Here is a 47530-nt window from a genome sequence, read left to right as displayed (position 1 = left end):
GCGTGAGCTGAGACTTTTGTCCCAGCCTCGTCTTAAACCAAACGGTTATTAAGCAAACCTATTCAACTGTGACACTCTTAGCCAAATTTCGTGGCCGATCGACATCTAATCCCTTGTTCAAACTGGTGAAGTAAGCGATCAGTTGCGCTGGCACAACACTTAGGAGTGGCGTAATCAATTCATTAACATCTGGAATGACCAACGTATCGCCTTCTTGTGCAAGCCCGTTTCGAACAATTGTAAAGGTTGCAGCACCCCGGGACTCTGTTTCTTGAAGGTTGCTCCGGGTCAAGTTGGCAGTTCGTTTTTGCGTAATAATGCCAACAACCGGCGTGCCTTCTTCAATCAACGCAATGGTTCCATGTTTTAATTCTCCGGAAGCAAATCCTTCAGCTTGAACATAAGAAATTTCCTTTAACTTCAAAGCTGATTCCAGTGAAACCGTCTGATCAATGCCTCGACCAATGTAAAACGCCCGATTAGCCGGTACAAAATACTTTTTAGCGAGATCGTCAATGAGGTCTTTTTCATCGATAATCGCTTGCATCCCAGTCGCAACCAAGCCCAACTGCTGACGAATATCAAATTCTTCGGCAATGGTTTGCTCTTTGGCTTCTCCAAGTGCCTTGGCCAAAATTGCTTCCACCCCAATTTGGGCGGTATAAGCCTTGGTAGATGCAACGGAAATTTCAGGACCGGCATGAAGCAACATCGTGTACGTTGCTTCACGGAACAGGGTCGAGTTTTCAACGTTGGTAATGGTTAAACTCTCGTAGTTATTGGCGTTGACATTAACCAACACTTCTCGACTGTCAGCCGTTTCACCACTTTGTGACAAGAAGATGAAGAATGGTTTCTTGGACAACAGTGGATTATCATAGGCAAATTCAGAAGCAATGTGAACTTCAGTTGGAACGTGAGCTAATTTTTCAAATAATTTCTTTCCAACCAAACCGGCATGGTAGCTGGTACCGGCACCAACAATATACAAACGGTCGGCTTCCTTCATTGCGTTGATCAATTGAGAATCAACGTTGGGTTTGCCAGATTCTTCAGTATATAGTGAAGCCAACTTACGCATCACGTTTGGTTGTTCATCAATTTCTTTAAGCATGTAATATGGGTATGGGCCTTTGTCAGTTTCTTGAGCATCCATGTTAACGTGGAAGCTCTTACGCTCAACCTTGTTGCCGTCACGATCTTCAATGTCAACTGAGTCTGGCTTGATTGTGACAACTTCGCCATCATGCAATTCCAAGAAATCATGAGTCACATTCAACATCGCTAATGCGTCTGAGCAGACAACGTTACAGCCATCTCCAACCCCAATCAATAATGGGCTCTTGTTCTTGGCAACGTACAAGGTTTCAGGATCAGTACTATCCATCAGTAAAAATGCATATGATGAGCCTTCAAGCAAACTTAACGTCTTCAAGAATGCCTGCTTGGTAGTCATCCCTTCAGTCTGAACGAAGCGGTCAACCAATTGAACAACCACTTCCGTATCGGTCTGACTGGCGAAAGTTGTGTTGCTCAAATACTTCGCTTTGAGTTCTTTATAATTTTCAATCACACCATTGTGAACCAAGTAAAATCTGTGATCTTCAGAGTATTGGGGATGCGCGTTGGCAACACTCACAACACCGTGAGTTGCCCAACGGGTATGGCCAATTCCGACTGATCCGTGAACTTCAGGGCCAACAGCAGCTTCCAATTCTGAAATTCGTCCCTTGCGTTTAACGAGGTAATCATTGCCGTTCAAATCATTAACGTAAATGCCGGCTGAATCATAGCCACGATACTCCAACTTTTCAAGCCCTTCCAATAAAATTGAAACAGCATTATCATTTCCAGTTACTCCAACAATTCCACACATTTTAGTTTTCTCCTCAACGTTTTTTAAATTGGTATATACAGAATATTAACGTTTAATATTTTTATAACACGTATAATCTACCTAATTTCAAGATAAAAGTCAACAAAAGATGCTAAATGGTATAGGAAATCTTAAAAATTAATATACTACGAAACACCGACCCCATTTTCACGAAATAAAAAGGCACTGATGCAAGGCTTTCGCTTCGCTTACAGTACCCCATTGTTAAAATATCGTAAATGATGAAATTAATTTCAGACGATTTCACTTGTCATCGCCCAACCAATGAACCTTACTGACCCATTTCGTCTCGAACCACATCGGCAATTCGCTTCGTATACTCATCGACTAAATCCTGGGTTGGTGCTTCGGTCATCACTCTGAGGAGTGGTTCCGTCCCACTTGGTCGAACCAACACGCGGCCGTCACCGTGCATCTCTTCTTCGACCTGGGCAATCACTTCTTTGACCTTTTCATTGTCAAGACAATGCTTCTTATCGGTAACTTTAACATTGATTAATTTTTGCGGATATTTCTTAATTTCACCAGCTAATTCCGAGAGCTTTTTGCCTGTTGATTTCATCACAGACAATAACTGAAGGCTGGTTAACATCCCGTCACCGGTTGTATTGAAATCAAGGAAGATAATGTGACCGGACTGTTCACCGCCAAGGTTATAGCCGTCTTGATTCATCTTTTCAACCACGTAGCGGTCGCCAACCTGCGTTTTGACACTGGTCATGCCTTCTCGTTCCATGGCCTTGTACATGCCCATGTTGCTCATAACTGTGGTCACAATCGTGTTTTTCTTCAACCGGCCGCGTTCAGCCATATATTTACCACAGATATACATAATGGCATCCCCGTCGACTAATTTGCCGTTTTCATCGACTGCGATACAGCGATCACCATCACCATCAAAGGCAATTCCAGCTTGGACACCTTCGTCCAAAACAAATTGTTGGAGCTGTTCGGGATGAGTTGACCCCACGTGGTCATTGATGTTCAAGCCATCGGGATTGGTGGCCAACGTTTCAAATTCAATGCCCAAATCCGCGTACAGGGTGGTTACCAATTTGCTGGTTGATCCATTCGCCGCATCAACACAGACTTTCATCCCTGACAGATCTTCTGAGATGGTTTGTTCCAAGAAATGAATGTACTTTTGGCTGCCCTCAAGATAGTCACCGGAAACGCCCAGCCCTTCTGCAGCTGGTCTTGGCAAAATATCTTCTGACCGTTCCAAAATGCCTTCAATTTCTTCTTCGAGATCATCGGATAACTTGTAGCCATCCGCACCAAAGAATTTAATGCCATTATATTCCACTGGATTATGAGATGCGGTAATCATAACGCCCGCGTCAGCTTCCTGGTTTCTGACCAGATAAGCAACGCCTGGAGTGGTCACAATTCCCAAATTCAAAACTTCAATTCCAACAGACAGTAGGCCGGCAATTAATGCTTCTTCAAGCATCTGGCCAGAAATTCGAGTATCTCTGGCAACCAATACTTGGGGCTGCTTTCGTTCGGAATGGTGCGTTAACACATAACCACCCGCACGGCCGCATCGAAATGCAAGTTCTGGCGTAAGTTCCTTATTGGCAATTCCTCGGACACCATCAGTACCAAAATACTTCATCGTAAAAATTCCTCATTTCAATTAAATATAATTTTGGGCTTAATTGTTTCTTGTAATCTTAACCGTAATTTTTTCAGGATCAAAGCCCTTAACGTTGTTCAGCTTGGCATCCAAGACAACCCGTTTGGTGCTTGTCTTCTTGACGTCACTGGTATCGACTTCAACCTTAACGGAACTCAATTTGGACAATTCAACTTTCGTCCCAAATACTCGAACGCGTTTGGTGGCCGACGTCAACGTGAAGCTTTCATTGTCATCAGTCACGCCCTTTGGCTCAAGCTTGATCGGCAGTTCCTTACTATTGCCAGGTGTAATCGGCAGCGTCACATCAGCCGTTGCCGGTGTAATGACAACGTTGACCGTATTTTGTTTGGAATCAAGCGCCTCAATGATCGCCTGACTCGAAATCGACGACTTGGCGTTTTGCGGTACGTTCAGCTGCGCGACAACCGACTTAATCCGGTTAATCTGATCAGACGCACCGGTAATTTTGACGTTCTTAACGTCAGCATTCGCCTGCCCTGCTTGATAACCGGAAGCAATATTTCGTTTTGAATACTGAACGGTTAACGGATAAGTGACCGTTTCTCGCGGTTGAATATCAACCTTTATTGTAGCCGGTTCAAACCGATATCTCAAATCATTATTCAATCCGTCCTGCTGAATCCGAACGGTGTGCTCGCCAACCCCAAGCTTGGAGAGGTCAGCGTACGCCTTGAAATTCTGGGTGTTTGCCGTGGTGGTCACCAAAGCGGAAGGCCCGGTCAAATGAACTTTGACTTTCTCAGGATACCCGGTTACAAAGTATTTATTACTGTTAACCGTTAATGAAAGCGGCACAGAAAACGTCTGGGTCCGATCCGATGTCAAGGACGTTGAATTCGTGCTGCCACCAGACCGGTTATTAGTGGTACTGGATTGTGTGCTGCCGACGTACATAAATAATAGGATCGCAAAGAATAACGATAGTAAGCGGTACGCCCAATTTTTAAAGAGCCATTGTTTCATGATTACCGGCCCCCTTTAAAATGATTGTCAATAAAGTTCGATACAGCATTGATAAAGTTCTTGTGGGGCTGATCGTCTTCGTCAGTGAACAGTTGATTCTTGAAATACTTCAAGTAATCGTCGCGAGTCATTCCCCGTAACAACTCGTTGTTTTGGGTGATGGAGACTTCGCCGGTTTCTTCAGAAATAACCACCGTCATCGCATCAGTCAATTCCGAAATCCCAACCGCTGCCCGATGCCGAGTCCCAAGTTCTTTTGGAATCAGATTACTTTGAGACAATGGCAAGTATGCAGCAGCTGCCGCAACCCGGTTGTTCTTAATAATCACGGCCCCGTCATGGAGTGGCGTGTTGGGGATAAAAATGTTAATCAGCAGTTCTCCGCTAACGTCGGCGTCCAAATCAATCCCGGTTTCGATGTACTCTTCCAGCCCGGTGTTCATTTGAATGGTCATTAGCGCCCCAATTCGGCGTTTAGACATGTACTGAATCGCTTTATCCAGTGCTGTAATCATCTTTTGGGCATCTTCATTTTCCTTTTTACCCTTCACAAAAATCGATCCGCGACCAAGGTGCTCCAAGCCCCGCCGAATTTCCGGCTGGAAAATAACCACAAGGGCAATAACCCCCCAATTGATGACCTGATCCATGATCCAGGATAACGTGGAAAGCCCGGTGTAGGCGCTGATGATTTTAATGACCAGGATAAACACAATCCCCCGAAGTAACTGGACTGCTTTGGTGTCTCGGACAATCAAAAGCAGGTTATAAATAAGAAACCAAACCGCTAGAATATCGATAAGGCTTGTAAAATTATGTACCGTAAATATTTCTGACCAGTTCATTGCGCTCTCCCTTAATTAGTTTTCAAAAATTATTATATCATTCTCCCCACCTAAACATATAATCATTCTTCATTAACCACCATGTTTAAATAAATCATTAAAAATGTTCTTAAAGAAGAATTATTGATGGTATTTATCCGAAAAAAATAGTTTAATTATAGTGATAGGGGGAATGGTCGTGAGTCGAACAAATAAATGGATTGTCCGGGTGTGTTTTTTAGTCTGGATCACAATTCTATATTCATATCTAAAACAGCCCCCGTTCAACTTCTTGGTGCTGAATACGTTTTTGGCATATATCCCAATTGAGTTGAGCTTTCATATCGACAATTTCAAGCCTAAAAACATCATTATTTTCTGGCTGCTGGTGGTTGTCTGGCTGCTATTTTATCCAAACACCCCCTACCTATTAACGGACTTATTCCACTTGTCGTTACTGAATCCTTATGGCACCAATGGATTGCTCAGGTTGGACGACATTATGTGGCTCAAATTTACCTTGCTGCTAACTTCAACTATTTTTTCAACCTTGCTGGGACTTTGGGGACTCGATACGATTGCAAATGCCATTGCAGCCAGGCTCCACGCAAAGAACCTGGTATTTAAACACAGTATTGTCATCGTTTTAACCTTTTTGGCATCCGTCGGCATCTTTATCGGTCGTTTTTTACGAATTCACACGATCTATTTATTCCTCACACCTGAATTATTCATTCGACCGCTGATGAATATGTGGAGTCGACCGGCAATTATCTTCATTATTTTATTGACCGTTGTTCAATTGGTGTTCTACTACACCTTGAAACTCATTCAAAATTCGGGTAACCGACCCCACATTAACCAAAATGATGAATCAAATCAAAAATAAGGGCCTGTGACAAAACCAACGTTTTGCCGCCAGGCCTATTTTTTTATCCAAATTGATCACATCGAATGTTTAATTTGCTACATACAAGTTCCTGAATTCTGCAACGAAATCACTGGGTAATCCGAGTCCATCAGTCAAGTAATGATCAAATGTCCCAAATTGATTTAATAATACGTCTCGTGCGTGGGTCAAATAATCGGCATCGACCATCAAAGCGGTGTGGAGATTATCCAACTGCTGTTCGGTCATCTGATCCCGAAACTGATCTAACAGGGCTTGATTGGCCTTTGTTCGCAACTGATTGGTCAATAGATAATCCGCCATAATTTGTTGATTGTTGGCTCCGGCAATCTTCAAGATGATTGCGGCCGCAAATCCCGTTCGATCCTTTCCCGCAAAACAATGAAATAAAACCGGTTGGTGATCCTGCAACAACCCCAGCAAGAATTCACGATAACCCCGTTGGGCGGATTGGCTCAAGACAATTGATTCGTATGTTTTAAGCATGTTTTGCCGGACCTGATTTCCGCTTGTGATCATCGCCCCCAAGCTGGCACCATTCGCCGTCTTATCAGATAAAATATCCAAATGGATATAATCGGTTCCTGAAATGGTGGTGTCAGGAGCTTGTTGAACTTCATCCGTACTTCGAAAATCATAGATATCCCGAATCCGACAAGCCTCTTTCAAAAACGAAGACTGAACTTGATTTAATCCGGATATTGCGCCACTTCGGAAGAAAAATCTCGGTTTCAGCGTGCCTGTTGGAACCTGAATGCCGCCAATGTCTCTAAAATTGACTAATCCCTTGTCGTTCATTTGAAATCCCCCTATTGGTTTTGATAATCCATGATTAACACTGTTTCCGAGTAATTAATGTATTGTCTGAGGTGCGCTGCCATAGCCCAATCGATATTTCCTTGTTCCAACAGCACTTGGACACCCTCTCGTTCAGCCGCTAAGGCTTTAATCCGCAAGTTCTGATAGTTCATTGCCTGATCTTGAATTTGTTTTTGGGAGTGATCCTTTGCCAGTTCAATTTGATTTCGATAATGAACGATTAGATGATAAACAGATTGACTGTCAAACCGCTGGTTATCGATATCATCACGGGCAAAGTACGCCGATAACGCAGAAATTGCCGCCTTCGCTTCTTCACGTTGAATTAATGACAATTCATCAGAAATATCCTCATCGGTCTTTTGGCGAATAATCCAAAGGGCAATCCGGTTACGAAGCTTCACGAAGTTTCGAGCGGTTCCGTGGCCTAACTTGATCTTATGGCCAATTGATCGAATCATTTGATTTTCCAGTCGCTGTAACTTCGCGTTGGCAATCAAAAACGCCTGCCTGGATATTTTTTGGTCGTCAAACAATTGTTGAACGGCAGCCCGTTCGCCACGGAGTGCAACCCGTCGTAAGGCCAGTTCATCTGAAATGATTGAATCCATTTCCTTTTTGTCCTGAAGCTTCAATTCGAGTCGACGAATCAAAAACTGATAATCAAGGATTAAATCAAAGGCTTCTTTTTGATTGCTGGGCCGCCGTTCTTCTTCAATTCGCTGGACGGCTAATTTCATAATGTAGACCCGTGCTTCATCTTCAGAGATGTAATGGGTATCTTCGTCGGTGTCCGATGAATTCGGATTCAAATCATCGGAATCATCCGTCGCGTTTGCCCGGGTAAGCAACGGCGCCTTGTCCTCGGAAATCAGTGGGAGTGTGATGGTTGCAACTACCAGTGAAATGATAATCACGCCAGCGGCCACAAATAACGCTAAAGATCGGGATGGGAACGGACTGCCACCGTCAATGGTCATTGGAATTGACAGCACCCCGGCCATTGTAACGGCTCCACGGACGCCTGAAAGCCCGGCTAAAAGAGCTGCTTTAAACGTCGGCATCTGTTTAGTTTTCAAAGACTTGATTTTTCGTGACCGCAAACTGCTGACGGCTTGGTAAGTATAAATCCAAAAGACCCGAATTGCCAAGAGAATCAGCCAGGCCACAAATGAAATCCCTAAAGCCGCAAAGGTGTTAATCTTATTGTTTTGAATGACGTTGGTGGTTGCTAACGGCAATTCAATTCCCAAAATCAAAAAGACTATTCCATTCAGTGTATAAATGATAATATCCCAGGTTTTCTCACTGACCAGCTTGAGTTCGGGCTGGCTTCGATCCGGAGCAGTCCCGTAAAAGTGAAAAATAATCCCGGCTGCAACCACCGCAATAACCCCCGAAGCATGAAAGAATTCTTCAGTAACCAGATAAACCACAAATGGCGTGGTGACCTGCAAAACCGTACTAAAAATCACGTCGTTAATACCTTGCCGATACAGCCAATTTTCCATCATCAAAATCAGGGCAATGATCAAGATTCCACTCACAAACCCAACGATACTGATGTAAATAAAGTCAATGGCAGCCGATTTGATTGAAAACACCCCGGTGACTGTCGCGGCAACCGCGTATTTAAAGGCAATCAAACCGCTGGCGTCGTTGATCAGACTTTCACCACTAACGATGTGCAAGATTCCTTCCGGCAGCTTGGCACGCTTTGAAATTGATTGAACCGCCACCGGATCGGTCGGCGACAAAATTGCCGCCAGGGCAAAACTAACGGAGAACGGCATGGTTGGAATAATGAGATGAAATAAGAAACCACCCAAAATGGTCGTCAAAAAAACCAATACAATTGCATTGGCCAAAATGGGGCCCCGAAGCTTCCACAGTTCCCGCTTTGGAAACCGTCGTCCATCATTAAAAAGCAATGGGGCAATGAATAGCAGCAAAAACCAGTCAGTTTCAAGTGGGATAGTCACGCGCATCACTAACGCGGCACCCAGGCCCAAGACGACCTGAATCAAACTGACTGGAACAGCTGGAATAAAATGATCGACAACGTTGGAAAATACGACCAGCGTCATCAATAAAATAACGGCTTCGAGAATGTGCACTAATTACCAACTCCTAATCTTGCTTGGGGTCTTCACCAATAATTCGAACCTCGGTTTCGAGATGAACTTGAAATTGATCATAAACTGTTTTTTGAACGTGGGCAATCACGTTTAAATAATCGGTCGCCGTAGCGTGGTCAACGTTGACAATGAATCCGGCGTGTTTCATCGAAACTTGGGCCCCACCAATTTGAAAGCCCTGGAGGCCGGCATCATGAATTAATTTGCCCGCAAAATGGCCGGCCGGCCGCTTAAACACACTTCCGCATGAAGGAAGATCAAGTGGCTGCTTGGCCGCCCGTAATGCATTCAAATGGTCCATTTGTTTTTGAATCTTTTCGGCAATTCCAGTGGTTAAGGCAAAAGTTGCTGAGAGGACAATTTGGTGATGATCCTGAACACTGGAATGACGATAGCCAAAATCAAGTTGTTTGTGGTTCAGATGCAGAATGTGATTGTCAGGGGTTAAGACCTCTGCGCCAGTAACAACGTTTTCAATGTCGCCGCCGTATGCTCCAGCATTCATATATACCGCGCCACCGACACTTCCGGGAATTCCGGCAGCGAACTCCAAGCCGGTAAGTGAATTGGCCTGAGCAGCCTTGGTCACGTCAATCAAAGCCGCCCCGGATTCAGCGACCACCAAATTTTCGTGAGACGTGATTTTTTTGATTTTTGTTAAAATCATCGTTAGCCCGCGAATGCCACCATCTTTGACGATTAAATTGCTGGCATTTCCAATCACCGTTATCGGCAGGTGATTCTCATTGGCGTAATCCAAAAGCTGTTGGCATTCCTTGATGCTGCGTGGAAACGCTAAAATATCAGCCGGTCCGCCGGTTAAGGTATGCGTATATTTGGATAGCGGTTCATTCATTAAAATATCGATATCAGGGTAAACGTTTAAAATTGTTTTTGATTGCATCATGATTAAATTCCTCTGTTTCAAAGCATATAAATTAATTTTACCACGAAACACCCGATCCATGGGCGGAGATCACGGAATGCAATCAAGTTGCGTTTTAGAAGCGTTCTTTGTACAATGTGAATACATTGAGGTGAAAGATATGAACTTTGTTGCGATGGATTTTGAAACCGCAAATGCAAAAAGAGCCAGCGCCTGTTCCATTGCACTGGCAATTGTTAGAGATAATCAAGTTGCCCACGAATTTTATTCGCTCATCAACCCGGAAATGGAATTTAGCTGGCGAAACATTAATGTTCACGGGATTCACGAAAAAGATGTGGTTGACGCGCCGACTTTTCCGGAGGTTTGGGATCACATTGCACCGTTATTTACTGCAAACAAATTGGTGATTGCGCATAACGCAGCGTTTGACAACAGTGTCTTAAAGCGGACCCTGGAACGCTACGACGTCAATCCACCCCACTATCTCACATTGGACACACTGCGAACGTCCAAGCGGTTTTATCCGACGTTGGAAAATCATAAGCTCAATACACTTTGCGAGAAGCTCCACATTGAATTGGAGCATCATCACAATGCCTTAGACGACAGTGTTGCTTGTGCAAACATCTTGTTAACCGAACAGCAGCAATTTGGTAGTGAGGCTTTACGAGAATTCGTGAAGGCCATTTAACTACTTCAAAAAAGTCACTCATTAAGTTTCTTAGTCAAATTGATGGACTTTTCGTCGAATATAGCTAAAATAATAGGTTCAAACTGGAATTGAATCTGATTCCAGTTTGAGCCTATTTTGCAACTTAATGAACATCTAGTTTCATTTCAATAAGTTCGCGGTCATTTTGAGCCATCACTTTTGTCCGTTGAAAGCCAACTTTTTCGTATACGTGAATGGCCGGTCCGTTGTTTGAGAAGACCGTTAAGAACAGCTGGTCGAGCTGACTAAAGTCTTTGGCCCAGTCAATCGCCAACTCCATCAGATTTGTGCCAATCGAATATCCTTGAAAGCCCGCCAGAACAGCCAGGCCAACTTCGCCCCTGCTTTCGTCGACTTCATCGACAGTCACGATGCCAACCAACTCTGAATCATATTCCGCCACTGCCAGTAAATTCGTCCGGGTGTGGTTAATCATGTCAATCTGTTGTGCTTCCATAGGACCATTTAGATCACTTAAGTCTGAGTCCACTAAAAAAGTATCGGATTCGGTTTGTAAAGCCTTTAATAAGTCCAATACGGCCTGGCCGTCTGCTTTTTCCGCCAAGCGAAATTCGACTTCTTTTGCCAATCGACATCCCTACTTTCTATGATTGATCCGCCAACACTTCTCGAATCATCTTTTCAAATCGTTCACCCTTTGCTTCAAAGGTCAACGTTCGAACGTTATCACCTTTTGAATCATCCCGCCGGAAAATAATCCGCAGATACTGATTTGGTAATTCATCGGCCACAAATTTCGACCATTCAACCACATTGACCCCGTCACCGTTAAAATACTCCTCCAGGCCCAAATCATCAGCACCGCCTTCTTCCAGCCGATAAACATCCATGTGATACAACGGAATTCGGCCATCTTGATACTCACGAATAATGGTGAAGGTTGGACTCTTTATTGGGCGATCAATGCCGAGTCCCTTGGCAAGGCCTTTCGTAAAAGTCGTCTTGCCGGCCCCAAGATCGCCATCTAATAAGATCAAATCTCGTGGCTTCAGATATTGGGCCAGCTTTTGTCCAATGGCCATTGTCTGGTCTGCAGATTTAACCGTTACTGTATTGATCAACGAATCATTCCTTCCAATAAGAAAGGATTGCAGACAAATAAAATCATTTGCCACAACCCTCGCCGTTAGTTAATTTGATTATAATGCCTGTGCAGCTGTGATGATCGAAACTTTATAAACATCTTCTTCGTTACTGCCTCGAGACAAGTCAGAAACGGGTTTGTTTAAGCCTTGCAGAATTGGGCCAATCGCTTCAAAACCACCAAAGCGTTGGGCAATCTTGTAACCAATGTTTCCTGATTGCAATTCTGGGAAGACAAAGACGGTTGCGTGGCCAGCAACTTTCGAACCCGGTGCCTTGCGCTCACCAACTGAAGGAACAAACGCAGCATCAAATTGCATTTCACCATCAATTGCCATGTCGGGTGCCTGTTCTTGGGCTAATTTAGTTGCTTCTTGAACCTTGGTAACCATATCGCCCTTGGCGGATCCCTTAGTTGAGAAGCTTAAAAGGGCCACCTTTGGATCAATATCGAAGGTCTTGGCAACCTTACCACTTTCAACCGCAATTTCAGCTAATGCATTTGCATCCGGGTCCAAGTTAATGGCACAATCGGCAAACAGGTAACGCTCATCACCCTTTTGCATGATAAAGGCCCCACTAATTAACTTCACACCCGGCTTTGTCTTGATAATCTGAAGTGCGGGACGCACGGTGTCGCCGGTTGGATGGTTGGCACCTGATACCATTCCGTTAATTTTATTCATGTAGACTAAAGTCGTCCCAAAATAATTTGGATCTTTCAGCCATTCACGTGCTTGTGCTTCATCAGTCTTGCCTTTTCGTCTTTCAACAATTGCAGCAACCATTTCATCAATCTGGTCAGCAGGCTGATTAAGGTAGTCAATAATTTCAACATCACTTAAATCAATGTCGGCATCCTTGGCAACTTTTTCAACTGTATCGGTTGCCCCAAGAATGACCGGGTTAACCAAACCATCTTTGGCTAATCGGCTTGCGGCACCCAGAATTCGAACGTCGTCTCCTTCAGGGAACACAATGCTGATATTTTTACCACTAATTTTTTGCTTGAGACTTTCAAATAAATCCATGACAAATCCTCCAATTCTAAAAATCACAACTACGATGTTTGAGAAACCTTTTCAGGCAACTGCCAGTTAATCGGCGTTTCACCCATTGCTTCCAAGGCTTCGTTTGTCTTGGAAAAAGGCTTGGAACCGAAGAATCCCCGATTAGCTGATAAGGGACTCGGGTGAGCGGATTGCAGGACCACATTGGTCGAAGTGTCGATCAACGCAATCTTATCTCTGGCCGCTCGTCCCCACAAGATGAAAACAACCGGCTTTTCACGCGCCGACAGCTTTGAAATCGCAGCGTCGGTTAGTTGTTCCCAACCTTTGCCCTTATGAGAAAAAGCCTGTCCGTTACGGACTGTCAGCACCGAGTTCAACAAAAGAACCCCCTGCTTCGCCCAGCTTCGAAGATCACCATGTGAAACGGGCTTAATTCCCAAGTCGGACTGAAGCTCCTTATAGATGTTTTGAAGCGATGGTGGGATTCTGACACCTGGCATAACTGAAAAGCTTAACCCTTGGGCTTGGTTTGGTTCGTGATAGGGATCCTGTCCCAAAATCACGACTTTGACTTGGCTAAAGGGCGTTAACTGAAACGCCTCAAAAATATGATTCATATCAGGATGGATAAACTGTGTTTTGTATTCTGATATCAAAAATTGGCGTAACTGCTGATAGTAAGTTTTTTCAAATTCGGGCTCTAAAACGTCCCACCAATCATTTTTTATAAACGGTTTCATTCGCAACACCTCACGTTTTATTCTACCATACCCATTTTAAAATAACACCAGAGTAAATAATTTCAGAACGTGTTAAAATGAAAATAATACAAGTAAAGGAAATGCGTTTATGAGTCGAAAATTACAGTTAAACTTAACTGAACTGGATCATACCCGGTCATCAAAAGTGACCGATCAATATCGGGACACCAAGTATTTAATTGTCGGAAAGTGGGGACTCATTTCCGATACTTTTTCCATCTATTCAATTACCGGCGAGCTACTTGTATCCGTTCGACAACAATCAATGGGCATGACGCCGAAGTTTGATTTGTATTATCTGGACCAGTTTGTTGGGACCTCAGTCATTCATTTTACGATGCACTACACGACCATTTTTATTAATGGGATTAACTGGCTGATTACGGGAAATCAAGACAAACAATCGTACAGGATTATCCGCGGCCGGACGCATATTGCCACTATCAAGTCATACAGTCAATCTGACCAGGTTATCCGAATCATGTCAGTTGACAACATCGACCACGAACCGCTGGTGTTGGCCATTGCGGCCTTGCTTAACCATCCCTCTCTCGTCCATGCTTCCAGACTGAAATTAGGCGTTTTGGAAAAGATTTCAAATCCCAAGCTCGAAAGTGAAAACATCCAAACCCTTCATAACAAATGAAAATAAGCGTTGAAAGCAAGCCATCTCTGGTTGCTTCAACGCTTTTTGTTTACTCATATTCAGCTTAGTAATGTTTCATGACCCGATCAATCTGACGCTTCTGGTCACGGCGCTTGATCGTTTCTCGCTTATCAAATTCCCGTTTACCTTTGGCCACACCAATTAACACTTTGGCGAAACCATTTTTTAGATAAACTTTCAAGGGAACAATTGTGATCCCCTTATCCTTTGTCGCTTCAGCAAGGCGATGAATTTGCTTTTTGTGAAGCAGCAGCTTCCGGTTTCGAAGTGGGTCATGGTTAAATTGATTGCCCTGGGCGTACTCACTAATATGAACGTTCATCATATAAGCTTCGCCGTTTCGAATCTGAACGAACCCGTCCTTCAAATTAATTCGCCGATCACGAATTGATTTGATTTCGGTTCCGGTCAAAACAATCCCGGCTTCGACTGTTTCCAAAATGGAATAGTCATGGCGGGCTTTTTTATTTTGGGCCATCAAATTGTCATTGTTATGCTGTTTTTTCCCTTTGGCCATTCGACCACCTCGTTTACATCTTAATGCTTATTGTGATTCTGGTGCCCATTATTGCCGCGTGAATGATTATTATTTCTGCCACGGTTGTTATTGTTTGAATGATTTGAGTGGTTGTTCCCATGACGATCATTGTTGCGATGGTCATTACTGTGGTATGTCCGCTTTGGCAACATGTTGCTCTGTGGTGTCTTTTCGGGATCCACAATATCAAAATCAACGGCACTTTGCTTAACATCAACGTTGACAACCTTGACTCTAATCGGCTGGCCCATCTTGTAGGTCCGGCGAGTATTTCTGCCGACCAAGGCCATAAACTGCTCAACGTATTGGTAATAGTCGTCGTTCATTCGGCTAATGTGGACCAAGCCCTCGACGGTGTTGGGTAATTCAATAAACAACCCAAATTTCATAACTGAACTGACGACCCCGTCAAACTCCTCGCCAAGGTGGTCGTTCATATATTCGGCCTTCTTCATTGCGTCAGTATCCCGTTCAGCGTCAACGGCCCGTCGTTCGTATTCGGAAGTCGTGGTGGCGATTTCGTCCAAGACATTTGCGTAACGCTTCTTGGTTTCATCGTTAATGCCGTTATCTTCATAGTAGTGAATCAAACGGTGGACCATCGTGTCCGGATAACGACGAATTGGTGATGTAAAGTGGGTATAAAATGGTGCAGCTAAGCCGAAGTGACCAAGAGATTGGTCAGCGTAACGAGCTTGTTTTAAGCTCCGCAACAGCATGACCGAAACCATCATTTCTTCAGGCTTGCCGGCAACTTTTTTCAAAACGTTTTGTAACGTCTTGGGGGTGACGTGTTCAGGATCACCCTTAACGTTGATTCCAAATGCTGTCAACGTTTCAAAGAAGCTTCTAATTCGGTCGGCATCAGGCGTTTCATGGACCCGGTAAATAAACGGTACGTGGCTTTCGTAATAGTGCTTGGCAACTGTTTCGTTGGCTGCCAGCATAAACGACTCAATCATCCGTTCAGCAGTTCCACGAACCCGGAGCTTAATGTCGATTGGATGTCCCTTTTCGTCAACAATGATTTCAGCTTCGTTGTCGTCAAAATCAATGGCACCCCGCGATTTACGGTGTTTGTACAAAATCTTGTGAAGCTCACCCATCGTTTCAAACATTGGTACCAATCGCTTGTATCGATCGATTGTTTTTTCATCGTGAGATTCCAAAATATTATTAACCGCCGTATAAGTCATTCGGGCAGTTGACCGCATCAAACTTGGATGAATCCGGTGTTTGATGATATTGCCGGACTGATCGATTTCCATCTCACAGCTCATACAAAGACGGAGTTGACCCTCATTTAGGGAACAAATTCCGTTCGATAAACGACGTGGCAGCATTGGAATAACCCGGTCGGTTAAATAAACCGATGTCCCACGACGGAAGGCTTCCTTATCAATGGCGCTTCCCGGCTTAACGTAATGGCTCACGTCAGCGATATGAACACCTAAATGATAATTGCCGTTTGGCAGTTTCCAAGCGGTAACCGCATCATCCAAATCTTTAGATGATTCCCCATCAATAGTAACCAAGTCCTGGTCGGTAATATCTTCTCGACCGACTTTTTCTTCTTCGGTCACGTGATCTGGAATTGCGTCGGCTGCTTGAATAACATCCTCAGGAAATTCTGCTGGAATGTCATGGGCGTACACAATTTGTAAAATGTCGATTCCGGGATCATCAACCGAACCGATCACTTCGTCGGCAATCCCCACCATGTATTCGGGATGCTTGGCATCCGGATACTCGGTAATTTGGGCAGTAATCACTTCGCCCGGTGTTGGCTTTAGACCAACATCGTTGATATAAAACTTGTATTTGGCAATCTTTTTGTCGTTTAACGTCAATTGGCCAATATAGCCCTTATCGTCGTCGCTTACTTGAAACGGTCCCACAACACGGGTATATTTATGTTCCGCGATGCCAACCACTTTACCTTCTGGGCCGCGGTCCGAACCTGGTTGGGCCGGCCGGACAATTTCCATTTCAACCGTATCACCATTTAAGGCGTTCATGGTATTGTCAGGCGCAATATAAGCGTCCGGAGCGGTTTCATCATACGCGACGAAACCAAATCCTTTATCATTGGCATGGAAGGTTCCGGTTAACTTTTGTTTATCAGGATTCATCTGAAATTTCCCTTCATCAGTCACAACTGCGATCCCATCACGCTCAAGGGCAGCCAACTCTTGGACAATCAATTTGAATGCGGCTGATCCGTGGGTACGTAAAACATCGGCAATCTTTTCGACAGTAAATACGTTATCCGGATAAGTCCGCAGAACGTTTTCTATTTGAATTTTTAAATCATTATCTTGCAATCTATATTCCTCGTATTATTCATAAAGTTTTGTTAGAAATTCTGTTAAGTCCGATTCGAGTTGCTTATGGGCGCTGTTGACAGTAATCATATGACTGGCATTGGGGTATTCATGATAACTGACTTGGCTGTTGATTAACCCGTCTCGAAGCGATTTGGCACTCTGTGGATTCACGATTTCATCGCTCAATCCCTGACCAATAAAGTAAGGTTGATGAATTTTGGGCAAATCCTCGGCAACGCCAACCGTGAAGTCGGCAATTTTTCCAAGTAATTGATCAATATTATCATCCAACCATTTTAACTTTGAATTCATAATGGCTTCATTGGTTTGAAAGCGCACAAAGTTAGCCTTGGCCATTTGCATGAAGGTGTTGTGGACGCTAAATTGCCGTTTGCGGACAATTGGGGAGCCTAATGAACCGCCACCAACCAGTTGCGAATCGTTTTCCAGGGCCTTCGCCGCAAAAATGCCGCCAAGTGAAATCCCAAAAATACTGATTTGGCGATATCCCCGGTCTCGCACAAATTGAATTGCGGCCTGAGCGTCCTGCCACCATCGTTCAGGTGTTCCTTGGAGCAAAATGTCAGTGAAGTCTGCAGTCCCATGTCCGGTAAACATCGGCGCATAGACTGTGTAGTTCTGACGTTCCAAATACCTTGCCAACATTCGAACGTCCACCGGACCGCTCGCAAACGCGTGCAGCAAAATCACTGCTTGAGGGCCGTGTTCGAAATAAAAAGATTTTACTGGGACTTGCATCGCACTCATCCTTTCATGTCACCTCTTCAATTATAATAAAAATCCTCCTGCATTTAAACAGGAGGATTGAATACTAATGAGATGATATCCAAACTAATGCAAGTGCTAAGAGAAAGAAAATTATCCCTAAAACAAGTGTCGTTTTTTGCATGAATGCTTCAAAGCCACGTGGCTTCTGCTTGGCAAACAAGTCATCGGCCCCACCAGTTAAGGCAGACATGGCGTCATTAGTCTTTGATGGTTGCATTAATACTGCGATTGTAATTAACACACAGTCGATCAGCAATAATGTTAACAAAAAATTGTACACGTTGATAGCCTCCTACCGTTCAATCGGCTTAATACTACTCTTACTAAACTAACACATTATAGCAGAATTCGCTACCTTTTGTAATTAAGTTTCGTTTGTTAATGCAATAATTTTTTGTGTAATTGCATGCTGATTCTTGGTTGAAACGTTGATAAAAAGCGTATCGCCCCAGCGGACCAGCGTATCACCTGCCGGAATGATTTCAACGCCATTTCGTTCAATCTTTGTGAGCAGGGACCCGGTTGGCCACTCGATCTGGCGAACTTTTTTGCCATCCATATCAGATCCGGCGTACACACTGACCATAATTTGAACGGATCGGCCAAGATTTAACTGGCTTTGAACCTTCAGTAACTGCTGAAGCATTGAATAATAGACTGGCTTGCCGTTGAGCAGGTCTATAACGGCGTATGCGACCAATGAGACCACCGCGAGTCCCAGGAGATGAGTCAGGGTCCCAACCATCTCAGTGATGAGGAGAATGGCTGTGAACGGGGCCTTACTAATTGCGGCAAAGTACCCCGCCATCCCCATAATGATGAAGCTTGAAAAATAAAATGGATTCATCCAACCTAGATTAATGGCAATACTGCCGACAATCGCCCCAATCAAACCGCCGAGACATAAAATGGGCAAAAAAATGCCACCCGGTAAGCCACTGCCATAAGAAATCATTGAAAATACGAAACGAATTAATAAGTAGCCGCACAAGACGAGCGTCGGATAACCGGCAGCACTTAAATGTAAAATAATGTCACTGCCACCGCCTAAAAGCCGCGGAAAAAGGGCCCCCAGGGGAATCACCAAAATCAACGGAATTATCCCGTTAAAGTACCACGGAAGCTTGGTGTGCCGGTACCATTTGCCCATACTTAAGATGACCATTTGATATATTCGGCCCAAAACGCCTAAAACAATCCCTAATAAGACAACCCAAAGAAAGTATTTAAGTGGCAATGGCGTGCTCTTCATATAAAGAACAGGCTTCAGACCGAAAACGTAGGTCGCAACCATGTCTGACGTGATTGCCGAGGTCAAGGAAACAATCCAAATATTCGTTGAAAAATTATGATAAATCTCTTCCAGTACAAATAGCGTGCTGGCAATTGGTGCGTTAAAAGCCGCGCTTAAGCCGGCGGCCGCACCACTTGAGATCAGTACCTGACGGTCAAACCCAATTTGTTTGGTAAAGTGGGCAACCCCTTGTCCCAGCGTTGATCCCAGTTGAATAGACGGCCCTTCACGCCCAAGGTAAAGCCCGCTGCCAATCGCTAAAATGCCGCCAACAAATTTGCGCCATAAAATCGACCACCAATTATAATCAACCTCTCCCAGTAATTGTCCCTCAACTTGGGGGATGCCAGATCCTTTGATATCCGGTTGCTGTTTCAAAAACCAGCCGACTAAAAGACCGATGACGATATTAATGCCAATCGCCAAAACCAGGAGCGAAAGATGTGCTGCTGCATTAACGTATAAATAACGCATCAGCCCCATCATATGTCCAATGGCCCAGCGAAATAGCGACACCGCGGAACCGGCCAATATACCAACCAAAATCCCATTGAAAATTGTTTTTATTTGAGATAGCTTGTAACTTCCTCTAACCTGCACGTCGATCATCCTTTAATTATTTCTGATATCAATCATATCATAATCAAATGAATCGTTTGAAACCTTTTTTCATCGCCATCACCAATAAAATCCCCACCCCAGCTAAAATACTTAGGATTGATTTTGACTCGCCAGTTTGAGGCAGCTTCTCATCCCCACTGGCAGTTTGCTTGTCTTTCAGGTCCGGCTGGTCATCATCGTGCACGACCGCAGCGTGATGACGGGCGTTTTTAAGCTTGTCAGCAGTTTTTGACTTTAGTTTGGCCTTATTATCAACCGCCTTGTTCGTTGTGGTGGCTGCATGTTGTTCGCCTTTCGTCGGTACTTCAACTGATTGACGGGAAATCGTTTCAGGAAGCTTTGTATAAACCATTTCGACATCATTGGGTACCAAGTTATCTGCCTTGAGCACTTTATCCGCCTGCTTGGCCTGATATCCTGGGAAATGACGGGCGGCAAACGATTGACTTGTCCCAAAGTCGAGTTCCACCTGATTCTTCGACAGAACATGGCCGTTCTCATCAACATTGATAATGTTAAACTTGACCTTTTTAGCAGCGTAGTGCAGTGTCAACACTTTGGATTGGTCATCGAAATCAGTTGATACCCAATCATAACCATAGTATTCGATGTTTTTGTTGCGGAATTTAACCGCTTCATCGTTCGATAGTTTGAGCGTCTTGTTAAATAATTGATTGCCATGAGTGTCCAATCCACGAAGCTGATAAGTCAAAATGTCGTTTTTGGCAACTTCTTTTACTTTTGAGGCTTGGTCTTCGGTTGGCTCCTTGGTTTTATTGATAGCTTCTGTCAGCTTTTTGTCGTCGACTTTTGAAGTCTTAACGGTTGTTTCGCCAACTTTGGGGCTTGCTGGAACCCCCGCTTTGGCTTCACCAACTGTTTTTGGGCTTTCAGAGCCATCCTTAGCGTTTGAGTTTCCCGAACTTGCTGGAAATTCAGTTTGATGTTGCCCCTCTTTAACCGTTTGTGTTTCCTTGTTATCTGGTTGCCCCGTTTCGACCGATTTTGGCTTAGCAGCCTCACGTTCAGCCGTTGTTTTTGTTTGAACAGCCGGATTAACAATTGTCGTTGTAATTGGGTTTGTGGTGTTTTGAGTCCTGGCTTCTTTGGTGGTTTTACTTAAACCAACCGATTTTTCTGAGCTGGTAGTAACCACTTGTTGTTCTGGAACCGTTGGCTTCTCTTTGAGCGTGGTTGGCGCCGTTGCTTCCACCTTAGGATCAATTACCGTTGGCTTGTCAGGAGATGATACCTGCTCTTTGGTTTCAAGCTGAGGTGCAACCGGCATTTGTGGTGTAACAGAAACTTCCGGCGCAGTTGACTTTTCCGGTTCAATCAATTTGGGTGTAGCTGGGTCCGGACTCACAGCCACCGGCTGGGCTTTAGTGGTTAGGGTCGTTTTCTTTGCGGACTGCCGCTCAGCTGCGGGGGCTTCGGGAATTGATTTAATCTCGGGAGCTAAGGTTGTTGGCTTTAAACTACTAGATTCATTTTTCTCGCTTGTAGGTTGAATAACCTTAACGACATTATTTGGGGCAACTTCCTGTGTAACTGAATTCAAGGCCTTATAAATCAAATTGATATCAAAATTTGTCGAGAGTATCTCTCCGCTTATCAATTTAGGATCGACCAGTTCATAATGAGAGACATCTGCTTGAGCCGGGGATACATAATATTTTCCATGGATAGTGGCTTTTCCAACGACTAAATCGTCTAATATCTTTTCCCCACTCTCATCAAAATGCTTAATTGTGACCGTTGCGGGAAGCGCGTTATAAGCTACATGGATATTATTTAAAGATCCTTTTTTTGAGGAAACAATCGTTTTATCAGGCGTGTAATCAGGTTCATTATCCGGAACAATGATGTTGCCGTTTGAATCAATTGGCAATCTTGTAGGAACCGTTTTTACAATACTTCTTTTCCCCAAAAGATTTTTGACATAAAATTCCTTCACCACTTCAACCGACTTATTTTCGGCGGGGTTCGCGGATACGGCAGCTGTTACTTCTGCCCTCGCCACCTGCTCACTCACCAAAGGCGCCGAAAATCCCAGGACCCCCATCGAAACTGACAATACAATTGCTTTCTTCATAATAAAAACCTCCTAAAAATTTGCAGTCTAATAGTTAAATACGCAAATGGGAGGAATTTTATGTATAAAAAAAGCCGCAAACGCGACTTTTTTGTTATTACTTGTTTAAGATGTCTTGACGTGCTTGTTCTGTCAAGTTGTAGAATGAGTGAATTCCTTTGTAATCGGCAACGTCACCGAGTTGGTCTTCAATTCTCATCAATTGGTTGTACTTAGCGATACGTTCGCCACGGCTCATTGAACCAGTCTTGATCTGACCGGCATTCAAACCGACAACCAAGTCAGCAATCGTTGTGTCTTCAGTTTCACCTGAACGGTGTGAAATGATAGCAGTGTAACCTGCTTCTTTAGCCATTTCAACAGCTTCGACAGTTTCAGTCAAAGTACCGATTTGGTTCAACTTGATTAAGATTGAGTTGGCAACGCCCATCTTGATACCTTTCTTAAGGTAATCAGTGTTGGTAACAAACAAATCATCACCAACGATTTGAACTTTCTTGCCAAGACGTTGAGTAGCCATTTGCCAATCTTCCCATTCGTTTTCATCGAGTGGGTCTTCGATTGAAATAACTGGGTACTTGTCAACAATGCCTTCAAGCAATGAAACAAATTCGTCAGCAGTGTATGACTTTCCGTCACCCTTCAAGTCGTACTTCTTAGTTTCAGTGTTGTAGAATTCAGATGCGGCACAGTCAAAGGCAATGGCAATGTCTTTACCTGGCTTGTAGCCGGCACGTTGGATAGCTTCAACAAGGATTTCAAATGGTTCCTCGTTGTTCTTCAAATCAGGTGCAAATCCACCTTCATCACCAACGGCAGTTGAGTATCCGCGTTCGTTCAACAAGTTCTTCAAGTTATGGAATGTTTCTGAACTCCAACGAATTGCTTCTTTGATAGTTGGGGCACCAACAGGCATGATCATGAATTCTTGGAAATCAACCTTGTTGTTGGCATGCTTACCACCGTTGATAACGTTCAACATTGGTGTTGGAAGCAAGTGACCATTGAAACCACCAAGGTAGTTGTACAATGGAACTTCCAATTCGTCTGCAGCAGCACGGGCAGCGGCTAAGGAAACACCTAAAATAGCGTTAGCGCCTAACTTACCTTTATTTGGCGTACCATCCAATTCGATCATGGCCTTATCAATTGCCAATTGGTCAGTAACATCGTAGCCAACAATTTCTTTAGCGATGATGTTATTAACGTTGTCAACGGCTTTGGTAACGCCCTTGCCCATGTAACGATCCTTGTCACCATCACGGAGTTCAACAGCTTCGTGTTCACCAGTTGAAGCACCTGAAGGAACGATTCCACGGCCCATTGCGCCTGCTTCAGTATATAATTCAACTTCAACAGTTGGGTTACCACGAGAGTCTAGAACCTCACGAGCATAAATATCAGAAATAATTGACATGTTTTTTTCTCTCCTTAGCGAAAGTTGTGACCTTTTGTACAAGGTTCACTCTAATTCTATTAGTTTCGGGACTAACTTTCAATACAATTCAACGAATTTAACTATTTTTGTAAAAAGTTTGCAAGTTTCAAGAACGAATCTGCCTTTAAACTGGCCCCACCGGCCAAAACACCATCGATATCGGTCTGTGAAAGAATATCGTCGGCATTTTCATCATTGACACTGCCTCCGTACAAAACGCGGACCTGGTTGGCAATATCATCGCCGTACAAATCAGCAATTGTTTGGCGAATCAAGTAGCAGCCCTCTTCAGCTTCATCACTGCTGGCTGTTTTACCACTGCCGATTGCCCAACTCGGTTCATAAGCCACAATGATGGTTTCAGCTTGTTCGGGCGTCACCGACTTTAGGGCGTTGGTCACTTGACTGACTACCCACGAGATTCTGTCGGCTGATTCTCTTCGGCTCATGGTTTCATCACAGCAGATAATCGGCGTTAAGTGGTTTCTAAAGGCGGCGTGCACCTTCTTGTTAATAATATCGTCGGTTTCATTAAAATACTTCCGCCGCTCTGAGTGACCAATGATCACGTGGGTAACACCCATTTCAGAAAGCGCCTTGGGACTGACTTCGCCCGTATAGGCACCAGCATCTTCGTAAAAACAATTTTCGGCAGAAATAATCAGTGGTGAATCACCATTTTCCTGCAACATGCTCTCCAAAAACAACGGGGAGGCCGCCACACAGGTTTCAGTCACCTTGGGATCCGGCAGTTTGCCCTTAATATCTTGAAGAAATTTGACTGCTTCTGTAACCGATAAATTCATTTTCCAATTACCGGCAACGAACGGAATTCTCATAAGAAATCATCCTTTACATTTTTTAACTTAATGCCATTGTAACGAATCCCGGTTTCAAAAGCCACATTTTTCTCCTATACCAATTTTTAGTAAATTAAAAAGAGTCCGCTAAAAAGCGGGCCCTTTCAAGATTATTTGTTATCGATTGCTGCAATACCAGGAAGCGTCTTACCTTCAAGATATTGAAGTGAAGCACCACCACCGGTAGAAATGTGGGTCAATTTGTCAGCAACGCCTAATTGCTTAACAGCAGCAGTTGAATCCCCACCACCAACAATTGTTGTAGCATTGCTTAAAGTACCCAAGAATTCACCAATCTTAAGGGTTCCTTGTGCGTAGTTAGCCATTTCAAACACACCCATAGGGCCGTTCCAAACGACAGTCTTGGCATCTTTAAGAACATTTTCGAACGCTTCGATTGACTTAGGACCAATATCCAAAGCCATCCAGCCGTCATCAATGTCACCTTCAACAACCTTGTGTTCAGCATCGTTGTTAAATTCTTTAGCAACCACGTTATCAGTAGGGAGAACGATCTTGTCGCCGCCCTTTTCAAGGATCTTCTTGGCAACGTCAATCTTATCTTTTTCAATAAGTGAGTTTCCAATCTTGATGCCCTTGGCAGCATAGAATGTGTAGGTCATTCCACCACCAATGATAATCTTGTCAGCTTTGTCAAGCAGGTTATCAATCACACCAATTTTGTCTGATACTTTGGCACCACCAAGAATGGCAACAAATGGACGTTGTGGATTGTTAACAGCTTCACCCAAGAACTGGATCTCTTTTTCCATTAAGAAACCAGCAGCAACCGGCTTGCCATCCTTGTGCATTGCTTCTGCGATACCAGCGTTTGAGGCGTGGGATCTATGAGCAGTACCAAAGGCGTCGTTGATAAATTCGTCAGCAAGTGATGCCCAGTATTCGCCTAATTTAGGATCGTTACCGGACTCACGTTTGACGTATTCACCGTTGACAACATCTTCGTAACGGGTGTTTTCAAATAACAGCACACTGCCGTCTTCCATCTTAGCGATGGCATCTTCAAGTTGTTTGCCTTCAGTTACGGGGCAGAAAATCACCGGCTTGTTCAAAAGGTTTGACAGACGTTCTGCAACTGGGCGTAATGATAAGCCCTTCTTGTCGTCTTCCTTCTTAATTCGGCCAAGATGTGAGCAAAGAATTGCCTTGCCCTTGTGGTCTAATACGTACTTAATTGTTGGTAAAGCAGCTTGGATACGGTTGTCGTCACCAATAACGCCGTCTTTAATTGGTACGTTAAAGTCGACACGCATCAAAACTTTCTTTCCTTCGAGATTTAAATCAGAAACTGTTAATTTTGCCAATTTTGAAACCTCCCAAAATCGTTTGTGTTTGTGATTAGTAGAACATAGTTAGATAGTAAAAGACGGAGAAGGCCACCCTCCTCCGCCATTTACAATTAATTATTAAAGTGAAGCAAACTTCAACAAAGTACGAACCATGTTGCAAGTGAAGCCCCATTCGTTGTCATACCAAGCAACAGTCTTAACAAGTTGGTTGTCACCGGCAGTCGTAACTTCAGTTTGAGTTGGGTCAAATACTGAACCATGATCGTCATCAATGATGTCTGATGAAACGATTTCGTCAGCATTGTAACCAAAGGCAGGGTTGTCAGCGGTGTGCTTCTTCATAGCATCGTTAACTTCGTCAGCAGTAACCTTCTTGTCGAGGATTGCAACCAATTCAGTTAATGAACCATCAACTACGGCAACACGTTGTGCGTGACCTTGGAGTTTACCTGCAAGATCAGGGATAACCAAACCGATAGCCTTAGCAGCACCAGTTGAATGAGGAATCGTGTTAGCACTGGCAGTACGGTTGTTACGCTTCTTCTTAGTCTTAGGACCATCAAGAATTTGTTGTGAAGCAGTGAATGCATGAACAGTTGTCATGGTACCAACTTTGATACCGAAATCTTTGTTCATGAAGTAAGCCATTGGAGCCAAGCAGTTAGTTGTACATGAACCAGCTGAAACGATTACATCGTTTGAGTTCAATTCATCCAAGTTAACGCCAGGAACAACAGTCTTAATTTGACCAGCAGGAGCTGAAATCAAGACACGCTTTGCACCAGCCTTGATGTGAGCTTGTGATTTTTCTTCTGAAGTGTAAAAACCAGTACATTCAAGAACGTAGTCAACACCGTCGTTCTTAACCCAAGGAAGGTTAGAAGCATCTTTTTCTGCATATACAGGGATTTCTTTACCGTCAACGACGATACCCTTGTCAGTTGCAGAAACATCACCAGGGAAACGTCCATGGGTTGAATCATACTTCAATAAATAAGCCAACATTGATGGAGTGGTCAAATCGTTAATTGCAGCCACTTCAATTTCGTCGGAGTGCAATTCGTGAATCCGTTTGAATGCCAAACGACCAATTCGGCCAAAACCGTTAATACCAATCTTTACAGTCATACTAAGTTTTCCTCCTTTAGGAAATAAGAAAATATTAAGACACAGTACACATTAATCGTACCATGAAATGAAAACAAAGTCAGCACCTTGTGAACCAAAGTTCAAAGTATGCATCGAGTAACCATAAAATATTACCCAGATTCGAGTATAGCAGACCGCCGGAGAATTGCAATGAAATTAGATTTAGTAAGCGTTTTCACAATCAATTTTTCTTTGTTCTTGAAAAAATTCTTACTTTCTAGTATATTGGTATAGTAAGTTGCGCTCGTAGTGTAATGGATCGCACGTAAGATTCCGGTTCTTGAAATGAGGGTTCGATTCCCCCCGAGCGCATCAGACTTAACTGATTTTAGTTATCACAAGCCAGTCACTGCTATATTTCAGCATTTTAGCATGGTAGTTTTGGGTCCAAAATCAGCAAAAAATCAGTAAGTACAACGCGATTTTAAAAATGAAACAGCGAGGCAAATGCCTCGCTGTTTTTGTTTTCCTACGGGTGACTGACTTAATCGTCATCAACTTTTTTCATATAGAGAATTGGAAAGTGATTCCCCTGTTCATCTAATTCAGTCCGTTGATACACTTTAAATCCCATATGCTCATAAAATCCCCGAGCAAGTGGGTTTTGTTCGTTGACGCCAAGTTGATTGATCGAATATTTTTGCAGTCCATCTTCGAATAATTGTTTGCCTAAGCCTTTACCGCGGTATTGATCTGAAATAAATAACATTTCAAGCATTTGATCATTGACCCCCATGAAGCCGATCGGATCATTATCATCGCGCTTCATTACGATTAAATGCTGGACATTGACGATCGCCTCAGGAATGACTTTCTTAATACTTCGAATCTCATCGTCTGTTAAAAATAAATGGGTCGCCCTGACAGAAGACTCCCAAACTGCCACCAAGCGCTCGATCAGTTCAGAATTGGGGTCCGTTACTTCGACAATTTGCATTGTATTTCTCACTTTCTTCAGGCCAAATTAAGGTGTACTCAATGGCACTTATATTGACTCATTCAATTTATATCTTCTAAGCTGCCAAATCAAGCACAAAAATATTGAGCGTCAATCTCGTGTCTTTTTGACAGCCTGGCCCTTTCACTGGTCATGTTTGTTTCAAAGAACAACAAAAAGAAGATCCAAGATTAATCCCTGAATCTCCGTTTTCAATTGTTGGTGCTGTTCTAATAAACGACCCCATTAATCCGGCACAGACGTTGGCTCACGAACCCCTTCCGAGAAGTCAACACCCTGTTTGGCGTAAAAGGCCATAATTTCAGCTCGTTGCGATTCAAATTTTGGTGGCAACGATAATCCCTGCCCCATCGTTAAAATCGGCTCTTCCAAGCTGAATCCCGGTGTGGTCGTCGCAATTTCAATTCGATTATCGCCCGGATCTCTGACGTATAAGCTCTTGAACCAACCACGATCAGCGTACTCTTCAATATTTAAGTGCTGTTCCTTGGCAATGTCCCAGAATCTGAACAAATCGTCTTTAGTCGGTGCTTGAAGGGCGATGTGATCAATGCTGCCACGACCAAATCGGGTTTTAACATCTGGTTGATCACTTTCAAATAACTCAATTGATTGTTGGTCGTCTAATTCAACGACATCATCCTTAACCGAAATCCCGAGCCAATTCTGGAAGAAGGCAGCTGTCGCTTCGGGATCCGGAACGTGCAACTCAGTTCCCATTAAATGCGTAATCTGATAGTCGGCTGGAATCCCATTATCTGGGACAACCCGCATATCCGTTAAACGTTCACTTGTCTGTAAGAATTTAATTTCAACATCATCAGGATCTTGAAACGTAATCCCATTTTCAATATCGGTGGTCGAAACGGAATGTTCTGCCAATCGTTGTTTCCAAAATGCCAAGCTGCCATTCGGAACCGATAATTTAATATTGTTGAAAAAATGTTTTCCATCCGTTCGATGGCCTAATAGCGGGACGACAAAAAACGTCACCACTGAACCCGGCGTTCCAAGATAATCGCCGTAAAATAAATGACGAATTCGAATATTTTCCTGGTTCACAGAGTTTTTGACCAATCGCATCCCTAATACCCGCGTGTAAAAGTCAATATTTCGCTGAGCATCTCTTGCTAATAATGAAATATGATGTGTTCTCATTGCTATCCTCCTGGTTCTGATTAGCTTATTAACCTTATTGTATCATGAATGAATCCGCTTTCTTATAATAAGCATTTTTAATCTGGGCACCAGCCGCCCCATCAAACACATGGAAAGATGAAATAAGTGTGAGCAAAACATTTGACCTTTTTTGACCAATAAACTATCATATTAACATGAACTTGGCGTAAGTCATCTTTCATAAAACCTATAAGGAGGCATCTTGAATGAATTTAGTGCCAACCGTCATTGAACAATCCGCAGGCGGCGAACGTGCGTATGATATTTATTCACGTTTGCTAAAAGACCGTATTATCATGTTATCTGGCCCAATCGAAGACGACATGGCAAATGCGATTATTGCCCAATTACTATTCTTGGATGCTCAAGACTCAGAAAAAGATATTTACCTTTACATTAACTCACCTGGTGGTGTTATCACTTCAGGAATGGCAATTTACGATACCATGAACTTCATCAAATCTGACGTTCAGACCATCGTAATGGGTATGGCGGCCTCAATGGCTTCCGTCCTTGCCTCATCCGGTGCCAAGGGCAAGCGTTTCGCATTGCCACACGCCCAAGTCTTGATTCACCAACCATCTGGTGGTGCACAAGGCCAACAAACTGAAATTGAAATTGCTGCTGAAGAAATTCTCAAAGCACGTAAGATGATCAACAACCTCTTAGCTGAGAATTCTGGCCAACCAATCGAAAAAATCAATAAGGATACTGAGCGTGACAACTACTTGACCGCTCAAGAAGCCGTTGATTATGGATTATTGGATGGTATCATGACCAGTAGTTCAGAAAAACAATAATTCAGTTGAATAATGGAAATTAATGTTTCCAAACAAAAACGAGATTCTGACAAAAGTGTCAGGACCTCGTTTTTTTGTGATTTGATAGTTACTTATTAAAGCGCAAGCCAATCTACTGGTCCCAAAGTGTCCTTGGCCTCACTCCCCTTTTTCGTTAGCAGATGTTTGATTAAAGCAATTTGACCGACTAAAATAAAGGTGTAGTTCGTTAAGAAGTTAACAAAAGGATTTACGAATAGAGGCCATTAAGATGAATGCAAATCAAACTAAAGAAGAACCAACAACTTCTGAATCAATTCCGACAGAAATGAAAGCTTGGGAAATTGTCAAACCAGGGCCAATTGATGGCGACACTTCCCCACTTAGATTCACGACCAAACCTGTACCAAAACCACAACGAGGTGAAGTATTGGTCAAAGTGATTGCTTGTGGTGTTTGCCATACCGACCTCCATGTAACTGAAGGCGACCTGCCAGTTCACAAACAAAATTTGACACCTGGTCACGAAATTGTCGGCAAGGTGGTGGCCACGGGGCCTGAAACCCGGCGTTTTGCTCTAGGTGACCGGATTGGCATTCCTTGGCTGCGGTGGACATGTGGGGTTTGCGAGTATTGCCGATCCGGAAGAGAAAACCTCTGTCCAAACTCGCTATACACCGGCTGGGATCATGATGGCGGCTATGCCGAATACGCCACGGTTCCGGAAGGGTTCGCCTATCGGATTCCCGCACGGTTCGATTCACTGACTGCAGCCCCGCTTCTGTGCGCTGGAATCATTGGTTACCGAGCCTATGAGCGGGCAAACGTTCCAGCAGGCGGTACATTAGGCCTTTACGGATTTGGCGGCTCTGCCCACTTAACGGCTCAAATCGCGATGAAACAGGGAATTGAAGTGCACGTCCTCACGCGAGGCGAAGACGCACGTAAATTTGCCCTTCAGCTGGGGGCTGCATCTGCTAGAGGAACCTATGATATGCCACCAGTTAAGCTGGATTCGGCCATTAATTACACCCCCGTTGGTGACGTCGTTCCAAAGGCGATGGAAGCTTTGAAGCCCGGCGGCACGTTGGCAATGGCCGGCATTCACTCAACAGATATCCCACAGATGTCGTATCCGACTCACATTTTCCATGAAAAGAATTTAACCAGCGTTGAAAGCAACACCCGCCGGGATGGCGAGGAATTCTTAACTTTGGCTGACCGGTTAAACATTCATCCGGAAATCACTGAGTATCCCCTTGAAAAGGCAGCAGATGCCTTAAAGTATATTGCTAAAGGAGACATTCGCGGCGCATGTGTGTTGCGGGTGAGTGAAGGATAAAAATTTAAAAAGTATAATCAAAAGGGGCTGCGACAAAACTAACGTTTTGCCAACAGCCCCTTGCTTTTTCAATTTTTATATAGCTGGAACGTGTGCCAAAAGGCCGCTTCCTAGGCATAACTACGAATAACTTTCCGAGCTTTCAGCTCAAAAAGTCATTCTAGGTTATGCTACGCCGGCCATGAAATGCCAAGCCTCCTTGGCGGAAGCAAAACCGCCTTTTGGCACACTCCCTTTTTTACATCTCTGGTTCAAATCCCTGTGCCAGTTTGCCGGCATATTCATTAATCTTTCGCAGCCGATGATTAACGCCGGATTTGGAAATTGGCCCACCTTCGACCAAATCGCCCAATTCCTTTAAGCTGACTTCAGGATGCTGAAGCCTGGCCCGGGCAACTTGAGCCAGTTTTGGTGCCAAACTGTTTAAGCCCACCATTTCATCAATCAACTTGATGTTTTCAATTTGCTTGCTGGCAGCGTTAGCCACCTTATTCAAATTGGCATTTTCGCAGTTCACCAACCGGTTGACTGAATTACGCATGTCACGAACGATTCGAATATCTTCAAACTTCAGCATTGAACTGGTGGCCCCAATTAACTGAAGAAAGTCGGCAATCTTTTCAGCTTCCTTCAAATAAGTGATATACCCACTCCGACGTTGCGTTGTCCGTGCTTTTAAACCATATTGATTCATCATTTCCATGATCATTTCATTGTGGTTTTCATACAAAGAATAAATTTCCAAATGGTATCTGGAAGTTTCAGGATTGTTAACGGATCCGCTGGCTAAAAATGCACCGCGGAGGTAAGAGCGGATTTGCGCATCTTCTGTTAACATGTGGTTTGGCACCCTTTCAACGATTGAAGCACCGTCAAAAATCCCCAAATCATCAAGTAAGAAAGTCGCTTTATTCTCGACCCGTAGAATATAGAGATTATTTTTCTTTAACTTCATCTTGCGCCGAACACTCAACTCACCTGTGATGCCGTAGAATTTTGAAAGTAACTTATACATTCGTCGTGCTATCGCAGGATTTTCTGAGGAAACATTTAACACAAAATGATGATTTGAAATCGAGAGGGAGCCATTGATGCGAATCAAGGCCATCAGTTCCGCCTTGGCATTGTCTCGATGGACGGTCAAGGAAGTTAATTCCTTCTTGACCTCACTTGCGTAGGACATGTGATCCCCTCCTTTTCTAGCAGTCCAAGGTTACTTGTGGTCGTCTAGGGACCGGCCTAATAAATTGATTAATTCGTCGGCAACTTCCTGCCCATTATGAAACGCCCCGCGGTCTTTTAATTCGAGAAAATCGGCGGAGATAACGCGACAGCCCATTGCCCGCAAACCGGCAAAATCGTGTTTAACGGGTTGTGAGACTTCGTTCCATTTCTTGTGATCAATATATTCAGCAGGCACTTCTTTGATATTTACCAAAACGGTGTTGATAAAATTCATCCCCAAATGTCGGTTCAAAACCCGCACATGGTCAGCTTCGGTAAAGTTTTCGGTTTCGCCCTTTTGGGTCATGATATTGCAAATATAAACAATGTCGGCACTCGTCTGTCGAAGAGCTTCGCCAACGTTTTCAATCATTAAGTTGGGCAAAATACTGGTAAACAAGCTTCCGGGGCCCAGGACGATCTGATCAGCGTTCATGATAGCGTCAATCACCTGTTCAACCGCTTCTGGTTTGTGGGAATCATCAGTCGTTTCCACCCAGACACGTTTAATCATCTTACCGGCAGCCGTAATTTCCGACTCGCCGCTCAAAAAGGTACCATCACTAAATTCGGCATTCAATTCGAGGGGCTCGTTGGCAGCGGGATAAATATGGCCGTCAACTTGCAGCATTTTACTCAGAATTTGCACGGAGTCAAAAATGCCGCCCTTCATTTCTGATAACGCTGCAATGATCAAATTCCCCAACGCGTGGCCGGCAAAAAATTGGTCCGAGCTCTTAAAGCGATACTGAAATAAATCAAGGTACAGGTCTGGCATGTCCGATAACGCCACCATGACGTTACGAATATCTCCAGGTGGCACGACGTTAATGTAGTTTCTCAAAATACCGGACGAACCGCCATCATCGGCAACCGTTACGACCGCTGTAATGTCAACATGACGATTACGTAAATTCTTGAGGATAACGGGTAAACCAGTCCCTCCGCCGATCACAACGATCCGCGGCCGATGGGTGTGCAATGCATCAATCATCAGTTACCCTCCTTTATCTTGTGCCGATCAATATCTCTGTGAGTAATATTGACCGGATAATTGGCTTTTAAATCTTTGCCCAGTTGTTGCGCGATCGCCACGGAGCGATGTTGCCCGCCCGTACAGCCAATGGCAATTGTCAGACTCGCTTTGCCTTCATTTTCATAACCCGGCATCGTGTAGTTCAACATATCCAGTAATTTCGAATAAAATTCCTGGGCGCCTTCTGAAGTCATCACATATTGTCGGACCTCATTGTCAAGGCCGGTCTTATAGCGCATTTTGGCGTCATAATACGGATTCGGCAGAAAGCGGACATCCATGACAATGTCGGCATCCAGTGGCAGGCCGTATTTGAAGCCAAAAGACATCACTTCGATATGAAACGTGTGAGTGGCATCAGTAGACTCGAAGTTATGGAAAACTTCCTCACGAAGCCGTCTGGGGGCCATATTGGTCGTATCAACGACAAGGTCAGCTGACTGCTTGACGTTTGCTAACAATTCACGTTCTTTTTTTATCCCGTCAATCACACGGCCATTTCTGGCGAGTGGATGGGCACGACGGGTTTCCTTATACCTGGAAACTAATTTTTGATCAGACGAATCAAGAAAAATAATATCGACATTATTGTTATCACTCTTTCTCAGATCACTAAACATGTCGATAATTTCATCGTAAAAGACTTGGGAACGCAGATCCATCACTAAAGCAATCTTATTGATATCGCGTTCCATCCTGATCAATTCTTTAAATTTGGGTAACAACGTTGGTGGCATGTTGTCAACACAAAAATAGCCCAGATCCTCAAAGCTTTGCATTGCAACGGTCTTGCCAGCGCCACTCATCCCGGTAATAATGACAAATTGGTTGTTCACGGCCATAATGATTTCCTTTCGTATAACGAACTTTAAACAGTATAACATACCGGGCGTATCATTTTAAAGCAAAACCGTATCGCGGCACTAAATCGTGACCAGCCGGTGGCATAGAACACAAGGTGGCTGCCGAAAGCACCATAACAGGACGGGGTAAGACAACTGGCTGGTCCCAGAATTTAAGCCCCGCATTCAATCATTCCAAAAACAGGAACAATCGCTTGCGGGGCTTAAATTTTGGGATCAAAACAGTTCTTGACCCATTCGCATCAAGTTTATGATTTAGTTGCTTTAACTGTTTGCTTTTCAGCAGCCTGAGTCAGCTCTTTGTCTCGTTGCAAAACGGGCTTGAGATACTGCCCCGTGTAGCTGTTGGAAACTTGAGCAATTTGTTCCGGCGTCCCGGTGGCCACAATTGTGCCGCCACCGTCGCCACCCTCTGGCCCAAGGTCGATTAAATAGTCGGCACTTTTGACGACGTCGAGGTTATGTTCGATGATTAAGACCGTATTGCCCTGGTCAACCAACTTCTGCAAAACGCCGAGCAATTTTCTAATATCTTCGCTGTGCAATCCAGTCGTCGGTTCGTCAAGGATATAAAAGTTCTTACCATTGGCCTTTTTATGAAGTTCAGAAGCCAACTTCATTCGTTGGGCTTCCCCACCTGACAAAGTCGTAGCGGGTTGGCCAAGCGAAACGTAGCCCAAACCAACGTCCTTGATAGTTTGCAGCTTACGACTAATTTTTGGAATTGCGCTAAAGAAGTCAACGGCTTCGTCAACGGTCATATCCAACACTTCGGAAATGTTTTTACCCTTGTATTCAACTTCCAACGTTTCAGCATTATAGCGCTTGCCATGACAAACTTCACAGGGCACGTAAACATCAGGTAAAAAGTTCATTTCGATCTTTAAAATCCCATCGCCATGACAGGTCTCACAACGACCGCCCTTGACGTTGAAACTGAACCGACCCTTTTTGAATCCACGTAATTTGGCATCATTGGTGTTCGCAAACAACCCGCGGATATCATCAAAAACACCCGTATAAGTTGCCGGGTTGGAGCGCGGTGTCCGACCGATTGGACTCTGGTCGATATCGATAATCTTTTCAATATTTTTGTATCCTGAAATTGACTTGTACTTCCCAGGCTTTTCAGAATTATGGTTTAATTTCTGTGCCAAGGCCTTTTTCAAAATATCATTAACCAACGTTGACTTTCCCGAACCAGAGACACCGGTAACAACAACCATCTTTCCAAGCGGAAAATCAACGGTCAAATTCTTGAGGTTATTTTCTTCTGCGCCGGTCACCCGAATCTTCTTGCCATTACCCTTACGGCGTTTGGCAGGAACCGGAATAAATCGCTTACCGGAAAGGTACTGACCGGTGATTGACTTGGGGGCCTTTTCAATATCTTCTGGCGCCCCGACAGCCATCACCTGTCCGCCTTGTCGTCCGGCACCCGGCCCAATATCAACGATATAATCGGCGGCTCGCATGGTATCTTCATCATGCTCAACCACAATTAATGTGTTGCCCAAATCGCGCATCTTTTTTAATGAGGCGATCAACCGGTCATTATCCCGTTGATGCAGCCCAATTGACGGTTCATCTAAAATGTATAGAACCCCAGTTAAATTAGAACCAATCTGAGTTGCCAACCGGATTCGCTGTGCTTCACCACCAGATAAGGTTCTGGCAGAACGGGACAACGTCAAATAATCCAACCCAACGTTTCGTAAGAAAGTAAGTCGATCAGTAATCTCTTTCAAAATTGGTTTGGCAATCATTTCGTCTTGTTCGCCAAAGGTTTGTGAACTGAAGAAATTAATCTCCGCCGTTACGTCCAGTGCTGAAATTTGAGCAATGTTTTGATTGCCCACTTTGACTGCCAACGCCTTTCGATTTAAGCGGTAACCGTGGCAGGTTTGACAGGTTAATTCGGTCATGTACTGACTCAGGTTATCCCGGGTAAAGTCACTGCTGGTGTTGTGGTATCTACGGTCGACGTTGTTCACAACGCCTTCAAACGGCCCATCAACATCCCGAATGCCGCCAAAATCGCTTTGGAGGACGAAGTGAAATGACTTGGTCTTGGAACCGTAGAGGACAAATTTCTGCTGCGACTTGGGAAGTTTGTCAAATGGCGTCTGCATGTCAATTCCTTCAGCATCACAAACCTGCTTGAGCATATTGGGATACCACTTGGAGCTGGCGGAATTCCAAGGCGCAAGGGCCCCTTCAGCCAACGTCTTCTTGCGATCGGGAACGACCAGATCCTCATCAACTTCCAGCTTCATGCCGAGTCCGTCACAGTCTGGACAAGCGCCAAGCGGTGAGTTGAATGAAAATAACCGTGGTTCCAATTCGCCAACGGTAAACCCACAAATCGGACAAGCATAGTGTTCAGAAAACATCATTGGATCCCGTTCACCCATGAAGTCTGCGATCGCATAACCACCACTTAATCTTAATGAGGCTTCCAATGAGTCTGAGAGACGGTTATTAATCCCATCCTTTACGATAATTCGATCAATGATGATATTAATATCATGGGCTTTATTCTTATCAAGTTCCGGCGCCTCATCAATATCATAAGTTTCACCATCCACTTGGACTCGAACGAACCCCTCACGCTTAACTTTCTCAAATATCTTTTTATGTTGTCCCTTTTTGCCACGAACAATGGGGGACAAAATCTGAAGCTTGGTCCGTTCAGGCAGCTTCATGATCTGATCAATCATTTGATCGACCGACTGACTGGAAATAACCGAGCCGTCATTTGGACAGATCGGTACCCCGACTCTTGCCCATAACAAACGGAAATAATCGTTAATTTCGGTAACCGTCCCAACCGTTGAACGCGGATTCTTGGAAGTGGTTTTCTGGTCAATTGAAATCGCCGGGCTTAACCCATCAATAGAATCGACATCCGGCTTATCCATCTGGCCTAAAAATTGGCGGGCGTACGACGAGAGACTCTCAACGTAACGTCGTTGACCTTCCGCGTATAAGGTGTCAAATGCCAGTGAACTCTTACCGGAACCGGAAAGTCCAGTCATGACAACCAATTTGTCCTTTGGAATTGTCACGTTAATGTTTTGTAAATTGTGGGCCCGTGCGCCACGAATGACGATCTTATCCATTGCCAATATGCATAATCTCCTTTAGATCATTTACTCATTTCACCTTTTAACTCAATAATTGTATCACGCAATGTCGCAGCCTGCTCAAAATCGAGTTTCTTGGCAGCCTCCCGCATTTCTTCGGTTAACCGTTCAAGCATCTGCTTTTGATCTTTTTGACTCATTTGCTCAAAATCGCTTTCAACAAAGTCGTCTTTTTCGCCACTGTCATCGGAAGTCTTCGTGACTGAAATCAGTGAGCGAATTGGCTTGACGATCGTCTTCGGTGTGATTCCGTGTTCTTCATTATACTTCACCTGAATCGCCCGGCGACGAGCTGTTTCGTCAATCGCTGCCTGCATGGAATCCGTGACCGTATCCGCATACATAATGACGGCACCGTGTTCGTTTCGTGATGCCCGACCGATCGTTTGAATCAGTGACCGCTCATTACGAAGGAACCCTTCCTTATCGGCATCCAAAATGGCGACGAGTGAAACTTCCGGCACATCGATCCCCTCACGAAGAAGGTTGATCCCAACTAAAACGTCAAATTTTCCTAAACGCAGATCTCGGATAATTTGGGTTCGCTCCAATGTTTTAATGTCAGAATGAAGGTACTTGACCTTGATGCCCAAATCCTTCAAATAATCAGTCAGATCTTCAGCCATTTTTTTAGTTAAAGTGGTTACGAAAACCCGCTCGTGTTTTTCGACGCGCTTATTGATTTCACCCACCAAATCATCCATTTGACCCATGATTGGGCGAACGTCAATGGTCGGATCCAGCAATCCAGTTGGTCGAATGACCTGGTTGACAACGTCTTTGGTCTGGTCCATCTCATAAGGGCCAGGCGTGGCCGACATATAAATAATCTGATGAACGTGCTGCTCGAACTCGCTTAACGTCAACGGTCGGTTGTCCAATGCACTTGGAAGACGGAAGCCATAGTTGACTAATTGTTGTTTCCGGGCCTGGTCGCCATTGTACATCCCCCGAATTTGTGGCATGGTCTGATGAGACTCATCGACAACCATTAAGAAGTCATCCGGGAAGAAATCTAACAGGGTAAACGGCGGCTGTCCCGGCTTTCTGCGGTCCATGAACCGGGAATAGTTTTCAATCCCACTGGTATATCCCATCTCCCGCATCATTTCGATATCGTAAGTCGTCCGCTGCTTTAACCGTTGTGCCTCTAACAACTTGCCTTCTTTTTCAAATTTGGCAACTTGTTTTTCCATTTCATCCTTAATCTCCGGTAACGCAACGTTCATCACGTCGTCACTGGTTAGGAAATGAGTTGCCGGGAAGATCGCAATGTGATCGCGGTCTCCAATGACCTCGCCAGTTAAGGTATCAATTTCCCGGATCCGATCGATTTCATCGCCAAAAAATTCAATTCGAAAGGCATGCTCATCCCATGATGCCGGGAAGACCTCAACAACGTCCCCATGAACTCGAAAACGGCCCCGCTGAAAATCAATGTCGTTTCGATCGTATTGGATATCGACGAGTTGACGCAAAAAGTGGTCCCGTTCAATCGTTTGGCCAACGCGAAGAGAAACCACGTGATTTCGGTACTCGGTTGGATCACCCAACCCAAAGATAGATGACACTGACGCCACCACGATCACGTCATTTCGCGCCAGCAAAGAACTGGTTGCCGAATGGCGCAACTGGTCAATTTCATCATTAATAGCCGAATCTTTTTCGATATAGGTGTCACTGGAGGGAACGTACGCTTCAGGTTGATAATAGTCATAGTAACTCACAAAGTATTCAACCGCGTTGTTGGGGAAGAATTCCTTGAACTCACCGTATAACTGGCCGGCAAGGGTTTTGTTATGTGACAAAACAAGGGTTGGCTTGTTGACTTGGGCAATGACGTTTGAAATCGTAAACGTCTTCCCAGTCCCAGTTGCCCCCTTCAAGATCTGTGCTTTCTTGCCTTCGTTAACCCCGGCAACTAATTTTTGAATTGCCTGCGGTTGGTCACCAGTCGGTTTGTATTTAGATACCAAATCAAATTTTTTATCATTTTCGCGTTCAATCAACTTCAAATTCCCCCTGACCCATATCAGAACGACACAATAGAAAAGGGCTGCCAGCAAAATCATGTTTTGTTTCAGCCCACTAACAACGCTATTTTACCATACGAACATACTTTCGCCAACGATTATTCCTTAGAATTATCCTCCTTTTTTAAAACTTTTCGGGTTAATCGACGCAGCTTATCCTGAGTGGTAAAGTTTTCCGCCAGCATGTCAGGAATCACTTTGGTCAAGACGTACTGAACACAGTGCATGTCCCGGTATTCCAACATGGTTGACAAGCTTTCCTTATACATTTCTGGATAAACTTCTTCAGGGTTCCCTTTTTGAATTTCACCAAAGGACTCGTACAAAAGGTCGACTTTATCAGCGACCGCCAAAATTTTGCCTTCCAGACTATTATCCTTGCCCTCGGATAAGCGACGGCGATAGGCCTCTTGAAAGGCCTCAGGAATTTCATTTTGAATAAAATTTTCGGTTAATTTATCATCAACGTCGGCCAACATGGTTCTCAAAACCGGTGTCGCATATTTGACGGGTGTTTTGATATCGCCAATAAACCGCTCGGTATAGTCGTGATTCAACGCCTTTTCGTATAATGAACGCCAATCAATGACTTCGCCGGCGTTCTCCTCGACATCGCCTAGAAACTGAGCAATTTCGGTCACTTTAAACGAATGAGCGGCAACTGAATGCTGCTCAAACTTAAAATATCCCGGGGCACGATTAATAAGCTCCAACTCTGCCAAACTTTCTAAATACTGATGCATTCCCATTACAAAATCCTCCATCCATTTCGTCGCAAAGAAAGCCGTGGACAAAACAATCGTTTAGCCACGGCCTCCTTTTAGTTCATTATTTAATTAATGTTCAGAAACACTTGATTTGCTCTTGTCACTGAGCTTTTCAACGTACTTGAACGCTTGTTGGCCGGCAATGCCGCCTTCACCAACAGCAGTTGCAATCTGCCGCAAGTCTTTTTGACGGACATCACCAATTGCGTAAATCCCGGGAATAGCTGTTTCCATCTGATCATTAGTCTTGATCCAGCCATCCGCATCCGTAATCTTTAAATCTTCAAATGCGGTTGTCATTGGTAACAAGCCAACGTAAATGAAAACGCCGGAAGTTTCAATTGTTGATTCCTCATTAGTCTGGTTGTTGACAACTTTAACACCAGTCACTTTGTTATCGTCACCTAAGACTTCGGTCACGTTTGAGTTCCAGACAAAGTCAATCTTATCATTGGCAAATGCCCGGTCTTGAATGACTTGCTGTGCACGAAGTTGATCCCGGCGATGAATAACCGTTACGTGGTTAACGATTCCAGCCAGATATGAAGCCTCTTCAATCGCAGAATCACCACCGCCAACAACGACAACGTCCTTATTCTTGAAGAAGGCGCCATCACATACGGCACAGTATGAGACACCCTTGCCACCGTATTCATGTTCGCCGGTAATGCCAAGTTTCTTGTATTCGGAACCGGTTGCGATGATGACCACCTTGGCTTGGAGTTCATCTTCATCAGTTTTGATCGTCTTGTAGTCACCGTGGTCTTCAACTGAGCTGACAGTGCCATAAACATATTCAGCACCAAAGTTAACGGAGCTGTCGTACATGTTTTGAGCAAGGTCAGGACCCATAATTGATTTAAACCCAGGATAATTTTCGATTGAAGCGGTGTTATTCATCTGTCCGCCATAGATCCCTCGATCAATCATTGCGACCGATAAATTAGCCCGTGACGCATATAAAGCAGCTGTCATGCCACCAGGGCCGGCACCAATAATTACAACATCATATTGTTTTGCCATGTGGATCCTCCCTCAATTGCTAAATTTCTTATACCCAATAATTTACTATTAAAAAGTAAGCCTGTCCATTAAAACGACTTACTTCTTCTTATCTTCTGCACTCAATTCAGCGCCAAGGTCTTTTAGATAGGTTCTTAAACCATCGGCAATTTCAGGATGGCGAAGGCCAAAAATAATATTGGTCTTGAGCCAACTGAGCTTATTGCCAGTATCGAATCGTTCACCTTTAAACTCGTGGGCAAAGACACGTTGGGTTTGGTTAAGCGTATCAATTGCAGATGTGAGTTGAATTTCACCAGTCTTATCAGGTTTGGCATCTTCCAAAATTCCAAAGATCTCCGGTGTTAGCAGATAACGGCCGATAATGGCCAAATCACTCGGTGCCTTTTCAGGCGTCGGCTTTTCAACGAACTTTTTAACGTTAAATAAGCCTGGACGAACTTCTTCGGATGGATCAATGACGCCATACTTGGAGATATCCTTATGGGCAACTTTCTTAACGGCTAAGGTAGAAGCGCCGGTTTGTTGATAGCTGTTCATCAACTGTTTGGTCAGCGGCACTTTATCCTGCATCACATCATCACCCAACATCACAACAAAGGGTTCATTACTGATGAAGCTGCGGGCGGTATAAATGGCATCCCCCAGTCCTCGTGGATGTGATTGTCGGATGAAGTAGATGTTCATATCGTTGGTTTTACGAATTGTTTCCAAAATATCGTTCTTATGGCGCTCTTCCAGGTTCATTTCAAGTTCCGGATTGGAATCGAAGTGATCTTCAATTGACCGTTTGCCCTTGCCAATCACAATCACAATATCTCGAATTCCCGACTGTTTGGCCTCCTCAACAATAAATTGAATTGTCGGGGTGTCCACAATCGGCAGCATCTCTTTAGGAAGTGCTTTAGTTTCAGGTAAGAACCGGGTTCCCAGTCCAGCGGCCGGAATGACCGCTTTAGTAACTTTCTTTGTCATATCTATTTGCACCTTCTCTGTAGTATCTCTTAAGGGACTATTCAATTTCAGAACGGCCTTCACGGGTCATCAATTGGTTGATGGTTTCCTTGATGTCGGCACCATCATATAAAACATGATAAATGGCACTGGTAATCGGCATATCGACCCCACGCTTTTTGGACAGCTCATAAGCTGCACGGGTGGTTGCAATACCTTCAATGACCATTCCCATGTTCTTAATAACTTCATCAAGTGAGTGGCCCTTCCCAAGTTCGTTTCCGGCACGCCAGTTACGGGAGTTGGTGCTGGTGGCGGTTACAATAATATCTCCGACACCCGACAGCCCGATAAACGTGAGCGGATTGGCCCCAAATGACATTCCCAACCGCGAAATTTCGGCCAGTCCACGAGTCATCAAAGCCGCTTTGGCGTTGTCCTTGTATCCCAACCCATATAAAGCACCGGCACCAAGGGCGATAATGTTTTTGAGTGCTGCTCCGGTTTCAACACCGATGACGTCATCACTGGTATAGACCCGGAAATAGTTATTCATGAACAACCCTTGAATTTCTTTGGCAGCCTTAGGATTGTCGCTGGCCACCGTTACCAAGGTAATGTCATGGGTAACGACATCCTCAGCCTGACTTGGCCCGGAAAGGACCGAGATCGAGTGACGATTACTTGGGGCAATTTCTTCAGCCAACACTTGAGAGAGCCGTAAATAAGTCTTCTCTTCAATTCCTTTCGAAGCATGGATAAGATTAACCGTTTGGTTTCGATCGGCCAAAATTTTTGCAACCTGTTTGGCAACGGATCGGGTAACCTGGGTTGGCACAACAAACAAAATATAATCAACACCATCAATTGCCTCACTCAAATCATTTGTCGCAACTAATGATTCTGCAAACGTAAAATCTTTGATATATCGTTTATTTGTGTGTTGCTCATTGAGTTCCTTAACCTGTGTGGGGTTGTACGACCATAATTTAACATCTGAGCCGTTCTCATCCAACAAGCTTGCAAGAACGCTTCCCCAAGAACCTGCACCAAGCACTGCAACTTTTTTAGCCATAATTAATCTCCTCTATTTGGTAAATTATTAATCTACTTTTAAATCATTGCCATCCAGATACCACGGATTCGTTGTATCTCGGCGCCGATATATAATCAAAATAATCGCACTTACAAACAATATCACTGACAAGATTTGAGAAACGCGCACGCCCGCCAGCATCAAGCTGTCCGTCCGCATGCCTTCAACGAAGAACCTGCCAAATGAATACCACATTACGTAGGTCAAAAAGACTTCCCCGCGTTTGAAAAAGTGTGGGTTGTGTCGCAACGTGATCAAAACCAGAAATCCCAGCAGGCTCCACAACGATTCATATAAAAACGTTGGCTGTCGGTAGGCGCCGCTAATATACATCTGGGAAATAATTGGCTGTGGTAAATGCAACCCTTGAAGAAAACTCAAAGTTGTGGTTTGACCAAAAGCCTCCTGGTTCATGAAGTTCCCCCAGCGGCCAATTGACTGCGCCAGGATAACGGTTGGCGCAGCAACATCGAGCATCAGCCAAACCGGAATAAACCGGTGGCGGCAAAATAAAATGACGACGATCATTGCCCCAATCAAGGAACCATATATGGCAATCCCGCCATCCCATATCTTGACGATTTCACCAAGATTATCTTTGTAATAACTCCATTGAAAAATGACGTAATACAGGCGGGCACAGATGAGTGCTGCAGGCAATGCCCACAAAATCATGTCGTAGATATCATCGGCTTTGATACCGCGCTTGTCACCTTCTCGAACTGCCAGGTAGACCGCTAAAATCACGCCACTGGCGATGATAATTCCATACCAGTGAACTTCAATCGGCCCCAAATTAAATGCGATTGGGTTTAGAGCCAGACTTAATAAATTTCCCACTTCAACGATCTCCTATTTCTTATCAGAATCCTTGTTATCATCACTAATGAGGTGTTTGTTCTTTTCCTCAACGTGTTCTTGTTCTTCCTTATGCTTTTCATCATTTTTGCTGTTCACTTTGATCAGATTGTTTAAATTCCGATCAAAGGTCTCGGTTGCGTCGTAGCCCATGCTCTGAGCACGGAAGTTCATCGCAGCGGCTTCAATAATGATTGCTAAATTCCGACCGGTTCTCACCGGGATGGTAATTTTGGGGACATCAACGTCAAAAATATGAACGTTCTCGGTCCCGTTGCCCAACCGATCGAACTTGGCTTCCTTTGTATAGTTGGCCAAATGAATGATCAAGGCGACTTTGGTTTGACTTCTAACTGCACCGGCACCAAACAACGTCATGACATCAATAATCCCAATCCCACGAATTTCTAACAAATGACGTAGAATTGCCGGGGCGGTGCCCATCAACGTTTGTTCGTCCTGTTGGTACACTTCAACCCGGTCATCCGCAATCAAACGGTGACCACGTTTGACCAGCTCCAGCGCGGTTTCGCTCTTACCAATACCGCTATCTCCGGTAATTAAGATCCCGAGCCCATAAACATCGACCAAAACACCATGCAATGACTTACGCTCCGCAAGCTTATCGTCCAGATAGTTGGTCATGTTACTCAAAACCCGCGACGTCGTCAATTTGGATCCCAAGACAGGAATATGTTGTTCCTTAGCTGCCTGCAGCAATTCTTCAGGCGGATCCAATTGCGTCGACACCACAAAAGCCGGGGTCTCCGGTTGGCACATTTGTTGCATGACATCGAGGAGATCTTCATGAGACATCCCTTTAGAATATGAAATTTCAGTAATTCCCAGCAGCTGGATCCGTTTTGCAGGATAGTAATTAAAAAATCCGGTTAACTCCAGACCAGGCCGAGAAATATCGGCGGTCGAAATTGTCCGTTCTTCCAAGTATTCTTTTCCATAGTAGACATCCAACCTGGCATTTTTAACTAAGTCAGCCACCGTTACACTTTCAGTCAAGAACATCCCTCCTCAATTTATCACTACAATTTTATCACTTTGAAGCGCACAAGTCCTTATGGCTTGTGAAAATATTCAGCAATAATTGCACTGACCAACGACATCAATACTGCAACCAGCATCGCCATCCAAAACGAGGAAAAGCGAAACCCGGACCCAACAATTGACGCTGTCATTTCGAGCATTAGCCCATTGATCACCAGTGTGAACAGCCCCAACGTCAAAACGTTGATCGGCAGCGACAGGATCGTGATCACCGGTCTGACAAGCCAATTCAGAACCGCTAAGACAAATGCGGCGATAACGGCAATTTCAACGCTGGCAACGTAAAAATTGGCCGGGAAAAAACCGCTGATCGCCATAAATAAAATCGTATCAACTAAAACGGTTGTTAAGAATCGCAAGGATTAACCCCTTTTCTGGTCATCATGGACGTCTTTTTCTTCAACGTTATGAATAACCTTTCTGGATTTGTTGGGAGAAGTCCCATTACTCAAAGTGGCTTTCAGCTGGTCAACAAATGAACCGGGTTCACTCGGGTCACCTGGAATCACAAATATCATGACAACATAGCCAATGATGGCAATGATATTAATTCCCGGTGTAAATGCCAAAACGACGTACAAAATTCGAACTAAAGTTGAATTCCAACCAAAGTACTCGGCAATTCCACCAAGAACACCAGCAAGTACCCGGTTGGTCACTGAACGATGCAATTTCTGACGATTATTCATCCTCATGACCTCCACTTTAAAGCTTCTAACTTAAGATTATCTAAAAAAGGCACTGCAATCAAGTATGCAGTGCAAAATATCAACCATTCTTAATTTAATTCAATAATTTTCCCCGTTGCCAGATAAACCGTCCACTCGCAGATATTCGTGCTGTAGTCACTGATTCGACCCAAGTCTTTAGCAACATTCAGATAGATAATCGCGGAGCTGACAATTTTCGGGTCTTTAGCCATTGCCTGATAGCTTGGAGAAGCGATCGCGTTATAGAGTTCGTCAATCTTCTTATCAAATGATTGCGCCGTCCGTTTGGCCTTATCTTCGTCAGCGTCACCGTATGATTCAATTGAATCATCGTATTGTTGGCTTACTTTTAGCGCCATCGTAGCAATGATTTCTTCAACAGTGGCAATTCGCTGCATGCCTTTAATTGAAATTGCTGAACGGGCAACATTTCTTGCGTGATCCCCGGCCCGTTCCAAATCAGTTACCGCTTTTAAAATGCCGACAACTTCCCGTAAGTCGCCGGTCACCGGTTGGTACAGGGCAATCATTTCAAATGACCGCTTTTCAATGTGGATCTGGAGATGATTGATTTCATGATCATTGGTCACAACCGCTTCGGCTTTTTGAATATCGTGGTCAACGAAGGCTTGCCCCGCATTAGTGACCGCCTCTCCGACGAGTGCCCCCAACTTCATAAAATCAGCTTTCAAACTGATGATTTCTTCATCAAACACTTTCCCCATAAACATCTCTCCTATCCGAATCGTCCGCTTACATAATCCTCAGTCTGTTTTTGGTCAGGATTTACGAACATCTTAGTGGTCATATCGTATTCAACAACTCTGCCTTCCATGAAGAACGCTGTTTTATCAGAGATTCGGGAAGCTTGCTGCAGGTTGTGCGTCACAATAATAATTGTATAATCTTTTTTTAATTCAAGCAAAGTATTTTCAATCTTGGCACTGGAAATTGGATCCAAAGCACTGGTCGGCTCATCCATTAAAATGACCGATGGTGAGGTCGCTAACACTCTGGCGATACAAATTCGCTGCTGTTGACCGCCGGAAAACGACAGGGCGTTGTCATACAAGTTGTCCTTGACTTCATCCCAAACGGCGGCCTGCTTCAAGCTGCGTTCAACGATCTCGTCAAGTTTTTGCTTGTCTCTAATGCCGGCAATTCGCAGCCCATAAGTGATATTGTCATAGACTGAAAAAGGAAACGGGTTGGGTTGTTGGAACACCATCCCAATAGATTTTCTCAATTCTACCAGATTAGTCTGGGGCGAGTAAATATTTTTGTCATGAAACTTGACCGTTCCGGTAATGGTCACGCCATCAATCATATCATTCATCCGGTTAAGACACCTTAAAAAAGTTGACTTTCCACATCCGGATGGCCCAATTAAAGCTGAAATTTGATTTGGCTCAAAGTCTAAATTAACGCCGTGAAGCGCTTGAAAATCGCCATAGAATAAATCCAAGTTTTCTGATGAAATAATTGGTTCTGACATGTCGTTCCTCCTAGCCAAAGTTACCTGAAACATAGTCATCCGTCATCTGAACCTTAGGCCGCGTGAAGACCTTTCTCGTCTTATTATACTCAATTGCCTCTCCCATATTGAAGAAGACCGTGTAGTCGCTTAAACGAGCTGCCTGCTGCATGTTGTGAGTCACGATGATAATTGTATAGTCCTTTTTCAGTTCCCGCAGGGTTGCTTCCAACTGTTGGGTTGAA

General features: G+C 44.2%; 44 protein-coding genes and 1 tRNA gene (1 of these 45 only partly in view). 6 read left to right on the top strand and 39 right to left on the bottom strand.

Annotation, left to right across the window (positions count from 1 at the left end):
* Positions 1–58: 58 nt before the first annotated feature.
* From glmS to cdaA, 4 genes are all read right to left on the bottom strand, one after another.
* Positions 59–1876, bottom strand: coding sequence for a glutamine--fructose-6-phosphate transaminase (isomerizing) (glmS, locus tag FC51_RS06930; RefSeq protein ID WP_057910520.1), 1818 nt, complete (start codon positions 1874–1876; stop codon positions 59–61).
* Between the two features lie 292 nt (positions 1877–2168).
* Positions 2169–3515, bottom strand: a complete 1347-nt coding sequence (gene glmM / locus FC51_RS06925; protein ID WP_057910521.1) for a phosphoglucosamine mutase — start codon at positions 3513–3515, stop codon at positions 2169–2171.
* Positions 3516–3554: 39 nt separating this feature from the next.
* Positions 3555–4523, bottom strand: a complete 969-nt coding sequence (locus FC51_RS06920; RefSeq protein WP_057910522.1) for a CdaR family protein — start codon at positions 4521–4523, stop codon at positions 3555–3557.
* Positions 4524–4525: 2 nt separating this feature from the next.
* Positions 4526–5368, bottom strand: a complete 843-nt coding sequence (gene cdaA, locus FC51_RS06915; protein WP_057910523.1) for a diadenylate cyclase CdaA — start codon at positions 5366–5368, stop codon at positions 4526–4528.
* 172 nt (positions 5369–5540) lie between these two features.
* Here cdaA and FC51_RS06910 point away from each other — a divergent pair, with 172 nt between their 5' ends.
* Entirely contained in the window at positions 5541–6236 is a 696-nt protein-coding gene (locus FC51_RS06910) for a DUF1361 domain-containing protein (RefSeq protein WP_057910524.1), read from the top strand.
* Between the two features lie 69 nt (positions 6237–6305).
* Here FC51_RS06910 and FC51_RS06905 read toward each other — a convergent pair whose 3' ends face one another.
* From FC51_RS06905 to murB, 3 genes are read right to left on the bottom strand one after another with little or no spacing between them, the layout of a single operon-like run.
* A complete protein-coding gene (locus FC51_RS06905; protein WP_057911246.1) occupies positions 6306–7055 on the bottom strand; it encodes a tyrosine-protein phosphatase in 750 nt (249 codons plus the stop codon).
* 11 nt (positions 7056–7066) lie between these two features.
* A complete protein-coding gene (locus tag FC51_RS06900) occupies positions 7067–9193 on the bottom strand; it encodes a cation:proton antiporter (RefSeq protein ID WP_057910526.1) in 2127 nt (708 codons plus the stop codon).
* 13 nt (positions 9194–9206) lie between these two features.
* Positions 9207–10118, bottom strand: a complete 912-nt coding sequence (gene murB / locus FC51_RS06895) for a UDP-N-acetylmuramate dehydrogenase (RefSeq protein WP_167547576.1) — start codon at positions 10116–10118, stop codon at positions 9207–9209.
* Between the two features lie 142 nt (positions 10119–10260).
* Here murB and FC51_RS06890 point away from each other — a divergent pair, with 142 nt between their 5' ends.
* Positions 10261–10794, top strand: a complete 534-nt coding sequence (locus tag FC51_RS06890; RefSeq protein ID WP_057910528.1) for a 3'-5' exonuclease — start codon at positions 10261–10263, stop codon at positions 10792–10794.
* Between the two features lie 124 nt (positions 10795–10918).
* Here FC51_RS06890 and FC51_RS06885 read toward each other — a convergent pair whose 3' ends face one another.
* The 4 genes from FC51_RS06885 to FC51_RS06870 form a co-directional block, all read right to left on the bottom strand.
* On the bottom strand, positions 10919–11404 hold the full coding sequence (locus tag FC51_RS06885; protein WP_057910529.1) for a GNAT family N-acetyltransferase: 486 nt from the start codon (positions 11402–11404) through the stop codon (positions 10919–10921).
* A gap of 16 nt (positions 11405–11420) precedes the next feature.
* Positions 11421–11897, bottom strand: a complete 477-nt coding sequence (tsaE, locus tag FC51_RS06880) for a tRNA (adenosine(37)-N6)-threonylcarbamoyltransferase complex ATPase subunit type 1 TsaE (protein WP_099046978.1) — start codon at positions 11895–11897, stop codon at positions 11421–11423.
* A 78-nt stretch (positions 11898–11975) separates the two neighbouring features.
* Positions 11976–12950 carry a phosphate acetyltransferase gene (pta, locus tag FC51_RS06875; RefSeq protein WP_057910530.1) on the bottom strand — a complete coding sequence of 325 codons (975 nt, stop codon included), beginning with the start codon at positions 12948–12950 and terminating at the stop codon, positions 11976–11978.
* Positions 12951–12979: 29 nt separating this feature from the next.
* Entirely contained in the window at positions 12980–13672 is a 693-nt protein-coding gene (locus tag FC51_RS06870) for a uracil-DNA glycosylase (protein WP_057911244.1), read from the bottom strand.
* Positions 13673–13781: 109 nt separating this feature from the next.
* On the opposite strand from FC51_RS06870, the gene FC51_RS06865 reads away from it, so the two are divergent.
* Positions 13782–14339 (top strand): LURP-one-related/scramblase family protein, encoded by a 558-nt coding sequence (locus FC51_RS06865; protein ID WP_057910532.1) that lies wholly within the window; start codon positions 13782–13784, stop codon positions 14337–14339.
* A 64-nt stretch (positions 14340–14403) separates the two neighbouring features.
* On the opposite strand, the gene smpB is transcribed toward FC51_RS06865, so the two are convergent.
* The 10 genes from smpB to gap all read right to left on the bottom strand — a co-directional run bounded on the left by smpB (position 14404) and on the right by gap (position 26760).
* Positions 14404–14877 (bottom strand): SsrA-binding protein SmpB, encoded by a 474-nt coding sequence (gene smpB / locus FC51_RS06860; protein ID WP_057910533.1) that lies wholly within the window; start codon positions 14875–14877, stop codon positions 14404–14406.
* Between the two features lie 20 nt (positions 14878–14897).
* Complete coding sequence (gene rnr, locus FC51_RS06855) at positions 14898–17222, bottom strand: ribonuclease R (protein WP_057910534.1); 2325 nt, start codon at positions 17220–17222, stop codon at positions 14898–14900.
* A gap of 15 nt (positions 17223–17237) precedes the next feature.
* Positions 17238–17984, bottom strand: coding sequence for an alpha/beta hydrolase (locus tag FC51_RS06850; RefSeq protein ID WP_057910539.1), 747 nt, complete (start codon positions 17982–17984; stop codon positions 17238–17240).
* 73 nt (positions 17985–18057) lie between these two features.
* Entirely contained in the window at positions 18058–18294 is a 237-nt protein-coding gene (gene secG / locus FC51_RS06845) for a preprotein translocase subunit SecG (RefSeq protein ID WP_013728113.1), read from the bottom strand.
* Positions 18295–18378: 84 nt separating this feature from the next.
* Positions 18379–19917, bottom strand: a complete 1539-nt coding sequence (locus tag FC51_RS06840; protein ID WP_057910227.1) for a ClC family H(+)/Cl(-) exchange transporter — start codon at positions 19915–19917, stop codon at positions 18379–18381.
* 34 nt (positions 19918–19951) lie between these two features.
* The gene (locus FC51_RS06835) at positions 19952–22024 is read right to left on the bottom strand and encodes a MucBP domain-containing protein (protein WP_057910228.1); all 2073 of its coding nucleotides are present in this window, start codon (positions 22022–22024) and stop codon (positions 19952–19954) included.
* A gap of 97 nt (positions 22025–22121) precedes the next feature.
* Positions 22122–23441, bottom strand: a complete 1320-nt coding sequence (eno, locus tag FC51_RS06830; protein WP_057910229.1) for a phosphopyruvate hydratase — start codon at positions 23439–23441, stop codon at positions 22122–22124.
* Between the two features lie 101 nt (positions 23442–23542).
* Positions 23543–24301 carry a triose-phosphate isomerase gene (gene tpiA / locus FC51_RS06825; protein ID WP_057910230.1) on the bottom strand — a complete coding sequence of 253 codons (759 nt, stop codon included), beginning with the start codon at positions 24299–24301 and terminating at the stop codon, positions 23543–23545.
* Between the two features lie 131 nt (positions 24302–24432).
* Entirely contained in the window at positions 24433–25647 is a 1215-nt protein-coding gene (locus FC51_RS06820; protein ID WP_057910231.1) for a phosphoglycerate kinase, read from the bottom strand.
* 102 nt (positions 25648–25749) lie between these two features.
* On the bottom strand, positions 25750–26760 hold the full coding sequence (gene gap, locus FC51_RS06815; protein ID WP_057910232.1) for a type I glyceraldehyde-3-phosphate dehydrogenase: 1011 nt from the start codon (positions 26758–26760) through the stop codon (positions 25750–25752).
* A gap of 261 nt (positions 26761–27021) precedes the next feature.
* On the opposite strand from gap, the gene FC51_RS06810 reads away from it, so the two are divergent.
* Positions 27022–27093: transfer RNA gene (locus FC51_RS06810), tRNA-Arg, on the top strand.
* Between the two features lie 172 nt (positions 27094–27265).
* Here FC51_RS06810 and FC51_RS06805 read toward each other — a convergent pair.
* Both FC51_RS06805 and FC51_RS06800 read right to left on the bottom strand, forming a co-directional pair.
* Positions 27266–27718, bottom strand: a complete 453-nt coding sequence (locus FC51_RS06805; protein WP_057910233.1) for a GNAT family N-acetyltransferase — start codon at positions 27716–27718, stop codon at positions 27266–27268.
* A 246-nt stretch (positions 27719–27964) separates the two neighbouring features.
* Positions 27965–28897: a VOC family protein gene (locus tag FC51_RS06800; protein WP_057910234.1), complete on the bottom strand. Its 933-nt coding sequence runs from the start codon at positions 28895–28897 to the stop codon at positions 27965–27967.
* Between the two features lie 227 nt (positions 28898–29124).
* Here FC51_RS06800 and FC51_RS06795 point away from each other — a divergent pair, with 227 nt between their 5' ends.
* Together FC51_RS06795 and FC51_RS06790 are read left to right on the top strand one after the other, a co-directional pair.
* Positions 29125–29718 carry an ATP-dependent Clp protease proteolytic subunit gene (locus FC51_RS06795; RefSeq protein WP_057910235.1) on the top strand — a complete coding sequence of 198 codons (594 nt, stop codon included), beginning with the start codon at positions 29125–29127 and terminating at the stop codon, positions 29716–29718.
* A gap of 250 nt (positions 29719–29968) precedes the next feature.
* The gene (locus FC51_RS06790) at positions 29969–31039 is read left to right on the top strand and encodes a zinc-dependent alcohol dehydrogenase family protein (protein WP_057910236.1); all 1071 of its coding nucleotides are present in this window, start codon (positions 29969–29971) and stop codon (positions 31037–31039) included.
* A 238-nt stretch (positions 31040–31277) separates the two neighbouring features.
* On the opposite strand, the gene whiA is transcribed toward FC51_RS06790, so the two are convergent.
* The 16 genes from whiA to pstB (FC51_RS06710) all read right to left on the bottom strand — a co-directional run.
* A complete protein-coding gene (whiA, locus tag FC51_RS06785; protein ID WP_057910237.1) occupies positions 31278–32222 on the bottom strand; it encodes a DNA-binding protein WhiA in 945 nt (314 codons plus the stop codon).
* A gap of 30 nt (positions 32223–32252) precedes the next feature.
* Positions 32253–33257: a gluconeogenesis factor YvcK family protein gene (locus FC51_RS06780; protein ID WP_057910238.1), complete on the bottom strand. Its 1005-nt coding sequence runs from the start codon at positions 33255–33257 to the stop codon at positions 32253–32255.
* Positions 33257–34141: an RNase adapter RapZ gene (rapZ, locus tag FC51_RS06775; protein WP_057910239.1), complete on the bottom strand. Its 885-nt coding sequence runs from the start codon at positions 34139–34141 to the stop codon at positions 33257–33259. The genes FC51_RS06780 and rapZ overlap by 1 nt, the downstream gene beginning before the upstream one ends.
* Positions 34142–34410: 269 nt before the next feature.
* Positions 34411–37290, bottom strand: coding sequence for an excinuclease ABC subunit UvrA (uvrA, locus tag FC51_RS06770; protein WP_057910240.1), 2880 nt, complete (start codon positions 37288–37290; stop codon positions 34411–34413).
* Positions 37291–37310: 20 nt separating this feature from the next.
* The gene (gene uvrB / locus FC51_RS06765) at positions 37311–39317 is read right to left on the bottom strand and encodes an excinuclease ABC subunit UvrB (RefSeq protein ID WP_057910241.1); all 2007 of its coding nucleotides are present in this window, start codon (positions 39315–39317) and stop codon (positions 37311–37313) included.
* Between the two features lie 122 nt (positions 39318–39439).
* Positions 39440–40090 carry a YfbR-like 5'-deoxynucleotidase gene (locus tag FC51_RS06760; protein WP_057910242.1) on the bottom strand — a complete coding sequence of 217 codons (651 nt, stop codon included), beginning with the start codon at positions 40088–40090 and terminating at the stop codon, positions 39440–39442.
* Positions 40091–40177: 87 nt separating this feature from the next.
* Entirely contained in the window at positions 40178–41131 is a 954-nt protein-coding gene (trxB, locus tag FC51_RS06755; RefSeq protein ID WP_057910243.1) for a thioredoxin-disulfide reductase, read from the bottom strand.
* Between the two features lie 78 nt (positions 41132–41209).
* Positions 41210–42106 (bottom strand): UTP--glucose-1-phosphate uridylyltransferase GalU, encoded by an 897-nt coding sequence (galU, locus tag FC51_RS06750; RefSeq protein ID WP_057910244.1) that lies wholly within the window; start codon positions 42104–42106, stop codon positions 41210–41212.
* Between the two features lie 37 nt (positions 42107–42143).
* Positions 42144–43160 carry an NAD(P)H-dependent glycerol-3-phosphate dehydrogenase gene (locus FC51_RS06745; RefSeq protein ID WP_057910245.1) on the bottom strand — a complete coding sequence of 339 codons (1017 nt, stop codon included), beginning with the start codon at positions 43158–43160 and terminating at the stop codon, positions 42144–42146.
* Between the two features lie 27 nt (positions 43161–43187).
* Positions 43188–44021 carry a prolipoprotein diacylglyceryl transferase gene (gene lgt, locus FC51_RS06740; RefSeq protein ID WP_057910246.1) on the bottom strand — a complete coding sequence of 278 codons (834 nt, stop codon included), beginning with the start codon at positions 44019–44021 and terminating at the stop codon, positions 43188–43190.
* A gap of 12 nt (positions 44022–44033) precedes the next feature.
* The gene (gene hprK / locus FC51_RS06735; protein ID WP_171031893.1) at positions 44034–45056 is read right to left on the bottom strand and encodes an HPr(Ser) kinase/phosphatase; all 1023 of its coding nucleotides are present in this window, start codon (positions 45054–45056) and stop codon (positions 44034–44036) included.
* A gap of 56 nt (positions 45057–45112) precedes the next feature.
* Positions 45113–45460 carry a phage holin family protein gene (locus FC51_RS06730; RefSeq protein ID WP_075141268.1) on the bottom strand — a complete coding sequence of 116 codons (348 nt, stop codon included), beginning with the start codon at positions 45458–45460 and terminating at the stop codon, positions 45113–45115.
* A 3-nt stretch (positions 45461–45463) separates the two neighbouring features.
* Entirely contained in the window at positions 45464–45790 is a 327-nt protein-coding gene (locus FC51_RS06725; RefSeq protein ID WP_057910248.1) for a PspC domain-containing protein, read from the bottom strand.
* Between the two features lie 89 nt (positions 45791–45879).
* Entirely contained in the window at positions 45880–46536 is a 657-nt protein-coding gene (gene phoU, locus FC51_RS06720) for a phosphate signaling complex protein PhoU (protein ID WP_057910249.1), read from the bottom strand.
* Between the two features lie 11 nt (positions 46537–46547).
* Entirely contained in the window at positions 46548–47306 is a 759-nt protein-coding gene (gene pstB, locus FC51_RS06715) for a phosphate ABC transporter ATP-binding protein PstB (RefSeq protein WP_057910250.1), read from the bottom strand.
* A 10-nt stretch (positions 47307–47316) separates the two neighbouring features.
* A protein-coding gene (pstB, locus tag FC51_RS06710; RefSeq protein WP_057910251.1) for a phosphate ABC transporter ATP-binding protein PstB crosses the window boundary here: on the bottom strand, positions 47317–47530 show its final stretch. It continues 602 nt past the right edge of the window; only the last 214 of its 816 coding nucleotides appear in the window; its start codon lies beyond the right edge, outside the window — the gene reads right to left on this strand; its stop codon occupies positions 47317–47319.

This window comes from Lentilactobacillus parabuchneri DSM 5707 = NBRC 107865 (assembly GCF_001435315.1).
Taxonomy (GTDB): domain Bacteria; phylum Bacillota; class Bacilli; order Lactobacillales; family Lactobacillaceae; genus Lentilactobacillus; species Lentilactobacillus parabuchneri.
The sequence above is the reverse complement of the archived record's forward strand: the minus strand, read 5'-3'. Positions and strand labels throughout refer to the sequence as shown.

Coding starts and splice junctions, on each gene's coding strand:
- FC51_RS06840 (WP_057910227.1), bottom strand. CDS start 19,917: ATGATCGACGTGCAGGTTAGAGGAAGTTACAAGCTATCTCAAATAAAA.
- gap (WP_057910232.1), bottom strand. CDS start 26,760: ATGACTGTAAAGATTGGTATTAACGGTTTTGGCCGAATTGGTCGTTTG.
- FC51_RS06890 (WP_057910528.1), top strand. CDS start 10,261: ATGAACTTTGTTGCGATGGATTTTGAAACCGCAAATGCAAAAAGAGCC.
- galU (WP_057910244.1), bottom strand. CDS start 42,106: ATGACAAAGAAAGTTACTAAAGCGGTCATTCCGGCCGCTGGACTGGGA.
- FC51_RS06835 (WP_057910228.1), bottom strand. CDS start 22,024: ATGAAGAAAGCAATTGTATTGTCAGTTTCGATGGGGGTCCTGGGATTT.
- FC51_RS06725 (WP_057910248.1), bottom strand. CDS start 45,790: ATGAATAATCGTCAGAAATTGCATCGTTCAGTGACCAACCGGGTACTT.
- tpiA (WP_057910230.1), bottom strand. CDS start 24,301: ATGAGAATTCCGTTCGTTGCCGGTAATTGGAAAATGAATTTATCGGTT.
- whiA (WP_057910237.1), bottom strand. CDS start 32,222: ATGTCCTACGCAAGTGAGGTCAAGAAGGAATTAACTTCCTTGACCGTC.
- FC51_RS06865 (WP_057910532.1), top strand. CDS start 13,782: ATGAGTCGAAAATTACAGTTAAACTTAACTGAACTGGATCATACCCGG.
- trxB (WP_057910243.1), bottom strand. CDS start 41,131: ATGGCAAAACAATATGATGTTGTAATTATTGGTGCCGGCCCTGGTGGC.
- glmS (WP_057910520.1), bottom strand. CDS start 1,876: ATGTGTGGAATTGTTGGAGTAACTGGAAATGATAATGCTGTTTCAATT.
- pta (WP_057910530.1), bottom strand. CDS start 12,950: ATGGATTTATTTGAAAGTCTCAAGCAAAAAATTAGTGGTAAAAATATC.
- FC51_RS06870 (WP_057911244.1), bottom strand. CDS start 13,672: ATGAAACCGTTTATAAAAAATGATTGGTGGGACGTTTTAGAGCCCGAA.
- smpB (WP_057910533.1), bottom strand. CDS start 14,877: ATGGCCAAAGGGAAAAAACAGCATAACAATGACAATTTGATGGCCCAA.
- murB (WP_167547576.1), bottom strand. CDS start 10,118: ATGCAATCAAAAACAATTTTAAACGTTTACCCTGATATCGATATTTTA.
- FC51_RS06780 (WP_057910238.1), bottom strand. CDS start 33,257: ATGATTGATGCATTGCACACCCATCGGCCGCGGATCGTTGTGATCGGC.
- rapZ (WP_057910239.1), bottom strand. CDS start 34,141: ATGGCCGTGAACAACCAATTTGTCATTATTACCGGGATGAGTGGCGCT.
- FC51_RS06850 (WP_057910539.1), bottom strand. CDS start 17,984: ATGCAAGTCCCAGTAAAATCTTTTTATTTCGAACACGGCCCTCAAGCA.
- cdaA (WP_057910523.1), bottom strand. CDS start 5,368: ATGAACTGGTCAGAAATATTTACGGTACATAATTTTACAAGCCTTATC.
- FC51_RS06805 (WP_057910233.1), bottom strand. CDS start 27,718: ATGCAAATTGTCGAAGTAACGGACCCCAATTCTGAACTGATCGAGCGC.
- FC51_RS06760 (WP_057910242.1), bottom strand. CDS start 40,090: ATGGGAATGCATCAGTATTTAGAAAGTTTGGCAGAGTTGGAGCTTATT.
- FC51_RS06800 (WP_057910234.1), bottom strand. CDS start 28,897: ATGAGAACACATCATATTTCATTATTAGCAAGAGATGCTCAGCGAAAT.
- FC51_RS06745 (WP_057910245.1), bottom strand. CDS start 43,160: ATGGCTAAAAAAGTTGCAGTGCTTGGTGCAGGTTCTTGGGGAAGCGTT.
- FC51_RS06795 (WP_057910235.1), top strand. CDS start 29,125: ATGAATTTAGTGCCAACCGTCATTGAACAATCCGCAGGCGGCGAACGT.
- FC51_RS06905 (WP_057911246.1), bottom strand. CDS start 7,055: ATGAACGACAAGGGATTAGTCAATTTTAGAGACATTGGCGGCATTCAG.
- FC51_RS06910 (WP_057910524.1), top strand. CDS start 5,541: ATGGTCGTGAGTCGAACAAATAAATGGATTGTCCGGGTGTGTTTTTTA.
- FC51_RS06920 (WP_057910522.1), bottom strand. CDS start 4,523: ATGAAACAATGGCTCTTTAAAAATTGGGCGTACCGCTTACTATCGTTA.
- FC51_RS06790 (WP_057910236.1), top strand. CDS start 29,969: ATGAATGCAAATCAAACTAAAGAAGAACCAACAACTTCTGAATCAATT.
- glmM (WP_057910521.1), bottom strand. CDS start 3,515: ATGAAGTATTTTGGTACTGATGGTGTCCGAGGAATTGCCAATAAGGAA.
- pstB (WP_057910250.1), bottom strand. CDS start 47,306: ATGTCAGAACCAATTATTTCATCAGAAAACTTGGATTTATTCTATGGC.
- phoU (WP_057910249.1), bottom strand. CDS start 46,536: ATGGGGAAAGTGTTTGATGAAGAAATCATCAGTTTGAAAGCTGATTTT.
- eno (WP_057910229.1), bottom strand. CDS start 23,441: ATGTCAATTATTTCTGATATTTATGCTCGTGAGGTTCTAGACTCTCGT.